This window comes from Streptomyces sp. R818 (assembly GCF_056172735.1).
In genome coordinates, this window is the sequence record NZ_JAOCNE010000003.1 from 777,921 (window position 1) to 834,868 (window position 56,948).

At 72.2% G+C, this 56,948-nt stretch carries 52 protein-coding genes and 1 pseudogene (1 of these 53 only partly in view); 17 read left to right on the forward strand and 36 right to left on the reverse strand.

All coding sequences use genetic code 11. The features are described from left to right. Positions 1–2: 2 nt before the first annotated feature. Positions 3–890: a hypothetical protein gene (locus N5I75_RS08665; protein WP_476675953.1), complete on the forward strand. Its 888-nt coding sequence runs from the start codon at positions 3–5 to the stop codon at positions 888–890. Between the two features lie 12 nt (positions 891–902). Here the strand turns inward: N5I75_RS08665 and N5I75_RS08670 are convergent, their stop codons facing one another. The 6 genes from N5I75_RS08670 to N5I75_RS08695 all read right to left on the reverse strand — a co-directional run bounded on the left by N5I75_RS08670 (position 903) and on the right by N5I75_RS08695 (position 5,969). Then, a complete protein-coding gene (locus N5I75_RS08670) occupies positions 903–1,838 on the reverse strand; it encodes an SDR family oxidoreductase (protein WP_476675955.1) in 936 nt (311 codons plus the stop codon). After that, positions 1,835–2,605, reverse strand: a complete 771-nt coding sequence (locus N5I75_RS08675) for an SDR family oxidoreductase (RefSeq protein ID WP_476675957.1) — start codon at positions 2,603–2,605, stop codon at positions 1,835–1,837. Before N5I75_RS08675 ends, N5I75_RS08670 begins: the two co-directional genes overlap by 4 nt. A gap of 77 nt (positions 2,606–2,682) precedes the next feature. Further along, positions 2,683–4,302 (reverse strand): DEAD/DEAH box helicase, encoded by a 1,620-nt coding sequence (locus N5I75_RS08680; RefSeq protein ID WP_476675959.1) that lies wholly within the window; start codon positions 4,300–4,302, stop codon positions 2,683–2,685. Between the two features lie 130 nt (positions 4,303–4,432). After that, positions 4,433–4,636 (reverse strand): cold-shock protein, encoded by a 204-nt coding sequence (locus N5I75_RS08685; RefSeq protein WP_005318814.1) that lies wholly within the window; start codon positions 4,634–4,636, stop codon positions 4,433–4,435. A gap of 143 nt (positions 4,637–4,779) precedes the next feature. Then, entirely contained in the window at positions 4,780–5,385 is a 606-nt protein-coding gene (locus N5I75_RS08690; RefSeq protein WP_476675962.1) for a TetR/AcrR family transcriptional regulator, read from the reverse strand. Positions 5,386–5,405: 20 nt separating this feature from the next. Beyond that, a complete protein-coding gene (locus tag N5I75_RS08695; RefSeq protein ID WP_476675964.1) occupies positions 5,406–5,969 on the reverse strand; it encodes a HutD/Ves family protein in 564 nt (187 codons plus the stop codon). Between the two features lie 127 nt (positions 5,970–6,096). On the opposite strand from N5I75_RS08695, the gene N5I75_RS08700 reads away from it, so the two are divergent. Beyond that, a complete protein-coding gene (locus N5I75_RS08700; protein ID WP_476676987.1) occupies positions 6,097–6,975 on the forward strand; it encodes a rhomboid family intramembrane serine protease in 879 nt (292 codons plus the stop codon). A 164-nt stretch (positions 6,976–7,139) separates the two neighbouring features. Here the strand turns inward: N5I75_RS08700 and N5I75_RS08705 are convergent, their stop codons facing one another. The 3 genes from N5I75_RS08705 to N5I75_RS08715 all read right to left on the reverse strand — a co-directional run bounded on the left by N5I75_RS08705 (position 7,140) and on the right by N5I75_RS08715 (position 14,274). Continuing rightward, positions 7,140–8,600, reverse strand: a complete 1,461-nt coding sequence (locus N5I75_RS08705; protein WP_476675966.1) for a glutamate synthase subunit beta — start codon at positions 8,598–8,600, stop codon at positions 7,140–7,142. Continuing rightward, entirely contained in the window at positions 8,593–13,203 is a 4,611-nt protein-coding gene (gene gltB, locus N5I75_RS08710) for a glutamate synthase large subunit (RefSeq protein ID WP_476675968.1), read from the reverse strand. The genes N5I75_RS08705 and gltB overlap by 8 nt, the downstream gene beginning before the upstream one ends. 339 nt (positions 13,204–13,542) lie before the next feature. Further along, positions 13,543–14,274, reverse strand: coding sequence for a VIT1/CCC1 transporter family protein (locus N5I75_RS08715; RefSeq protein ID WP_476675970.1), 732 nt, complete (start codon positions 14,272–14,274; stop codon positions 13,543–13,545). A 585-nt stretch (positions 14,275–14,859) separates the two neighbouring features. Here N5I75_RS08715 and N5I75_RS08720 point away from each other — a divergent pair. The 6 genes and pseudogenes from N5I75_RS08720 (at position 14,860) to N5I75_RS08745 (ending at position 22,559) form a co-directional block, all read left to right on the forward strand. Beyond that, positions 14,860–15,948 carry an ADP-ribosylglycohydrolase family protein gene (locus N5I75_RS08720; RefSeq protein ID WP_476675972.1) on the forward strand — a complete coding sequence of 363 codons (1,089 nt, stop codon included), beginning with the start codon at positions 14,860–14,862 and terminating at the stop codon, positions 15,946–15,948. Positions 15,949–16,696: 748 nt separating this feature from the next. Then, positions 16,697–17,892, forward strand: a pseudogene (locus N5I75_RS08725) (ADP-ribosylglycohydrolase family protein). Beyond that, positions 17,889–19,094, forward strand: coding sequence for an ADP-ribosylglycohydrolase family protein (locus tag N5I75_RS08730; protein ID WP_476675974.1), 1,206 nt, complete (start codon positions 17,889–17,891; stop codon positions 19,092–19,094). Before N5I75_RS08725 ends, N5I75_RS08730 begins: the two are co-directional and overlap by 4 nt. 8 nt (positions 19,095–19,102) lie before the next feature. Further along, positions 19,103–20,476 carry an ADP-ribosylglycohydrolase family protein gene (locus N5I75_RS08735; RefSeq protein ID WP_476675976.1) on the forward strand — a complete coding sequence of 458 codons (1,374 nt, stop codon included), beginning with the start codon at positions 19,103–19,105 and terminating at the stop codon, positions 20,474–20,476. Continuing rightward, positions 20,473–21,726, forward strand: a complete 1,254-nt coding sequence (locus N5I75_RS08740) for a CaiB/BaiF CoA transferase family protein (RefSeq protein ID WP_476675978.1) — start codon at positions 20,473–20,475, stop codon at positions 21,724–21,726. Before N5I75_RS08735 ends, N5I75_RS08740 begins: the two co-directional genes overlap by 4 nt. Beyond that, on the forward strand, positions 21,723–22,559 hold the full coding sequence (locus N5I75_RS08745) for an HpcH/HpaI aldolase/citrate lyase family protein (RefSeq protein WP_476675980.1): 837 nt from the start codon (positions 21,723–21,725) through the stop codon (positions 22,557–22,559). Before N5I75_RS08740 ends, N5I75_RS08745 begins: the two co-directional genes overlap by 4 nt. Positions 22,560–22,639: 80 nt before the next feature. Here the strand turns inward: N5I75_RS08745 and lgt are convergent, their stop codons facing one another. From lgt to hisI, 10 genes are all read right to left on the reverse strand, one after another. Beyond that, positions 22,640–23,584: a prolipoprotein diacylglyceryl transferase gene (gene lgt, locus N5I75_RS08750; protein ID WP_476675981.1), complete on the reverse strand. Its 945-nt coding sequence runs from the start codon at positions 23,582–23,584 to the stop codon at positions 22,640–22,642. An 86-nt stretch (positions 23,585–23,670) separates the two neighbouring features. Next, positions 23,671–24,444, reverse strand: a complete 774-nt coding sequence (locus N5I75_RS08755) for a DsbA family protein (RefSeq protein WP_476675982.1) — start codon at positions 24,442–24,444, stop codon at positions 23,671–23,673. An 83-nt stretch (positions 24,445–24,527) separates the two neighbouring features. Then, positions 24,528–25,343: a tryptophan synthase subunit alpha gene (trpA, locus tag N5I75_RS08760; RefSeq protein ID WP_476675984.1), complete on the reverse strand. Its 816-nt coding sequence runs from the start codon at positions 25,341–25,343 to the stop codon at positions 24,528–24,530. Continuing rightward, positions 25,340–26,626 (reverse strand): tryptophan synthase subunit beta, encoded by a 1,287-nt coding sequence (trpB, locus tag N5I75_RS08765; RefSeq protein ID WP_476675986.1) that lies wholly within the window; start codon positions 26,624–26,626, stop codon positions 25,340–25,342. Before trpB ends, trpA begins: the two co-directional genes overlap by 4 nt. Before the next feature lie 330 nt (positions 26,627–26,956). Further along, positions 26,957–27,766, reverse strand: a complete 810-nt coding sequence (gene trpC, locus N5I75_RS08770) for an indole-3-glycerol phosphate synthase TrpC (RefSeq protein ID WP_476675988.1) — start codon at positions 27,764–27,766, stop codon at positions 26,957–26,959. A 130-nt stretch (positions 27,767–27,896) separates the two neighbouring features. Then, entirely contained in the window at positions 27,897–28,325 is a 429-nt protein-coding gene (locus tag N5I75_RS08775) for a DUF2752 domain-containing protein (protein ID WP_476675990.1), read from the reverse strand. 121 nt (positions 28,326–28,446) lie between these two features. Further along, complete coding sequence (locus N5I75_RS08780) at positions 28,447–28,686, reverse strand: HGxxPAAW family protein (RefSeq protein WP_476675992.1); 240 nt, start codon at positions 28,684–28,686, stop codon at positions 28,447–28,449. Between the two features lie 101 nt (positions 28,687–28,787). Beyond that, the gene (locus tag N5I75_RS08785) at positions 28,788–29,438 is read right to left on the reverse strand and encodes a TIGR02234 family membrane protein (RefSeq protein ID WP_476675994.1); all 651 of its coding nucleotides are present in this window, start codon (positions 29,436–29,438) and stop codon (positions 28,788–28,790) included. 49 nt (positions 29,439–29,487) lie between these two features. Further along, positions 29,488–30,984 (reverse strand): anthranilate synthase component I, encoded by a 1,497-nt coding sequence (locus N5I75_RS08790; protein WP_476675996.1) that lies wholly within the window; start codon positions 30,982–30,984, stop codon positions 29,488–29,490. 16 nt (positions 30,985–31,000) lie between these two features. After that, on the reverse strand, positions 31,001–31,375 hold the full coding sequence (gene hisI / locus N5I75_RS08795; RefSeq protein WP_476675998.1) for a phosphoribosyl-AMP cyclohydrolase: 375 nt from the start codon (positions 31,373–31,375) through the stop codon (positions 31,001–31,003). An 82-nt stretch (positions 31,376–31,457) separates the two neighbouring features. On the opposite strand from hisI, the gene N5I75_RS08800 reads away from it, so the two are divergent. Beyond that, positions 31,458–32,093 carry a TIGR03085 family metal-binding protein gene (locus tag N5I75_RS08800; RefSeq protein WP_476675999.1) on the forward strand — a complete coding sequence of 212 codons (636 nt, stop codon included), beginning with the start codon at positions 31,458–31,460 and terminating at the stop codon, positions 32,091–32,093. On the opposite strand, the gene N5I75_RS08805 is transcribed toward N5I75_RS08800, so the two are convergent. The 12 genes from N5I75_RS08805 to hisD all read right to left on the reverse strand — a co-directional run bounded on the left by N5I75_RS08805 (position 32,065) and on the right by hisD (position 43,013). Next, complete coding sequence (locus N5I75_RS08805; RefSeq protein ID WP_476676001.1) at positions 32,065–33,318, reverse strand: PucR family transcriptional regulator; 1,254 nt, start codon at positions 33,316–33,318, stop codon at positions 32,065–32,067. The two genes, N5I75_RS08800 and N5I75_RS08805, sit on opposite strands and share 29 nt — an antisense overlap. A 583-nt stretch (positions 33,319–33,901) precedes the next feature. Next, complete coding sequence (locus N5I75_RS08810) at positions 33,902–34,375, reverse strand: helix-turn-helix transcriptional regulator (RefSeq protein ID WP_476676003.1); 474 nt, start codon at positions 34,373–34,375, stop codon at positions 33,902–33,904. Continuing rightward, positions 34,375–35,868 (reverse strand): hypothetical protein, encoded by a 1,494-nt coding sequence (locus tag N5I75_RS08815; RefSeq protein WP_476676005.1) that lies wholly within the window; start codon positions 35,866–35,868, stop codon positions 34,375–34,377. Before N5I75_RS08815 ends, N5I75_RS08810 begins: the two co-directional genes overlap by 1 nt. 126 nt (positions 35,869–35,994) lie before the next feature. After that, positions 35,995–36,879, reverse strand: a complete 885-nt coding sequence (gene bdeA, locus N5I75_RS08820; RefSeq protein ID WP_476676989.1) for a bis(hydroxyethyl) terephthalate hydrolase — start codon at positions 36,877–36,879, stop codon at positions 35,995–35,997. 362 nt (positions 36,880–37,241) lie between these two features. Further along, positions 37,242–37,997 carry an imidazole glycerol phosphate synthase subunit HisF gene (gene hisF, locus N5I75_RS08825; RefSeq protein ID WP_476676007.1) on the reverse strand — a complete coding sequence of 252 codons (756 nt, stop codon included), beginning with the start codon at positions 37,995–37,997 and terminating at the stop codon, positions 37,242–37,244. Further along, positions 37,994–38,434, reverse strand: a complete 441-nt coding sequence (locus tag N5I75_RS08830; protein ID WP_476676009.1) for a RidA family protein — start codon at positions 38,432–38,434, stop codon at positions 37,994–37,996. Before N5I75_RS08830 ends, hisF begins: the two co-directional genes overlap by 4 nt. Next, positions 38,431–39,162, reverse strand: a complete 732-nt coding sequence (priA, locus tag N5I75_RS08835; RefSeq protein ID WP_476676011.1) for a bifunctional 1-(5-phosphoribosyl)-5-((5-phosphoribosylamino)methylideneamino)imidazole-4-carboxamide isomerase/phosphoribosylanthranilate isomerase PriA — start codon at positions 39,160–39,162, stop codon at positions 38,431–38,433. The genes N5I75_RS08830 and priA overlap by 4 nt, the downstream gene beginning before the upstream one ends. After that, positions 39,162–39,809, reverse strand: coding sequence for an imidazole glycerol phosphate synthase subunit HisH (hisH, locus tag N5I75_RS08840; protein WP_476676012.1), 648 nt, complete (start codon positions 39,807–39,809; stop codon positions 39,162–39,164). Before hisH ends, priA begins: the two co-directional genes overlap by 1 nt. A gap of 5 nt (positions 39,810–39,814) precedes the next feature. Next, entirely contained in the window at positions 39,815–39,979 is a 165-nt protein-coding gene (locus N5I75_RS08845) for a hypothetical protein (RefSeq protein ID WP_361074999.1), read from the reverse strand. A gap of 3 nt (positions 39,980–39,982) precedes the next feature. Continuing rightward, the gene (gene hisB, locus N5I75_RS08850; protein WP_476676014.1) at positions 39,983–40,576 is read right to left on the reverse strand and encodes an imidazoleglycerol-phosphate dehydratase HisB; all 594 of its coding nucleotides are present in this window, start codon (positions 40,574–40,576) and stop codon (positions 39,983–39,985) included. Continuing rightward, complete coding sequence (locus N5I75_RS08855) at positions 40,573–41,691, reverse strand: histidinol-phosphate transaminase (protein ID WP_476676016.1); 1,119 nt, start codon at positions 41,689–41,691, stop codon at positions 40,573–40,575. The genes hisB and N5I75_RS08855 overlap by 4 nt, the downstream gene beginning before the upstream one ends. Beyond that, on the reverse strand, positions 41,688–43,013 hold the full coding sequence (gene hisD, locus N5I75_RS08860) for a histidinol dehydrogenase (RefSeq protein WP_476676018.1): 1,326 nt from the start codon (positions 43,011–43,013) through the stop codon (positions 41,688–41,690). The genes N5I75_RS08855 and hisD overlap by 4 nt, the downstream gene beginning before the upstream one ends. 247 nt (positions 43,014–43,260) lie before the next feature. Here hisD and N5I75_RS08865 point away from each other — a divergent pair, with 247 nt between their 5' ends. From N5I75_RS08865 to N5I75_RS08890, 6 genes are all read left to right on the forward strand, one after another. Further along, positions 43,261–44,772, forward strand: a complete 1,512-nt coding sequence (locus N5I75_RS08865; RefSeq protein ID WP_476676990.1) for an oxidoreductase — start codon at positions 43,261–43,263, stop codon at positions 44,770–44,772. Positions 44,773–44,986: 214 nt separating this feature from the next. Then, positions 44,987–45,961, forward strand: coding sequence for a hypothetical protein (locus N5I75_RS08870; RefSeq protein WP_476676992.1), 975 nt, complete (start codon positions 44,987–44,989; stop codon positions 45,959–45,961). Positions 45,962–45,966: 5 nt separating this feature from the next. Then, complete coding sequence (locus N5I75_RS08875; protein WP_476676020.1) at positions 45,967–46,761, forward strand: LON peptidase substrate-binding domain-containing protein; 795 nt, start codon at positions 45,967–45,969, stop codon at positions 46,759–46,761. A 49-nt stretch (positions 46,762–46,810) separates the two neighbouring features. Beyond that, the gene (gene ybaK / locus N5I75_RS08880) at positions 46,811–47,317 is read left to right on the forward strand and encodes a Cys-tRNA(Pro) deacylase (RefSeq protein WP_476676022.1); all 507 of its coding nucleotides are present in this window, start codon (positions 46,811–46,813) and stop codon (positions 47,315–47,317) included. Positions 47,318–47,358: 41 nt separating this feature from the next. Further along, complete coding sequence (locus N5I75_RS08885) at positions 47,359–47,433, forward strand: hypothetical protein (RefSeq protein WP_465270599.1); 75 nt, start codon at positions 47,359–47,361, stop codon at positions 47,431–47,433. A gap of 140 nt (positions 47,434–47,573) precedes the next feature. Further along, positions 47,574–48,548 (forward strand): dihydrodipicolinate synthase family protein, encoded by a 975-nt coding sequence (locus tag N5I75_RS08890; RefSeq protein WP_476676024.1) that lies wholly within the window; start codon positions 47,574–47,576, stop codon positions 48,546–48,548. Here the strand turns inward: N5I75_RS08890 and N5I75_RS08895 are convergent. The 4 genes from N5I75_RS08895 to N5I75_RS08910 all read right to left on the reverse strand — a co-directional run bounded on the left by N5I75_RS08895 (position 48,528) and on the right by N5I75_RS08910 (position 52,443). After that, positions 48,528–49,214: a DUF2567 domain-containing protein gene (locus tag N5I75_RS08895; protein ID WP_476676025.1), complete on the reverse strand. Its 687-nt coding sequence runs from the start codon at positions 49,212–49,214 to the stop codon at positions 48,528–48,530. The two genes, N5I75_RS08890 and N5I75_RS08895, sit on opposite strands and share 21 nt — an antisense overlap. Before the next feature lie 34 nt (positions 49,215–49,248). Beyond that, the gene (locus tag N5I75_RS08900; RefSeq protein WP_476676027.1) at positions 49,249–50,088 is read right to left on the reverse strand and encodes an ABC transporter permease; all 840 of its coding nucleotides are present in this window, start codon (positions 50,086–50,088) and stop codon (positions 49,249–49,251) included. Beyond that, on the reverse strand, positions 50,085–51,065 hold the full coding sequence (locus N5I75_RS08905) for an ABC transporter ATP-binding protein (RefSeq protein ID WP_476676994.1): 981 nt from the start codon (positions 51,063–51,065) through the stop codon (positions 50,085–50,087). The genes N5I75_RS08900 and N5I75_RS08905 overlap by 4 nt, the downstream gene beginning before the upstream one ends. A gap of 139 nt (positions 51,066–51,204) precedes the next feature. After that, on the reverse strand, positions 51,205–52,443 hold the full coding sequence (locus N5I75_RS08910) for an NYN domain-containing protein (RefSeq protein WP_476676029.1): 1,239 nt from the start codon (positions 52,441–52,443) through the stop codon (positions 51,205–51,207). A 284-nt stretch (positions 52,444–52,727) separates the two neighbouring features. Here N5I75_RS08910 and N5I75_RS08915 point away from each other — a divergent pair, with 284 nt between their 5' ends. Beyond that, positions 52,728–52,904, forward strand: coding sequence for a hypothetical protein (locus N5I75_RS08915; RefSeq protein ID WP_476676031.1), 177 nt, complete (start codon positions 52,728–52,730; stop codon positions 52,902–52,904). Between the two features lie 121 nt (positions 52,905–53,025). On the opposite strand, the gene dnaE is transcribed toward N5I75_RS08915, so the two are convergent. Then, a complete protein-coding gene (gene dnaE / locus N5I75_RS08920) occupies positions 53,026–56,565 on the reverse strand; it encodes a DNA polymerase III subunit alpha (protein ID WP_476676033.1) in 3,540 nt (1,179 codons plus the stop codon). 182 nt (positions 56,566–56,747) lie between these two features. Here dnaE and N5I75_RS08925 point away from each other — a divergent pair, with 182 nt between their 5' ends. Further along, positions 56,748–56,948: the beginning of a DUF2252 domain-containing protein gene (locus tag N5I75_RS08925; protein WP_476676034.1), read on the forward strand. The gene runs 1,131 nt beyond the window's last position; only the first 201 of its 1,332 coding nucleotides appear in the window; the start codon lies at positions 56,748–56,750; its stop codon lies off the right edge, out of view.

Here is a 56,948-nt window from a genome sequence, read left to right on the forward strand (position 1 = left end):
CTGTGGTGCACGGCTATCCGCATCTGGAGACCGTGCGGGGGGCGGTCACCGCGCTGTACAAGCGTCTCTCGTACGACACGGTGCACACGTTCGCGACGAGCGTCGCCCCGGCCGACGTGGCCTTCGGCGACGACGACGATCTGCACCTCGGGGCGCAGCGCGTGGCGCGCGAGCTGGTGCGCCACTACCACCTGCCGGACGCCCGCATGATCGTCGGGTTCCGGGAGATGGAGCACGCGGCGAGCGTCGAACTGGCGGCGGGCCCGGAGTACTTCATCGAGCTGAACGACCGTTTCCGTACGCACCGCAGGGACATCGGGGCGGCTCTGGCGCACGAGATCATGCACGTGTACCTGCACCGCCTGGACCTGTCGTTCCCGGGGACGCGGGACAACGAGATCCTCACCGACACCGCCGCCACCTACCTGGGCGCGGGCTGGCTGCTCCTGGACGCCTATCGGGAGGACGGCGCGTCGTCGCAGAAGCTCGGCTATCTGACCCCGGAGGAGTTCGGGTACGTCCTGGCGAAGCGCTCGCTGGCGTTCGGGGAGGCGCCGGAGACGTGGTTCACCAGTGCGCAGGCGTACACGGCGTACACGAAGGGGCTCGCGCAGGCGCGCCGCGACGAGCAGCAGCCGCCGCTGACGGCGGCGGGCTGGGCGGGCCGTCGCCGCTACGCGAAGGACCGCCGCTACGCCCAGGACCACGGCGCCCGGGGCCCCGCCCCGGCGGGCCCGTACACCTTCTCGGCGGACGGCCCGCAAGGCCGCGCCGGGCTGCGGGTGTCGTTCCCCTGCCCCACGTGCCACCAGCGGATCCGGGTGCCGGTACGGGGGCGGGTCCGGGCGCGGTGCGGGTTGTGCCGGACGGTGCTGGAGTGCGACACATGACAGCGGGGCCCCTCAGGACGCCCCGTACACCGCCCCCGGCGCCTCCGCCCGCGCCAGCAGTTCCCGTACGGCGGCGCCCGCGCCCGCCGGGGTCCACCGTTCCGCCTTGTCGACCGTCGGGCCCGGCCGCCAGCCCTCCATGACGGTGATGCGGCCGCCCTCGGCCTCGAAGACGCGGCCGGTGACGTCGTCGCCCGTCATCGCCGAGCCGAGCCACACCACGAGCGGGGAGACGTTCTCCGGCGCCATCGCGTCGAAGCCGCCGCGCTCGGGTGCGGCCATCGACGCGGCGAACGTCGCCTCGGTCATGCGGGTGCGTGCGGCGGGTGCGATGGCGTTGACCCGGACGCCGTACCGGCCGAGTTCGGCGGCGGCCACGAAGGTGAGGCCGAGGATCCCGGCCTTCGCCGCGCTGTAGTTCCCCTGCCCGACCGACCCCAACAGCCCCGCGCCGGAGGAGGTGTTGACGACCCGGGCCGCGACCGGCCGCCCCGCCTTGGACTGGCCGCGCCAGTACGACGCCGCGTGCTTCAGGGGCAGGAAGTGCCCCTTCAGGTGGACGCGCATGACGGCGTCCCAGTCGTCCTCGTCGAGGTTGACGAGCATCCGGTCGCGCAGGAACCCGGCGTTGTTCACGAGGGTGTCGAGCCGGCCGAAGGTGTCGACGGCGGTGGCGACGAGCGACGCGGCGCCCTCGGAGGTGGCGACGTCCCCGCCGTGCGCGACCGCCTCACCGCCCAACTCCTCTATCGCGCGCACGACTTGTTCCGCCGGGCTCTCGGCCCCCGGCGTGCCGTCGAGCCCCACCCCGAGGTCGTTGACGACGACCTTCGCGCCCTCGGCCGCGTACGCGAGGGCGTGGGCGCGCCCCAGTCCGCGACCGGCGCCGGTGACGGCCACGACCCGGCCCGCGCACAGCCCACCGCCGACGGTTTCCGCGTCCGTCATGTCACGCCCCCCAGTCGGTCGCTGTTGTTGACGGTCGCCGCGTCCAGGAACGCGGGGCGTTCGCCGCCGCCGTGCAGGAGCAGGCCGGCTCCGGTGATGTACGAGGCCGCGTCCGAGGCGAGGAAGACCGCGGCGGCGCCGATCTCGCGGGGCTCGGCGAGGCGGCCGAGCGGGACGGTGGCGCCCACGGCCGCGATCCCGGCCTCGTCCCCGTAGTGCAGGGCGGAGCGTTCGGTGCGCACCATGCCGAGCACGAGGGTGTTGACGCGGATGTCGGGGGCCCACTCCACGGCCATGGACCGCGCCAGGTTCTCCAGGCCCGCCTTCGCCGCTCCGTACGCGGCCGAGCCGGGTGAGGGGCGGGCTCCGCTGACGCTGCCGATCATGACGATGGAGCCGTGCGCGGCGGCCAGCTGTGCGCGGGCGGCGAGGGAGACGGTCAGCGGAACGGTCAGGTTCAGCTCGATCACGCGCGCGTGGCGCTCCGCGTCGCTGTCGCCGAGCAGCCGGTACGGGGTGCCGCCCGCGTTGTTGACCAGGACGTCGACGCGGTCGAGCCCGGCGAAGAGGTCCCGGACGGCTGCCGTGTCCCGCAGATCGGCCGCGACGAACGCGCAGCCGGGCAGCGGCTGGGCGGGCGGGCGGCGGGCACAGATCACGACGCGGGCCCCGGCGCGCACGAAAGCGTCGGCGATGCCCGCGCCCACTCCCCTGGTGCCGCCGGTGACGACGACGGTGCGTCCGCTCAGGTCTGCGCCGACCTCCATAACGCAGCCTCCCTCCCACCTAACAAACGTTAGGTGGGAGGGAGGCTGTCCGTCTAGGCCGCGGCCCTACGGGCTCGTCAGGCGGCTGCCTTGCGGGGGCCGCGCGGGCCCTGACCGCGCCGGTTGCCGCCCGACGCCGCACCGTTCGCCGCGCCCGAGCCCGTGCCCGAGCGGCGACGGCCACCCGACGCGCCCTGACCGGAACGCTGACCGCCCTGGCCGGAACGCGTACCGCCCTGGCCTGAGCGCTGGCCGCCCTGCGCCGAGCGCTGGCCCTCTCCGCGACCGGCGCCCGGGGCGCCACCGCGCGAGCGGCGCGGACGGCGCGGCTTGTTCGCCGACTCCGCCGTGGCCTGCTCGGGCACCGCGATGGTCACGGCCACCCCTGAGGGCTCGCGCGCGCCGGTGATCGTCACCAGCTCCTCGTCGGTGGAGCGGACCTGGGTCGTGCGGGGCTGCACCTTGGCGTCCCGCATGAGCCGCTGCACGTCCCGCTTCTGCTCGGGCAGGACGAGCGTGACGACGCTGCCGGACTCGCCCGCGCGGGCGGTGCGGCCGCCGCGGTGCAGGTAGTCCTTGTGCTCGGTGGGCGGGTCGACGTTGACGACGAGGTCGAGGTCGTCGACGTGGATGCCGCGCGCCGCGACGTTCGTGGCGACGAGGGCGGTGACCCGGCCGTCCTTGAACTGCTCCAGGGTGCGGTTGCGCTGCGGCTGGCTGCGGCCGCCGTGCAGCGGCGCGGCGAGCACGCCGCTGGCGAGGAGCCTCTTGGCGAGCCGATCGGCGGAGCGCTTGGTGTCGACGAAGAGGATGACGCGGCCTTCGCGGGCGGCGATGCGCGCGGTGACGGCCTTCTTGTCGGTCTCGTCGAGGACGTGCAGGACGTGGTGCTCCATCGTGGTGACGGCGCCCGCGGAGGGGTCGACGGAGTGCACGACGGGGTCGGTGAGGAACTGGCGCACAAGCCGGTCCACGTTCCGGTCGAGGGTCGCCGAGAAGAGCATGGTCTGCCCGCCGGGCGCGACCTGCTTGAGCAGGGCGGTGACCTGCGGCATGAAGCCCATGTCGGCCATCTGGTCGGCCTCGTCCAGGACGGTGATCCGGACCTGGTCGAGGGCGCAGTCGCCGCGCTCGATGAGGTCCTTCAGGCGGCCCGGGGTGGCGACGACGACCTCGGCGCCGCGGCGCAGCTGACCGGCCTGGCGGCCGATCGACATGCCGCCGACGACGGTGGCCATGCGCAGGTTCAGCGCGGTGGCGTACGGGGTGAGGGCGTCGGTGACCTGCTGGGCGAGTTCGCGCGTGGGGACGAGCACGAGCGCCAGCGGGGTCTTCGGCTCGGCCTTGTTCCCGGCGGTGCGGGCGAGCAGCGGGAGGCCGAAGGCGAGGGTCTTGCCGGACCCGGTGCGGCCGCGGCCGAGCAGGTCGCGTCCGGCGAGGGAGTTGGGCAGCGTCGCGGCCTGGATCGGGAAGGGCGCGGTGACGCCCTGTGCCGTCAGCGTCTTCAGGAGCGCGGCGGGCATGTCGAGGGCGGCGAAGTCGTCGACCGGGGGCAGCGCGGGGCTGCTGTTCTCCGGCATGGTGAACTCGCGGGGCGGCGTGGGCTGCTGCCGGCGCTGCTGCTCGGGGGCGCGCCGCCTGCCGGCTGATGCGGGGCGGGGACTGCGACGGCTGGACGGGCGGGCTGAGCTGGCCATGCGGCATGCCTTCCGGGGGGATCTCCGGGGGTCCGGGGGGTGGGGACAGCGCGAGCCGGGGCCCGCACCATGACAGCGCGAGCCGGGGCCCGCACCATGACGGTGCGGGCCCCGGCCCGGTGAAGCTGGATCAGGCGGGGAGGATGTTCTCCGCCTGGGGGCCCTTCTGGCCCTGCGTGACGTCGAAGGTCACCTTCTGGCCTTCCTGGAGCTCGCGGAAGCCCGAGGTGGCGATGTTCGAGTAGTGGGCGAAGACGTCAGCGCCGCCGCCGTCCTGCTCGATGAAGCCGAAGCCCTTTTCCGAGTTGAACCACTTAACGGTACCGGTGGCCATGAAATTCTCCTTGAAACAGGTAGCAGCCCCCCATTCCGAGAATGCCCCGGCAAAACAATAATGCGCCTGAGGAACATTCCCGTCAGGCGCACATAAAGTCTATGGGTACCAAAACTGCAACACGGTTACCGTAGCACGGTTTTTCAGTCGGCCGCGAGTCCGTCCAGGACCATGGTCAGGTACTGGCGGGCGATCTCGTCCGGACTGTGCTGTCCGCCCGGCCGGTACCAGGAGGCGGCGACCCAGACGGTGTCGCGGACGAAGCGGTAGGCGAGGCGCAGGTCGAGGTCGGCGCGGAACGCCCGGTCGGCGACGCCGCGCTCCAGGGTCGTCAGCCATGTCCGTTCGAAGCGGTCCTGCGACTCGGCGAGGAACGCGAACCGCTCCTGGCCCGCGAGCTGCCTGGCCTCGCGCTGGTAGATCGCGACGGCGGCGCGGTGCCGGTCGATCTCCCGGAAGGATTCGGTGACGAGCGCCTCCAGGGTCTCCCGGGGCCCGAGCCCGGCGTCGAGCACGGTGTCGTAGCCGGCCCACAGCTCGTCGAGGAAGGTCCGCAGGATCTCCTCCAGCATCGATTCCTTGGAGTCGAAGTGGTAGTAGAGGCTGCCGGCGAGCAGGCCCGCCTCCTCGGCGATCTTGCGGACGGTGGTGGCGTTGTAACCCTGGGCGGCGAAGACCCCGGCGGCGGTCTCCAGGAGTTCGCGGCGCCGCTCGTCGGGGGCGACCTGTGGCTTCTTCTTCGTAGGCACGCCCCTATTGTGGTCCGCCGTCACAGGCCGCCGACGACGGCCACCGGGCCCGGTGCGTGCAGCGCCCCCGCTCCTTCGACGAGTACGGCGTCGTGGCGGCCGAGTTCGTACCCCGCGACCTGGGCGCCTTCCCCGGTGAGAGCGACGACGAGGGTGGGGCCGGGCGCGAGGGGCAGGCGGCCGCGGACGACGGCGACGGTCGGGGGCGCTGGGAGGGCGGCCCGCCGCCACATGACGTTGAGGTTCACGACGGGCCCGCCGAGGAGGCGGCAGTCGGTGGCCACGTCACCGGCGAAGTCCCGGGGCTCGTGGCGGGTGTCGACGAGAACGGGGCGGCCGTCGACGGTCAGCTCCATCCCGTCGCCCTCGACCATGGTCAGTGTCCGGTCGACGCCGGGGAACGCGGAGAACGGCCCGTCCCCGGCGACGTCGGCGAGGCTGACCCGCCAGACGAAGCCGCTCATGTCCGCGCCCAGCGGCGAGCAGGCGATCTCGCGGGTGACGCCGCCGCCGTTCCTCCAGGCGACGGCGGTGCGCCCGGCGGCGGGCAGCACGCGGACGGGGACCTCGGCGGTGTCGATCATGAACGCCGAGGGTACGCCGGGGCACCCGTGCCGACCAGGCACGCACGGTTGGTTATGTTGTTCGCGCCTACGTTGATGACCTCAGGAGCCGGCCGTGGAGCCCACCCCTCAGTCCGCCGCGACACCGATGTGCTATCGCCACACCGACGTCGGGACGCACATCGCCTGCACGCGCTGCGACCGGCCGATATGCCCCGACTGCATGCGCGACGCCGCGGTCGGCTTCCAGTGCCCGGAGTGCGTGCGCGAGGGCTCGCGCTCGGTCCGCCAGGCCCGCACGGTGGCCGGGGGCCGGATCTCGGCCGTGCCGCTCGTGACGTACGTACTGATCGCGGTGAACGTCCTCGCGTACGTCGCCGAGATCGTCCGGCCGGGCATCGTCGCGCAGCTGGAGATGCTCGACCGCGGCCTGATCGGTCCTGACGGGGCGCTCTACCAGTACCAGGAGCTGTACTCGTCGGAGTACCACGCCGCCGGGGTGGGCTTCGGCGAGTGGTATCGGCTGCTGACCAGTGCGTTTCTGCATCTTCCGCCCACCGACAACCCGCTGGGGTTCCTGCACATCCTGCTCAACATGGCGTCGCTGTGGAGCATCGGCCGGATCGTCGAGGCCCAGCTGGGCCGCGCCCGCTATCTCGCCCTCTATCTCATCTCCGCGCTCGGCGGTTCGGTCCTGGTGCTGCTGCTCGCGCCCGAGACCCCGACGGTCGGCGCGTCCGGCGCGATCTTCGGCCTGGGTGCCGCGTACTACGTGACCGCGCGGCGGCTCGGGGCGGACATGCGGCAGGTCAACCAGTTCATGGGGTTCCTCCTGCTGTGGATGCTGATCTCCATGCGGCTCACGTCGTGGCAGGCGCACCTGGGCGGGCTGCTCACGGGCGCCCTGGTGACGCTGGGCCTGGTGTACGCGCCGCGCCGCCGCCAGACTCTGGTGCAGGGGCTGGCGTGCGGGGCGGTGGTGATCGTCCTCGTGGCGCTGACGGCGGTGAAGGTGGCGGCGCTCTAGCCGCACCGTGCGGGCCGCCTCCTCGGTACCAGCACCCCTCCGGAGGCGGACGCGCCGCGACGCCCGCCCTGTCGTCCGGTCGGGGACAGTTGGGCGGGCGTCGCGCTCAGTTCCGTACGCCGTTGTACGGGACGTTCAGGGGCGGAGAGCCTGTCTTCGAGGCCTCACACCATGAGGGAGCGGTCCGTCGGGCGGATCGGGGCGGGAAGCTCCGAGACGCCGGACAGGTAGCTGTCCACGCCGCGGGCGGCCGAGCGGCCCTCGGCGATGGCCCAGACGATGAGGGACTGGCCGCGGCCCGCGTCACCGGCGACGAAGACGCCGGGGACGTTGGTCTGGAAGTCGGCGTCGCGCTCGATGTTGCCCCGGGCGTCGAGGTCGAGGCCGAACTGGGAGACGAGGCCGTTCTCCTGGTCGGTGCCGGTGAAGCCCATGGCGAGGGTGACGAGCTGCGCGGGCAGCACGCGCTCGGTGCCGGGCTTCGGGGTGAGCTTGCCGTCGATGAACTCGACCTCGGTGAGGTGCAGCGCCTGGACGTTGCCGTCCTCGTCGCCCTCGAAGTGGGTGGTGGAGACGGAGTAGACCCGCTCGCCGCCCTCCTCGTGCGCGGAGGTGACCTTGTAGAGCATGGGGAAGGTCGGCCAGGGCTGGTTGGCGTTCCGCTCCTCGCCCGGGCGCGGCATGATCTCCAGCTGCGTGACGGACGCGGCGCCCTGGCGGTGGGCGGTGCCCACGCAGTCGGCGCCGGTGTCGCCGCCGCCGATGACGACGACGTGCTTGCCCTCGGCGGTGATGGGGGGCTGCACGAAGTCGCCCTCCTGCACCTTGTTGGAGAGCGGCAGGTACTCCATGGCGAAGTGCACGCCGTTCAGCTCGCGGCCCGGGACGGGCAGGTCGCGGGAGACCGTGGCACCGGCGGCGATGACGACGGCGTCGTAGCGCTTGCGGAGCTTGGCGGCGTCGATGTCGCGGCCGATCTCCACACCGGTGCGGAACTTGGTGCCCTCCGCGCGCATCTGCTCGATGCGGCGGTTGATGTGCCGCTTCTCCATCTTGAACTCGGGGATGCCGTAGCGGAGCAGGCCGCCGATGCGGTCGGCGCGCTCGTAGACGGCGACCGTGTGACCGGCCCGGGTGAGCTGCTGGGCGGCGGCCAGACCGGCCGGGCCCGAGCCGATGACGGCGACGGTCTTGCCCGACAGGCGCTCGGGGATCTGCGGGGCGACGTCGCCCCGGTCCCACGCCTGGTCGATGATCGAGACCTCGACGTTCTTGATGGTGACCGGCGGCTGGTTGATGCCGAGGACACACGCGGACTCACACGGAGCCGGGCAGAGGCGGCCGGTGAACTCCGGGAAGTTGTTCGTGGCGTGCAGGCGCTCCTGCGCGGCCGACCAGTCCTCGCGGTACGCGTAGTCGTTCCACTCGGGGATCAGGTTCCCCAGCGGGCAGCCGTTGTGGCAGAAGGGGATGCCGCAGTCCATGCAGCGCGACGCCTGCTTGCTGATGATCGGCAGCAGGGAGCCGGGAACGTAGACCTCGTTCCAGTCCTTGACACGCTCCTCCACCGGGCGGGTCTTGGCGACCTCGCGCCCGTGGTTGAGAAAGCCCTTGGGATCAGCCATTGGTCGCCGCCTCCATCATCTTCTCGGTGATCTCGGTCTCGGAGAGACCGGCTCGCTCGGCGGCGTCCTTGGCGGCGAGCACTGCCTTGTACGTGCTGGGGATGATCTTGCTGAAGCGCTCCACGGACACGGTCCACTCGGCGAGCAGCTTCTCGGCGACCGTCGAGCCGGTCTCCTCGGCGTGGCGGCGCACCACGTCGTGCAGCCACTGCTTGTCGGTGTCGTCCAGGGGCTCGACGGCGCCCTGGCTGGTGACGTTGACGTTGTCCGGGTTCAGGTCGATGACGTAGGCGATGCCGCCCGACATGCCGGCCGCGAAGTTGCGGCCCGTCTCGCCGAGGACGACCGCGTGGCCGCCGGTCATGTACTCGCAGCCGTGGTCGCCCACGCCCTCCGAGACGACCGTGGCACCGGAGTTGCGGACGCAGAAGCGCTCGCCGGTACGGCCGCGCAGGAACAGCTCGCCGCCCGTCGCGCCGTAGGCGATCGTGTTGCCGGCGATCGTCGAGTACTCGGCGAGGTGGTCGGCGCCGCGGTCCGGCCGGACGATGATGCGGCCGCCGGAAAGCCCCTTGCCGACGTAGTCGTTGGCGTCGCCTTCGAGCCGCAGGGTGACACCGCGCGGCACGAACGCGCCGAACGACTGACCGGCGGACCCGGTGAAGGTGATGTCGATGGTGTCGTCGGGCAGACCGGCGCCGCCGAACTTCTTCGTCACCTCGTGGCCGAGCATGGTGCCGACCGTGCGGTTGATGTTGCGGATGGCGACCTGGGCGCGGACCGGCTGGGCGTCGGTCTGGTCGTTCGCGGCGAGGGCGTCGGCGGCGAGCCTGATCAGCTCGTTGTCGAGCGCCTTCTCCAGGCCGTGGTCCTGCGTGGCGATCTGGTGGCGGACGGCGCCGTCCGGCAGCTCGGGCACGTAGAACAGCGGCTCGAGGTCGAGGCCCTGCGCCTTCCAGTGGTTGACGGCCCGCTCGGTGTCGAGCAGCTCGGCGTGGCCGACGGCCTCCTCGATGGAGCGGAAGCCGAGCCCGGCGAGCAGTTCGCGGACCTCTTCGGCGATGAACTCGAAGAAGTTGACGACGAACTCGGGCTTGCCGGAGAACCGCTCGCGCAGCGTCGGGTTCTGGGTGGCGATGCCGACCGGGCAGGTGTCCAGGTGGCAGACGCGCATCATGACGCAGCCGGAGACGACGAGCGGCGCGGTCGCGAACCCGAACTCCTCGGCACCGAGCAGCGCGGCGATCAGCACGTCGCGGCCGGTCTTCAGCTGGCCGTCGGTCTGGACGACGATGCGGTCGCGCAGGCCGTTGAGCAGCAGCGTCTGCTGGGTCTCGGCGAGGCCGAGCTCCCAGGGACCACCGGCGTGCTTGAGCGAGGTGAGCGGCGAGGCACCGGTGCCGCCGTCGTGACCGGAGATGAGGACGACGTCCGCGTGCGCCTTGGACACACCGGCGGCGACGGTACCGACACCGACCTCGGAGACCAGCTTCACGTGAATCCGCGCCTGCGGGTTCGCGTTCTTCAGGTCGTGGATCAGCTGGGCGAGGTCCTCGATGGAGTAGATGTCGTGATGCGGCGGCGGCGAGATGAGACCCACACCGGGCGTGGAGTGCCGCGTCTTGGCGACCCACGGGTAGACCTTGTGGCCGGGCAGCTGACCGCCCTCACCGGGCTTGGCGCCCTGGGCCATCTTGATCTGGATGTCGTCGGCGTTGACCAGGTACTCACTCGTGACGCCGAAGCGTCCGGAGGCGACCTGCTTGATGCTGGACCGGCGCGCCGGGTCGTACAGACGGTCGGCGTCCTCGCCGCCCTCACCGGTGTTGGACTTGCCGCCCAGCTGGTTCATCGCGATGGCGAGGGTTTCGTGGGCCTCGCGCGAGATGGAGCCGTAGGACATGGCGCCGGTGGAGAACCGCTTGACGATCTCGGAGACGGGCTCGACCTCGTCGATGGAGATCGGCTCGCGGCCCTCGGCCTTGAACCCGAACAGACCGCGCAGCGTCATGAGCCGCTCGGACTGCTCGTTCACGCGGTCCGTGTACTTCTTGAAGATGTCGTAGCGGCGCGAGCGCGTGGCGTGCTGGAGGCGGAAGACCGTCTCGGGGTCGAACAGGTGCGGCTCGCCCTCGCGGCGCCACTGGTACTCGCCGCCGATCTCCAGGAGGCGGTGCGCGGGCGCGATGCCGGAGGCCGGGTAGGCCTTGGCGTGACGCGCGGCGACTTCCTCGGCGATGACGTCGAGACCGGCGCCGCCGATCTTGGTGGCGGTGCCGTTGAAGTACTTCTCGACGAAGGCCTCGTCCAGGCCGACGGCCTCGAAGACCTGGGCGCCGCGGTAGGAGGCGACGGTCGAGATGCCCATCTTGGACATGACCTTGAGGACGCCCTTGCCGAGCGCGTAGATCAGGTTGCGGATGGCCTGCTCGGGGCTGCCGTCCTCGTCACCGGCGAGGAAGGTGCCCGCGCGGACGAGGTCCTCGACGGACTCCATGGCCAGGTACGGGTTGACGGCGGCGGCGCCGTAACCGATCAGCAGGGCGACGTGGTGGACCTCGCGGACGTCACCGGCCTCGACGAGGAGGCCCACCTGGGTGCGCTGCTTGGTGCGGATGAGGTGGTGGTGGACGGCCGCGGTGAGCAGCAGCGACGGGATCGGCGCGTGCTCGGCGTCGGAGTGCCGGTCGGAGAGGACGATCAGGCGGGCGCCGGCCTCGATGGCGGCGTCGGCCTCGGCGCAGATCTCGTCGATGCGGGCGGCGAGGGCGTCGCCGCCGCCGGAGACGCGGTAGAGGCCGGAGAGCGTCGCGGCCTTCATGCCGGGCATGTCGCCGTCGGCGTTGATGTGGATGAGCTTGGCCAGCTCGTCGTTGTCGATGACCGGGAACGGCAGGGTCACGGACCGGCAGGAGGCGGCCGTCGGCGCGAGCAGATTGGAGCCCGGGCCGAGCGAGGAGCGCAGCGAGGTGACCAGCTCTTCGCGGATGGCGTCCAGCGGCGGGTTCGTGACCTGCGCGAACAGCTGGGTGAAGTAGTCGAAGAGGAGGCGCGGGCGCGCGGAGAGCGCGGCGATGGGCGTGTCGGTGCCCATGGAGCCGATCGGCTCGGCGGCGGTCCTGGCCATCGGCGCGACGAGGATGCGCAGCTCTTCCTCGGTGTAGCCGAAGGTCTGCTGGCGGCGCGTGACGGAGGCGTGCGTGTGCACGATGTGCTCGCGCTCGGGCAGGTCGGAGAGCTCGATCTCACCGGCTTCGAGCCAGTCCCCGTACGGGTTCTCGGCGGCGAGACCGGCCTTGATCTCGTCGTCCTCGATGATGCGGTGCTCGACTGTGTCGACGAGGAACATGCGACCGGGCTGGAGCCGGCCCTTCTTGACGACCTTGGCCGGATCGATGTCGAGAACGCCGACCTCGGAGCCGAGAACGACAAGCCCCTCGTCGGTGACCCAGTAGCGGCCCGGACGCAGACCGTTGCGGTCGAGAACGGCGCCGACCTGGGTGCCGTCGGTGAAGGTGACACAGGCCGGGCCGTCCCAGGGCTCCATCATCGTGGAGTGGTACTGGTAGAAGGCGCGCCGGTCCGGATCCATGGAGGCGTGGTTCTCCCAGGCCTCCGGAATCATCATCAGCACACTGTGCGGCAGCGAACGCCCACCGAGGTGCAGAAGTTCCAGCACCTCGTCGAAGGAAGCCGAGTCGGAGGCGTCCGGCGTACAGATCGGGAAGATCCGCTCCAGCTTGTCGCTGCCGAACAGGTCCGAGGCGAGCTGCGACTCGCGGGCGCGCATCCAGTTGCGGTTGCCCTTGACGGTGTTGATCTCACCGTTGTGCGCGACGAAGCGGTACGGGTGCGCGAGCGGCCACGACGGGAACGTGTTGGTGGAGAAGCGCGAGTGGACGAGCGCGATGGCCGAGGCGAAGCGGCGGTCGGACAGGTCCGGGAAGAACGGCTCCAGCTGCCCGGTCGTGAGCATGCCCTTGTAGACAAGAGTCCGGGCGGAGAGCGACGGGAAGTACACGTCGGCCTCGCGCTCAGCACGCTTGCGCAGCACGAACGCCTTACGGTCAAGGGCGATACCCGTATTGACACCGTCGGCGACGAAGATCTGCCGGAAGACGGGCATGGTCGCGCGGGCGGTGGCACCAAGGAGCTGCGGCGCGACAGGCACCTCACGCCACCCGAGAACGGTCAGCCCTTCCTCACCGGCGATCGTCTCGATCTGCGAGACGAAGGACGCGGTGTCCTCCTCGGGCAGGAAGGCGATGCCGACGGCGTACGAACCGGCGTCGGGGAGGTCGAAGTCAACCACCTCGCGCAGGAAGGCGTCCGGAACCTGGGACAGGATGCCCGCGCCGTCACCCGAGTCGGGCTCGGAGCCGGTGGCACCGCGGTGCTCCAGGTTGCGCAGGACCGTGAGCGCCTGTTCGACCAGCGTGTGGCTCGCCTCGCCGGTGAGGGTGGCCACGAAGCCGACGCCGCAGGCGTCGTGCTCGTTGCGCGGGTCGTACATGCCCTGGGCGGCAGGGCGAGCATCCATGTGCGACCAGTTGCTGCTGTGGCCGTTGCTGGAATGCTGGGACGGCTGGCGCGGCGTACGCATCGGCTCTCCCGTCGTCGTCGTGGCATTTGCGTGCCGAGGGACGACGTTGGCCCTCTGCGAAAGTTCATGCTGCTGCAAAATTTCGTGCAGGTTACATGATGGAACGAATCTCGGGAACCGGATACTTCGTTCCAACATGCGGACACCGCGGTGGCGGTGGAGAGAGACCCTGGCGGGTGGACGGTTGCCCCGGGGGCCGGTACGTCGTAGGGCGACGTGGGCCTCATTGCCCACAGCGCTTACGGCTCATGCCCCGTGGTCAAACAGTCGAAACAGTCCAGTAACGACTAGTTATGCAAGGCCCTGTATAGCCATCTTCCGGCCGTGACCGGCGAACCGTCAACCTATTGCAGTACCGAAAAGACTGCCCAGGAGATACGTCACACCCGCCGCGGCACCGCCCAGGGCCAGCTGCCGCAGCCCGCTGAACCACCAGGACCGGGCCGTCACCTTGGCCACGACGGCACCGCAGGCGAAGAGCCCGAGGAGCGCGAGGACGACGGCCGGCCACAGATCGCTCGCCCCCAGGAGATAGGGGAGTACGGGCAGCAGGGCGCCGAGGGCGAACGACCCGAACGACGAAACGGCGGCGACCATCGGGGAGGGCAGCTCGCCCGGATCGATACCCAGCTCCTCGCGCGCGTGGATCTCCAGCGCCTGCTCGGGATCCTTGGACAGCTGCTTGGCGACTTCTGCGGCCAGCTTCGGCTCGACACCACGGGAGACATACAGCTCGGCCAGCTCCCGCTCCTCGTCGGCGGGGTGCTTGCGCAGTTCCCGGCGCTCGACGTCCAGCTCGGCCTCGACCAGCTCGCGCTGCGAGGCGACGGAGGTGTACTCACCGGCGGCCATGGAGAAGGCACCGGCGGCGAGCCCGGACAGACCGGTAATGATCACGGTCTGCTGCGAGACGGCACCACCGGCGACACCGGCCATCAGGGCGAAATTGGAGACGAGCCCGTCCATCGCGCCGAAGACCGCGGGACGCAGCCAGCCGCCGTTGACGTCGCGGTGGGTGTGGTTGTCCCGGTGCGCGTCGTGCAGTGCCGCTTCGGTCTCGATGATGGCCATGCTCGTGAACCCCACTCCCCTAGGTCGCTTACACGCTCGAAAGTACGCGCGAAACTCGGCCACCGCTAGCAAGGAAGGCCGTACTTACCTGCGGTTTTGCACCCTGTGCAACGCGCTTGCCGCGCTCTGACCTTGGCCTTCCCGGGGGGAGGCGTGACATCAATCACGCCAGGGTCCGCCCGTTTCCGTGGAGGTCCACAGGAAAACGTCGTTCGAATCGAACGGGAAATGCACTCTCGAATTTCTGAGCCTGAATCGGCAGAGGGGAGGGATGGACGCGAACAAAAAATTGGTCAAACAGCGGAACGACGTCTGTGCCGACGTAGAAGTTGATGAGGCAGGAGGCAGCTGCGACACCACCCACGAAACCCACGAACGGCCGCTCTCACGCGCCCCCGCGAGGGCGGTGAGGCACCCCCCAGGGGGCCCGGAGCACCGCCGGTGGCACCGGTCGGTGAGTTCGAAATGAATCGGTGACAACTCCGCGAGCGAATGAAGCTTCACTGAGCACGACCACACACGTTCACGCACGTTTAGGCACGTTTAGGCACGGCCCGCACGACGGCAGGAAAGAGCACGAGCACCATGAGCGTCAGCGCCGCCCCGGACCCGCCCGCGGACGACACTGCGGGCCGCAGACTCGAGCCGGTCCCGCCGCCGCAACCGTCCGGCGTGATCGCACCACGGGACCGGGCCAGGGGCGCGCTCCTCGGCCTCGCCATCGGGGACGCGCTGGGCGCGCCCGCCGAGAACATGAAGCCGTCCCAGATCCGCGAGCGCTGGGGTCGGATCGAGGACTTCGTCGCCGACAACCCGGCCGGGACGGACGACACCGAGTACGCGATCTTCTCGGGCCTGCTCCTCGCCGAGCACGGTTCGGCGCTGACCCTCGCGGATGTCGAGGCGGCCTGGCACACGTGGATCGCGGACCGGGACGAGGGTCCGTTCAGGGGCGCGGGGTTCAGTGAGCGCGGCACCCTGGAGAACCTGCGCCGGGGGCTCGCCGCCCCGATCTCGGCTCAGCACCGGCACGCGTGGAGCGACGGGCTCGCGATGCGGGCGGCGCCCTTCGGGGTGTACGCGGCGGGCCGTCCGGCCGAGGCGGCCCGGCTGGTGTCGATCGACGGCACGGTGTCGCACGACGGCGAGGGCATTCACGGCGGGCGGGCCGTGGCGGCGGGCGTGGCCGCGGCGATGGTCGGGCACAACCCGGACGCGGTCGTCCAGGCGGCGCTGTCCGTGGTGCCAGACGACTCCTGGACGGCGCGGTCCCTCCACCGGGCGGTGCAAGCGGCGCGACGGGCTCGGCGGGAGCCGGACGGTACGCAGCTGTCCATGGAACGGGCCGTACGCAAGGCGGTCGTCATCGGCGGGTACCCCTGGACGGATCTCGCCCCCGAGGCGGTCGGCCTTGCGTTCGGGGCGTTCGCGGTGGCCCGCGGGGACTTCCGGGAATCCGTTCTCACGGCGGTGAACATGGGGCGGGACGCGGATACGACTGCGGCGGTGGCGGGGGCGCTGGCGGGGGCGTTGCGCGGGGAGGGCTCGATCCCGGGCCCCTGGGTGGCGGCGATCGGGCCTGTTCGAGGCAGCTGCCTCCCCTCGATGGCAGGTCGCCACGTCCTGGACGTCGCGGAGGCGTTGGCTCCGCCGAGCGAGGGGGCGGTGGCATGAGCGCCCGCCTCCGGCCCGGCGAACCGTGGACACTCCGGGCCCACGCACGGGCCTGTCCCCACGCTCCCCCGGCGCTGGGCTGCCGCCTTGCCCACCCTGCCGCCCCAGGCGGCAGACTGCCCAAGGCAGCGCGGCTCCGCCCGGGGCGGGAAGCGCGGGAAGCGGCAGATCGCCCGAGCCGGTGCAGAACGGCCGGGGCGGGAAGCGCGGGGCCGGCGGGTCGCCCGAGGCGGCGTCAGGCGGCTGGGGTGGGAAGTGCGGGGGCGGCAGATCGCCCAGGGCGGCGCGGACGGCCGGGGCGGGGAGCGACAGATTGCCCGGGGCGGGGCGGTCGCGGGAGTGGCGGGATGGCAGGTCGCGCGGGACGACCGCGGGGTCGGCTGGTTGCCCGAGGCGGCGTCAAGCGGCCGGGGTGGGAAGTTCGGGGCGGCAGATGCCCCAAGGCGGCGCACGGAAGTGGGGGGAGCTGCGGGTTGTCCGAGACGCCGTCGGCGCCGGGGCTGGTCCGTCGGGCGCGGGACGGGGCACCGGTCCGCACCCGCCATGCGACCGGAGGGGACGTGTCGGGGTGCCCCCGCAGGACTCCGCTGGAATCGAGTCCAGGACGACTCGCCCATGGCGGACCGAGGGGGATGAGGCCTATCCGGCCGAGGAGGCACCCCGGCACGTCCCCGCCCCACCACACGACGGAACGCGCACTCCGGCACCCCAACCCCAACCCCGATCAACCCCCACCGAGAGAGGCCCCGTGAGCAGCACCGTAAAAGCCAGCGCCAGCGTCCCCGCCGGTATCGCCGCCCGCATCGAGGGCCTGCTCCTGGGGATCGCCGCCGGCGACGCGGCCGGCTGGCCGTCGGGCCGGCACCGCGCGGCCCGCCTCCCCGACTGGACCCGCCGCCTCACCCGCGAACTCGACACGTTCGCCGAGCAGAACGCCACCACCACCCTCCCCGTCCCGATCGCCCTGAACCAGCCCCCCGAACCCCTCCGCCTGGGCCCCTCCGACGACGCGGAGTGGGCCGCGTTCACCGCGACGTCCATCCTCGACGCGTACGCCGACGGCCTCGGCGACCTCCCCCGGACCACCGCGTCCGCTCCGCACTGGCCCTCGCCTGGAACACCCTGGCCGACGAGATCGCCGCGGCAGCGGCCCGCGCCGACGAGATCGAGTCGGCGGACATACCGCTCCGCGCCCGCATCTCCGTCCGCGCCGGCCTCGGCAACCTGGCCGCGGGTCTGCGCCCACCGGCGACGGGCCACGACAACCCCCACTACTTCGACGACGCGGCCTGCGTACGCGCGGCGGTCCTGGCCGTGGTCCACCCCTCGGACCCGCACCGCGCAGCGGACCTCGCGGAGTTCGACGCCCGCTACACCCAGGACGGCGACGGAGTGCACGGCGCGCGGGCGGTGGCGGCAGCCGTGGCGACGGCCCTCGGCGGCGCCCCGGTGGAGGCCTGCGTGGACGCGGCCCTGGCCCAGCTCCCGGAGGGCACGGAGATCCACCGCAACGCACACCGCGCCGTAGAGCTGGGCAGAGCGACCGCGGCCGCCCGCCCGGGCCTGCCGGGCAACGCGTTCGCGCTCGTCCCGGTCCTGGAGCACGAGATCGTCGACCACGTCTACAGCTACGGGATCGCGGCCGCGGAGACGGTCCCAGTGGCCCTGGCGGTGGCGACGGCGGCGGCGGGCGCGGTCACCGAGGCGGTGCCGACGACGGCGTGCCTGTCGCGGGTGGCGGACTCGGCACCCGCGCTGGCCGGCGCGCTGACGGGAGCGATCGGCGGCGCCGAGGCGCTCCCGAGGAGCTGGCGGGAGGCGTGCCGCACGCTGGCGGGCTGCGCGCTGCCCCGCTTGGCGGGCACGGACCTGACGGAGCTGGCGGCACGCCTGGCGGCGACCCGAACGACGACACCCCCCACCCGGGAAGGAACCCAGAAATGAGCACGCCCAGGCCCTCAACACCGACACCTACACCGACACCAACACAGACACCGACACAGACCCCGACCTTGGCGGACCGCACCACAGGCACCCTGGTGGGCGCGGCAGTGGGCGACGCGCTCGGCGGCCCGGTGGAGGGCTGGACCCCGGAGGCGATCGCGGAGCGGCACGGCGGCCGGGTGCGCGGCATCGTGGAGCCGTTCCACAGGGACGAGTGGAGGACGGCCCGCCCGATCGCCCCGTACCACAAGGGCGATGGCCACGTAACGGACGACACCCTCATGACCCACGCGCTGATCCGCGTGTACGAGAAGGTCCGCGACCACCTGGACGCCTACGCGGTGGCGGATCACTTGGTCCCGGACCTGATGACGACGCCGCGCTGGATCCCGGAGCTGGAGGCGGAGGCGCTCCCCCTCCAGCGGATCTTCCTGGCGGAGAAGTGGATCGTGGCGCGGATCCACTACGGCCACGTGGACCCGCGGGAGGCAGGCGCGGGCAACATCGTGAACTGCGGCGCGGCGATGTACATGGCCCCGGTGGGCGCGGTGAACGCGGGTAACCCGCTGAAGGCGTACGAGGAGGCGCTGGACGTGGCGGGCGCGCACCAGAGCTCGTACGGCAGGGAGGCGGCGGGCGTGTTCGCGGCGGCGGTGGCGGCGGCGTACAAGCCGGACGCGACGCCGCACACGGTGGTGGAGGACGCGCTGTCACTGGCAAAGGACGGCACAAGGTCGGCGATAGAAGCGGTCTGCGAAACAGCAACCCGCTTCACGGACTTCGAGGAAGCTCTGGCCCCCCTCCGCGAAGCGATCACCCCGTTCGACACGGTGGGCCCCGACTACCGCAAGCCGTCCCTGGGCGCCCGCCGCCCGTCCCGCCTGCACGCGATCGAGGAGCTCCCGATCGCGCTGGGGATGCTGCTCGTCGGAGGAGGAGACTTCCGGCACACGGTGCTCGGCTCGGTCAACTACGGCCGGGACTGCGACTCGATCGCGACGATGAGCGGCGCGATCGTGGGCGCGCTGTACGGGGAGGGGTCGGTGCCGAAGGAGTGGAGCGCGGAGGTGGCGCGGGCCAGCAGGCTGGACCTGCACGCTCCGGCGGCGGCGTTGACGCGGGTCACCCGCGAGATCCACGCGAGGGACCTGGACCGGCGCCGCGCCCACGAGTCGGCGTTCGCGGCGATCGCGGGGCTGTGAGGACGGCGATGTTACGTCTGACCTGGGTGCAGCCCGAGGATCTGCTGGGCCACGAACTCCGCCAGGCGGCGCAGGACGGCAGGGACGCGTCGGAGATCGAGCGGCGCTGGCTGAAGGCGGGCGGCCACTTGGCCCCGGCCCGGGCGGGCGCGTCACAGCTCCCCGGCGACCCGGTGCTGCGGAGCCTGGCCGGGACGTTGCTGGACGAGCTGACCGCGCTGCCGTCCCCTTTGGCGTCCGCCGAGCCCACCGACCTGCCGGCGATCAAAGCGGCCTGCCCGAACTGGCCGTTGACCACAACCCGCACCCCGTCCCACCCCCCTCCACCCACCACGTACGACGCGCTGCACGCGGCATGGCTGGGCCGGGCGACCGGCTGCCTCCTGGGCAAGCCGGTCGAGAAGCTGCCGCTGAACGGCATCAGGGCTCTGGCGCGGTCCACCGGCAACTGGCCCCTCACCACCTACTTCACGGGGATCGGCCTGCCCCCGGAGACAGCCGCGGCGTACCCCTGGAACCGCCGCTCCGCCCCCACCTCACTGGCGGAGAACATCGACGGAATGCCCGAGGACGACGACCTCAACTACCCGCTCCTCGCCCTGCGCCTCCTCCGACGCCACGGCCCGGACTTCGCCACCACCGACGTGGCGGGACTGTGGCTGGACGAACTCCCGGCGGGCCGCACGTTCACCGCGGAACGGGTGGCGTACCGCAACCTCCTGTCCGGCATCGAACCCCCGGCGACCGCCACGCACCGCAACCCGTTCCGGGAGTGGATCGGCGCCCAGATCAGGGCAGACGTCTTCGGCTGGACGAACCCGGGGAGCCCGGCCCGAGCGGCCGAGCAGGCCCACCGTGACGCGGTGCTGACGCACACGGCGAACGGGGTGTACGGGGAGATGTTCACGGCGGCGGCGATCGCGGCGGCGGCCTCCGGCGCGACGGACGTGCACGAGACGCTCCGCGTGGGCCTCACGGTCGTACCACCGGCGTCCCGCTACGCGCGGGCGATCCGCCTGGGCATCGAACTGGCCGGTGCGCACCCGGACTTCGACACCGTGGTCGACGAGCTCCACCACACCTACGCCCCCACCCACCACTGGGTCCACGTCCTCCCCAACGCGGCCCTGCTGGCCGCGGCCCTCACCCACGCCGACGGCGACTTCGCGGGCTCGATCTGCCGCGCGGTGTCGGGCGGCTGGGACACGGACTCCAACGGCGCGACGGCGGGCTCGATCGCGGGCTTGCTGGCAGGCGACCCAGTGGCGCTGGGCGAGCGATGGACGGCCCCGCTGAAGAACCGCCTGGCGACGACGGTCGCCACGTTCGACGGCATCGGCTTCGACGAACTGGCCAGGCAGACGCAGGAGGCCACGGCATGAAACTCCCGAGCCATGACCAGACAGATGACCAGACACATGACCAGACACATGACCAGACACAAAGTGATGGCCCCTTGTCGGGCCTACGCGTCCTGGACCTGGCCACCCTTTTCGCAGGCCCCCTCTGCGCCACGATGCTCGGCGACTTCGGCGCCGAGGTCATCAAGATCGAGCACCCGCGCAAGCCGGACCCGTCCCGCGGCCACGGCCCGTCGAAGGACGGCGTGGGCCTGTGGTGGAAACACCTGGGCCGCAACAAGAGGAACCTGACCCTCGACCTCTCCTCCCCCGACGGCCAGGCGATCCTCCTCAAGCTGGCGGCGCGGTCGGACGTCGTGGTCGAGAACTTCCGCCCCGGCACGTTGGAGCGATGGAACCTCGGCTGGCCCGAACTGAGCGCCGCCAACCCGGGCCTGGTCCTGGCCAGAGTCACGGGCTTCGGCCAGTTCGGCCCGTACGCCCACCGCCCGGGGTTCGGCACGCTCGCGGAGGCGATGAGCGGCTTCGCGGCGATCACGGGCCAGCCGGACGGGCCACCGACCCTCCCCCCGTTCGGCCTGGCCGATTCGATCGCCGCGCTGGCGGCGTCGTACGCGGTGATGGCGGCGCTGCGCGCCCGGGACGCGTCGGGCCGGGGCCAGGTCGTCGACATGGCGATCATCGAGCCGATGCTGGCGATCATCGGCCCGCAGGCCACCTGGTACGACCAGCTCGGCTACGTCCAGCCCCGTACCGGCAACCGCTCGACGAACAACGCGCCCCGCAACACGTACCGCACGAGCGACGGCAAGTGGGTCGCGGTGTCGACGTCGGCGCAGTCGATCGCGGAGCGGGTGATGCGCCTGGTGGGGCGGCCGGAGGTGATCGAGGAGGACTGGTTCGCGACGGGCTCGGGGCGGGCCGGCCACGCGGACGAGCTGGACGCGGCGGTCGGCGGCTGGATCGCGGTCCACACCCGGGACGAGGTGGTGGCGGCGTTCGAGCAGGCGCAGGCGGCGATCGCCCCGATCTACGACATCCGCGACGTCCTGCGGGACGAGCAGTACCAGGCGCTGCACACGATCACGGAACTTCCCGACCCGGACCTCGGCAAGGTCAAGATGCAGAACGTCCTCTTCCGCCTCTCCGAGACGCCGGGCGCGATCAAATGGGCGGGCCGCCCGCACGGCGCGGACACGGACGAGCTCCTCGCCGGCCTCGGCCTGTCGGAGGCGGAGATCGCGGCCCTGAGGGAGGCTGGGGCGGTATGAGCTGTCCGTACCTGACGTGGCTGTACGTCCCCGGCGACCGCCCCGACGTGGTCGCGAAGGCGTTGCGCTCCTCCGCCGACGTGCTCCTCGTCGACCTGGAGGACGCCGTCGCCCCCGCCCGCAAGGCGTACGCGCTCGACGCGACGGCGGAGCTGCTCACGGACCGCCCGCCGCTCCCGGTGCACGTCCGGGTGAACGCGCTGGACGGCCCCCTCGCGGAACAGGAGGTGCGCCGTCTCGCCCCCCTCCCCGGCCTGGGCGCCCTGCGCCTGCCGAAGGTGCACGACCGCGCGGACCTGACCAGGGTCACCACCTGGGCAGGGCCGGCCGCCCCACCTCTCTACGCCCTCCTCGAATCCGCGCTCGGCGTGGAGCGCGCCCACGACATCGCCTCCCACCCGTCCGTGCACGGCATCGCGCTGGGCGAGGCCGACCTCCGCGCCGACCTGGGCGTCACGGACGCGCGCGGCCTCGCCTGGGTGCGTGGCCGGGCCGTGGTCGCCGCGCGCGCGGCGCGGCTGCCCCCGCCGCCCCAGTCGGTGTACCCGGACGTCCGTGACACGGAGGGCCTGGCCCGGTCCTGCGCGGAGGGCCGTGCGCTGGGCTTCTTCGGCCGTACGGCGATCCACCCGCGCCAGCTCCCGGTGATCGAGGAGGCGTTCCGCCCGACGGCGGCGGAGGTGGCGGCGGCGCAGGAGATCGTCCGGGCGGCGACGACCGACGCGGGGGCGCTGGCGCTGCCGGACGGCCGGTTCGTGGACGCGGCGGTGGTGGCGGGCGCGGAACGGGTCCTGGCCCTCGCGGCCCGCGAGGGCCACCGCACCGGCGTCTGACGGGAACAACGAGTGAGGGCGCCGGACCAAGTGGCCCGGCGCCCTCACCCGCGTACTACGTCCACGGACAGCCGAAACCGTCAGGTCTTCTCGGCGTCAGCGGTGTCCTTCTCCTCGGCCGACGCCTTCTCCTCGGTGTCGGCTTCGGACTCGGACTCGGCGGCCTTGTCGCCCGGGTCCTCGCCCGAGGCGTCGGGCTTGTCGCCGGAGGCGGTCGGCTCGACGATCTCCTCGCGCCCCGGCCGCTTCTTCGCCGACAGCACGAAGTAGACGACGGCGAGCAGGAAGACGAGCAGCGCCGTCCAGTTGTTGAGGCGCAGCCCGAGGATGTGGTGGGCGTCGTCGACGCGCATGTACTCGATCCAGAAGCGCCCGACGCAGTACGACGCCACGTAGAGCGCGAACGCCCGCCCGTGCCCGAGCTTGAACTTGCGGTCGGCCCAGATGACGAGGAGGGCGACGCCGATGCACCACAGCGACTCGTACAGGAACGTCGGGTGGTAGGTGCCGGGCACCCGCCCGTCCGTGTTCGAGGTGATCTTCAGAGCCCACGGAAGATCGGTCTCGCGCCCGTACAGCTCCTGGTTGAACCAGTTGCCCCAGCGGCCGATGGCCTGGGCGAGGGCGATGCCGGGGGCGAGGGCGTCGGCCCAGGCGGGGAGCGGGATGCCACGGCGGCGGCAGCCGATCCAGGCGCCGACCGCGCCGAGCGCGATGGCGCCCCAGATGCCGAGACCGCCCTCCCAGATCTTGAAGGCGTCCACCCAGTCACGGCCGTCGCTGAAGTACAGCTCGTAGTCCGTGATCACGTGGTAGAGGCGCCCGCCGACCAGGCCGAACGGCACTGCCCAGACCGCGATGTCGGCGACCGTGCCGGGCTGCCCACCGCGGGCGACCCAGCGCTTGTTGCCGAGCCAGACGGCCACGAAGACGCCGATGATGATGCAGAACGCGTAGCCGCGCAGCGGGATGGGCCCGAGGTGGACCACGCCCTGCGACGGACTGGGGATGTAGGCAAGTTCCATGGCAGGGTCGACGCTACCGTGCCGGGCCGGGGACACGTCCGCCAGCCCGGCTACGGCTCCATAACAAGCGCCTGTGGAGCGAGCGGCTACTTGTCGGCGTCCTGCACCGTCTTCTTCAGCTTCGCCGGGGTCATGGTCTGGTCGTCCATGAGGTTCTTGCCGTTGAGCAGAACCGTCGGGGTGCCCTTGTGTCCCGCGTCCTGGAACGCCTCGTAGGACTTCTTGATCCAGCCGTCGTGCTTGCCGTCGTTCACACAGGACCTGAAGGAGTCCGTGACCAGGCCGTCGACCTTTCCGGCCAGGTCGATCAGCTTGCCGTTGTCGGAGAAGGTGTCGTCGGTCTCCTTGGGCTGGTTCTCGAAGAGCACGTCGTGGTACGCGGTGAACTTGCCCGCATCCTGCGCGCACGCCGCCGCGTTCCCCGCGCGCAGGGAGCCGCTGCCGCCCATGTTCGAGTCGATGAGCGTGACCGTGTGGTACTCGGCCTTCAGCTGTCCGGCGTCGGTCAGCTCATTGACGGTCGAACGGAAGCCGTCCTCGAAGGACTTGCAGGCGGGGCAGCGGAAGTCCTCCCACACCGTGAGCGTGGACTTGGCGCTGTCCTTGCCGACCGGGACCGCCAGGCTGTCCTTGCCCGCGGCGCCCTTGGGCGCGGCGACCGCACCGGAGGAGTCCCCGGAACTGTCGTCGCCTGAGTTGGCGGCGACGACGCCGATCACGGCGGCCAGGCCGAGCACGCAGACGACGGCCGCGGACACGATCAGTGTGCGGCGCCGCTTCTCGGCGGTTCTCTGCTTCTCGCGCTCCTCGGCCAGCCGGTCCCGGGCCGCGCGCTTTCCCTCACGGTTCTTCTCGCTCACACCTGCGCCAACGAACCGGGGAGGCACGAGCGTGCCTCCCCGACCCACTTCCACCCATAAGGGTGACTTCACCCATTACATGGTCAGGCTTTGCCCCGAACGCCCGCCGCGAGGTCGGCGGCGAGCGCCCGCACCGCCGCGAGACCGGACGCCTCGTCCTCGGCGTCGAGCAGCCGCTTCACGAACGCGGAGCCGACGATGACGCCGTCGGCGAAGGAGGCGACCTCCTTGGCCTGCTTGGCGTCGGAGACCCCGAGGCCGACGCAGACCGGCAGGTCCGTGGTGGCCTTGGTGCGGCGTACGAGGTCCTGGGCCTGGTTGCCGACGGACTCGCGGGTGCCGGTGACCCCCATGAGCGAGGCGGCGTAGACGAAGCCGGAACCGGCGGCCGTGATGGTGGCGAGCCGCTCGTCCTTGCTGCTGGGCGCCACGACGAAGACGGTGCCGAGACCGTGCTTCTCCGCGTGCTCGCGCCAGACCGCCGACTCCTGCACGGGCAGGTCGGGCAGGATGCAGCCGGCGCCGCCCGCCTCGGCGAGCTCGGCGGTGAACCGTTCGATGCCGTAGCGGTCGATGGGGTTCCAGTACGTCATGACGAGGACGGGCTTGCCGGTGGCCGCGTGGGTCTCGCGGACCGTGCGCATGACGTCCTTGATCTTGAGGCCGCCGCGCAGCGCGATGTCGTCGGCGGTCTGGATGACCGGGCCGTCGAGCACCGGGTCGGAGTGGGGCAGGCCCACCTCGACGATGTCGGCGCCGCCGTCGAAGGCGGCCTTGACCGCCTCGATGCCGCCGTCGACGGTCGGGAACCCGGCGGGCAGGTAGGCGATGAGGGCGGCGCGGCCCTCGGCCCTGGCGCCGGCCAGAGCGTCGTTCAACAGCTGGATGTTCCCGCTCACTTGGCGTCCCCCTCGATCTCGGCGGTGTCGGCGGCGTCGGCCGCGACCTCGGCATCGGCACCCTCGTCGTAGAGGCCGAAGTAACGGGCGGCGGTGTCCATGTCCTTGTCACCGCGCCCGGAGAGGTTGACGACGATGAGCCCGTCCGGGCCCAGCTCCTTGCCGACCTCCAGGGCCCCGGCGAGGGCGTGCGCGGACTCGATGGCCGGGATGATGCCCTCGGTGCGCGAGAGCAGGCGCAGGGCCTGCATCGCGGCGTCGTCGGTGACGGCGCGGTACTCGCCGCGTCCGCTGTCCTTGAGGTAGGCGTGCTCGGGGCCGATGCCCGGGTAGTCGAGGCCCGCCGAGATCGAGTAGGGCTCGGTGATCTGGCCCTCCTCGTCCTGGAGGACGTACGACCTCGAACCGTGCAGGATGCCGGGCTCGCCCGCGGTGAGGGTCGCCGCGTGCTCGCCGGTGTCGACGCCGTGGCCTGCGGGTTCGCAGCCGATGAGGCGGACGTCGGCGTCCGGGACGAAGGCGTGGAAGAGACCGATGGCGTTCGAGCCGCCGCCGACGCAGGCGATCGCGGCGTCGGGGAGGCGTCCGGCGCGCTCCAGGATCTGACGGCGGGCCTCGACGCCGATGACGCGGTGGAAGTCGCGCACCATGGCGGGGAACGGGTGCGGCCCCGCCACGGTCCCGAAGAGGTAGTGCGTGCGGTCGACGTTGGCGACCCAGTCGCGGAACGCCTCGTTGATGGCGTCCTTCAGGGTGCGGCTGCCGGACTGCACGGCGACGACCTCGGCGCCGAGCATGCGCATGCGGGCCACGTTCAGGGCCTGCCGCTGGGTGTCGATCTCGCCCATGTAGATGGTGCAGTCGAGGCCGAACAGGGCGCAGGCGGTGGCCGTGGCGACGCCGTGCTGGCCCGCGCCGGTCTCGGCGATGACGCGGGTCTTGCCCATGCGCTTGGTGAGCAGGGCCTGGCCGAGCACGTTGTTGATCTTGTGGGAGCCGGTGTGGTTCAGGTCCTCGCGCTTGAGGAAGACCCGGGCCCCACCGGCGTGCTCGGCGAACCGCGGCACCTCGGTGAGGCTGCTCGGGCGGCCGGTGTAGTGGACCATCAGGTCGTCGAGCTCGCGGGCGAACTCGGGGTCGTTCTTGGCCTTGTCGTACTCGACGGCGACCTCGTCCACGGCGGCGACGAGCGCCTCCGGGATGAACTTGCCGCCGAAGGCGCCGAAGTAGCCTTCGGCGCTGGGGACTTGACCGTCCGGGTCCGGGTGGAAGTACTCAGGCATGCGTATACCTCACGTGGCGTGACGGGTGATCATGGGACACGATCGACCCCGCCAGGGGCGCGGGGAACTGCGCGACCAGCCCCCACCGAGGTGAGGACGGCTACGCGCCGTAGATGGCAGACGAGACGTCCGGCCGACGCGACGTCGTGGCTGGTCGCGCAGTTCCCCGCGCCCCTGGCGGGGCGCTTGGCCATCGCATCCCGTTCACCTGGCCCGGCTCGTCCCCGATGACATACCGCACCCTGCGACCATGAACGCGCCGCGCGGGCGCCCGGCAGCCGCGCGGGCGGCAGCCGGGGGCGAGGCGGGCGGCGATGGGCATGGCGCGGGTCAGCTCCGTCCATGCCGCAGGGCCGGATGGGCCCCCGCGGCGACCAGGTCGGAGACGGCGGAGCGCGGGTCGCGGCCGGTCACCAGGGACTCGCCGACGAGGACGGCGTCCGCGCCGGCGTTGGCGTACGCGATGAGGTCGTGCGGGCCGCGCACACCGGACTCGGCGACCTTGACGATGTGGTCCGGGATGTCCGGGGCGACGCGCTCGAAGGTGCCACGGTCGACGGAGAGGTCCTTGAGGTTGCGGGTGTTGATGCCGATGACCTTGGCCCCGGCGTCGACGGCCCGCTCCACCTCGTCCTCGTCGTGCGCCTCGACGAGCGGGGTGAGGCCGATGGACTCGGCGCGCTCGATGAGGGACTCCAGGGCGGGCTGGTCCAGGGCGGCCACGATCAGGAGGGCGAGGTCGGCGCCGTACGCGCGGGCCTCCCACAGCTGGTACGAGGTGACGATGAAGTCCTTGCGCAGGACCGGGATGTCCACCTTGGCGCGGACGGCCTCCAGGTCGGCGAGGGAGCCGCCGAAGCGCCGCTGCTCGGTGAGGACGGAGATGACGGCGGCGCCGCCCGCCTCGTAGTCCGCGGCGAGCCCCGCCGGGTCGGCGATCGCGGCGAGCGCGCCCTTGGACGGGCTGGACCGCTTGACCTCGCAGATGACCTTGACGCCGTCGCCGCGCAGCGCCGCGACCCCGTCCTTGGCGGCGGGTGCCTTGGCCGCGCGCTCCTTGAGCTCGTCGAGGCCGACCCGCGCCTGCCGTTCCGCGAGGTCGGCACGGACACCGTCGATGATCTCGTCGAGCACACTCACGCGGGCGGACTTCCTTTCCTGCAATTCGGTTCTTTGAGCAACCGAGCGGTCACTGTGATGGTATCCGCAGGAGCGCCGAGGCTCCGCATCCGGTTGCCGACGCTCTCACTACCTGGACAAACGCAGATGATCAAGGCCGTAGGAAGCCACCGGGGGGCAGGTTCCGGACAACGGTGAAGACGACCACGACGGCGCCCAGCGTCCACAGGTGCACGCGGGTGAGGGCGAGGCCGAGGGGCCGTCCGCGCGCCGCCCGTGTCACCCATACGGCCCACACCATGACGAACAGGGCGTAGCCGGCGACGGCGAGGGCGTTGGCGCCGAGGGCGGAGCCCAGGTCGCCGTGGACGAGCGCGTGGGCGCTGCGCAGGCCGCCGCAGCCGGGGCAGAGGACGCCGGTGGCGGCGAGGAGCGGGCAGGCGGGGTAGTGGCCCGGCTCACCGGGATCGACGGCGCCGACGTAGGCGAAGGCCGCCGCGACTCCGGCGAGGATGCCCAGCGGGACCGCGGTGCGGCGCAGCGGGCCGGGGCGGGCGGTGCGCGTCGTCTGCACGGTCACCCGGGCATTGTCCTACGGGGCCGCGTGCTCCGCCCCCTGACGACACACGAAAGGGGCGGGCGGCGATCGAGTCGCCGCCCGCCCCTTCTCCGTAGCGGAAGTGCCAGGTGTGCCCGGTGTGTCAGCCGTGCGAGCCCGCGGCGTGGCCCGCCACGTCCAGCTCGGCGCGCTTGGGCTTGCCGAGGCCGGCCATGCTCATGATGCCGCCGACGATCGCGGCGACGAGCAGCAGTGCCATGCCGATCCAGAAGCCCACCACGTTCGCCATCACCATGAAGGTGCCGGCGACGATGAACCCGATGAAGGCGATGATGACACCGGTCCAGGCGGCCGGGGTGTGTCCGTGGCTCTTGTCCGCCATGGCTTGCTCCTCGTTGCTTATGGCCTCTGCGTACGCAGGGCGTACGGCTCTGCTCTCCGGTTCCATTCTCCCGTACGCGCGCGTGCGGGACTAACCCGGGGTCAGGCAGTGCCCGTCGGGTCCTCGCCGCGGTCCAGGGCCTTCCACAGGTCCTCGGGGCGGTCCGGGTCGAGCGCCCTCTGCTTGCGGGGGCGGGGGGTGCCGTCGCGCTCGTAGCGGCCGCCCATGGAGGGCCAGGCGGCGCCGTAGACGACGGCGAGGATCCCGGCGATCAGGAGGAGGGCGCCGCCGCCCGCCGCGACGTAGGGCCAGGCGGTGTGGGAGAGGGCGTCGATGCCGGTGGTGGCGCCGCCGGAGGCCTGGGCGGCCTTCTCGTCGAGGGCTGCGCTGTCGTCGGCGCCGAGGACGGCGGCGGCCACGGCGCCCGCGCCGCTCAGCGCGAGCAGCGCGGCGACCAGGACGCGGCCCGCCTTGCGCACCGCGAAGACGGCGACCAGGGCGGCGAGGCCCACTATGGCGAGGGCCGCGGGGACGCCCGTGACGTCGCTGCCCTTGGCGGTCAGCGGCAGCTTCCCGCCCGCGACGGCGGCGACGCCGGAGCACCACTCCTGCCGGGACGCGAGCAGCGCGACCGCGGCGCCCACGGCACCGAAGAGCAGGGCGATGCCGAGACTGCGGCGGCCGGATCGGCTCGGCCCTGCGGTCTCGGCGGCTTCGGTTCGGGGGTGCGGTACAGCAGTCACGTACTCCACTATCGCCTGTCCGCACACCTGTGTGGGTACCGGAAGCGGGAGGCGTGGGTCACTTCACACCGGTTTCGGCGGCGCCCATGCGGTTGGCGGTGTGGACGGCGCGGAGCACGGCGGCGGCCTTGTTGCGGCACTCGGTGTCCTCGGCGACGGGGTCGGAGTCGGCGACGACACCTGCCCCGGCCTGCACGTACGCGGTGCCGTCCCGCAGCAGGGCGGTGCGGATGGCGATGGCGGTGTCGGAGTCCCCGGCGAAGTCGAGATAGCCGACGCAGCCGCCGTACAGCCCGCGCCGGGACGGCTCAAGCTCGTCGATGATCTGCATCGCGCGGGGCTTGGGGGCGCCGGAGAGGGTCCCGGCGGGGAAGCAGGCGGTGAGCACGTCGAAGGCGGTGCGCCCGGCGCTGACCTGCCCCGTCACCGTCGAGACGATGTGCATGACGTGCGAGTACCGCTCGATGGACATGAAGTCGACGACCTCGACGGAGCCGGGTTCGCAGACCCGCCCGAGATCGTTGCGCCCGAGGTCGACGAGCATGAGGTGCTCGGCACGCTCCTTGGGGTCGGCGAGCAGCTCGTCGGCGAGCGCCTGGTCGGCCTGCGGCGTGGCGCCGCGCGGCCGGGTCCCGGCGATGGGATGGAGAAGAGCCCGCCCATCCTCGACTTTCACCAAAGCCTCGGGCGACGACCCGACGACATCGAACCCGTCGAAGCGGAACAGATACATGTACGGCGACGGATTGGTGGCGCGGAGCACGCGATAGACGTCGAGAGCGCTCGCGGTGCACGGCGTCTCGAACCGCTGCGAGGGCACGACCTGGAAGGCCTCCCCCGCCCGGATCCGCTCCTTGATGTCCTCGACGGCCTCCTGGTACTGCTCGCCACCCCAAAGGGCGGTGAATCCAGGCAGCTCGGAGGGCGGAAGCGCGACCGGGGCGGTGTGCACCGACTCGCCGAGATCGGCCTCCATGGCATCGAGACGGGCCACGGCATCGGCGTACGCCTCGTCGACACCCGTGTCGAGATCATTGTGGTTGATGGCGTTGGCGATGAGGAGAACGGACCCGTCCCAGTGATCGAGGACGGCGAGATCGCTGGTGAGCAGCATGGTCAGTTCGGGAAGCCGCAGATCGTCGCGCTCGCCGGGCCCGATCTTCTCCAGGCGGCGCACGATGTCGTAGCCGAGGTAGCCGACCATGCCGCCGGTGAACGGCGGGAGTCCGTCGTAGCGCGGGGTGTGCAGGGCCTCGATGGTGGCGCGCAGGGCGGCGAGCGGGTCGCCGCCCGTGGGGACGCCGACCGGCGGGGTGCCGAGCCAGTGGGCCTGCCCGTCGCGGGAGGTGAGCGTGGCGGCGGAGCGGACGCCGACGAAGGAGTAGCGGGACCAGGAGCGCCCGTTCTCCGCGGACTCCAGGAGGAACGTGCCGGGCCGCTCGGCGGCGAGCTTGCGGTAGAGACCGACGGGCGTGTCGCCGTCCGCGAGGAGCTTGCGGCTGACGGGGATCACTCGGCGGTCGGTCGCGAGCTTGCGAAAGGTCTCGAGATCCATGGAAGGAGCTTAGGTCTTACGCGCCGGATCCCGTGACGGGCAGCTGGTCGTCGTCGAAGCAGGTACGGGCACCGGTGTGGCAGGCGGCGCCGACCTGATCGACCTGGACGAGCACCGTATCGGCGTCACAGTCCAGGGCGACGGACTTCACGTGCTGGAAGTGCCCGGAGGTGTCGCCCTTGACCCAGTACTCGCGGCGGCTGCGCGACCAGTACGTACAGCGCCCGGTGGTCAGAGTACGGTGCAGCGCCTCGTCGTCCATCCAGCCGAGCATCAGGACCTCGCCGGTGTCGTACTGCTGGGCGATGGCGGGGACCAGGCCGTCGGCGCTGCGCTTGAGGCGGGCGGCGATGGCGGGATCGAGATCGCTGGACCGGGACGTGTCGCTCATAGGGCCATTGTGCCGCGACGTGACGGGACTCCCCCAGGGCGTCCACTGTCCGGACGGTGCGGGCGGTCGTAGGGTTGCGGACATGTCGACCCATGCCAAGCGTGAACGTCTTCTCCTCGCCGACCTGTTGGAGGCGGCGGGCCCGGAGGCCCCCACCCTGTGCGAGGGCTGGACCGCCCGCGACCTCGCGGCGCACGTCGTGGTGCGCGAGCGCCGCCCCGACGCGGCCGGCGGCACCCTGGTCAAGCAGCTCGCCTCCCGCCTGGAGCGGGTGCAGAACGAGTTCGCCGAGAAGCCGTACGAGGAGTTGATCCAGCTCATCAGGACGGGCCCGCCGCGTTTCTCGCCCTTCGCCCTCAAGCAGCTGGACGAGGCGGCGAACGTGGTGGAGTTCTACGTCCATGCCGAGGACGTGCGGCGCGCGCAGCACGACTGGTCGCCGCGCGAGCTCGACCCGGTCTTCTCCGAGGTGCTCTGGTCCCGCCTGGAGCGGATGGCCCGGATGATGGGCCGCAAGGCGCCCGTCGGCCTGGTCCTGCGCCGCCCGGACGGCCAGACGGCGGTGGCGCACCGGGGCGCGCCCGTGGTGACGGTCACGGGCGAGCCGTCGGAGCTGCTGATGTACGCGTTCGGCCGCCAGGACGCGGCGAACGTGGAACTGGACGGCGACAAGACCGCGATCACCCAGCTCAGCGAGACGAAGGCGCTGGGGCTGTAGCGGCTGGGTTTGTGGCCGCCGGCCGCAGACGGTGGGCGTGCAGGGCCAGGGCCAGCTCCACCTGGTCGGCCGGGCGCGTCAGGCTGCGCCCTGTGAGCTGTTCGCAGCGGCGCAGCCGGTTCAGGACCGTGTTGCGGTGACAGTAGAGGCGGGCGGCCGCGCGCTGGGCCGAGCCGTCGCAGTCCAGCCATGCGGTGAGGGTGTCGAGCAGCAGGGCGCCGTCCGCGGGCGGCAGGGCGCGCAGCGGGCCGAGCACCCGGTCGACGAGGAGCGTGCCGAGCGCCGGGGCCCCGGCGACGAGCGCGGCGGGCAGTTCGTCGTCGAGGAGTACGGTGCCGCCGCCCGCGGGGCAGATCCGCAGGGCGGTCTCGGCGAGGCGCCGGGCGACGCCGACGGAGGCGAGCCCGTCGACGGCGGAGCTGATGCCGATGCGTACGCCCGCGCCGGGGGCGGTCGACTCGCGCCAGCGCGCGGCCAGCTCCCGTACGTCGTGGGGGCCGAGGGCGACGATGCCGCGCTCGGTGTCGGGGCCCGGGTGCCAGACGGTACGGGTGCCGTCGGCGAGGGGCGCGGTGGGGCGGCCGCCAGCGACGAGGACGACGGCGTACCGGCCGCGCTCGGGCAGGCCGAGGACGGTGGCGGCCTCGGGGAGGTCGGCGATGCGGGTGGCGCCGTCGAGCAGGGCTGCGGCCATGAGGCGGCGCCGGTTCTCGCGGCGCCAGGTCAGTTCGTGCTCGGCCCGCTGGTAGGCGTCGGTGACGCAGGCGCAGTGCTCGTCGACGAAGCCGCGGACGTCCGCGGCGAGGTGGACGAGGAGGTGTGCGTCGCGCGGGTGGTGCCGGGTGACTTCGTCGACCAGTGCCTGCCAGACCAGGGCGCCGCCGAGCCGGAAGGCGTGCACGAGGGCGTCGAGGGGGAGGCCGCGGGCGGCGCGTTCGGCGCCGATCCGGGCGGTGCAGGCGCGGGCCGCTTCGCGGGAGCGGACGGGGTCGAGCAGGGAGGCGACGCTGAGGCGCAGGGAGCGCTGGACCTCGCGGCGTACGTCGCCGGGGTCGGTGTCGATCGCTGCGCGGTAGGCGGGCTCCCTGGCGTACAGCTCGGCCGTGAGGCGGTCGGTGAGGGCGGGGATCTGGCCCGTGAGGGGGAGCGCGGCGCGGCGCAGTACGGAGACCGGGTCCGTGCCGGTCCCTTGGCGGGGGCGGGGGCGTACGAGGTGCGCGGGCATCACGGTCCTCCTCGGATCAGCTCACCAGGACGTGCCGGAGCAGTCCTGGCCCCGAAGAATGACATACCGTCTGGTCGGTCTCCAGCCCCCCGGGCATAACGACATGGTGACCGGCCCTCAGGCACGGGCCTGTCCCCGCGCGCGACGCACCCGCCCGAACTCACACAGGGGCCTGCTCCCCCACTCCCCGGCGCTGGGCTGCCGCCTTGCCCACCCTGCCGCCCTGGGGGACCCCCCGGACGGAGTTTGGGGGAGGCCGATCGCCCAAGGCGGCGTGGCTCCGCCGGGGTGGGAGGGGCGGGGGCGGCGGACTGCCCCGGGCGGGGTGGCTCCGCCGGGGTGGGAAGGGCGGGGGCGGTCGATTGTCCAGGGCGGGGGGCTTTGGCTCGGGTCCGGTGACGGGGCGGGGCGCCGGGGTGCAGTCGCGAGTCGGCCGGAGGGGTCGCGTCGGGGTGCCCCCGCAGGACTCCGCCCGAATGCAGTCCAGGGTGACTCGCCTATGGCGGACAGGTGGGGATGAGGCCTATCCGGCCGAGGAGGCGCCCCGGCGCGGCCCCGCCCCACCCACCCAGCGAGGCGCGCACTACAGCGCCCCCGTCGCCTCCGCCCGATCCACCAGGCGCGCCAACTCCACCCGGGAGCGGACGCCCAGCTGGGCGAAGACGTTGCGGAGGTGATGGTCAACAGTCCGGGGGCTGACCGACAGGCGGGAGGCCACCTCGCGGTTGGTGGCGCCGTCCGCCACGCAGTGGGCGATGCGGAGTTGTTGCGGCGTCAGCTCCGACAACCGCCCCGGAGCTTCCGAATGAGCCGGAGCGTCCCCCGTCGCCCGCAGCTCCGCCGCCGTACGAGCCGCCCACACAGACGCCCCGCACCGCTCGAAGGCCACCAACGCATCACGCAGCAGCACACGCGCCCGGGCAGGCCGCCGCGCCCGGCGAAGCCATTCACCGTGCAGCTCAGCCGTCCGCGCCCGCTCGAAGTCCCCACCCGCCCGCTCGTGCCGAGCCAGCGCCTCGGTGAACCGGGCGTCCGCGCGCTCGGGATCGCCGGACATCAGCAGGGCCTGGCAGCGCGCCAGTTGCGCCCCGGCCTGGGGGTCGTACCCACGGTCGGACCACACCGTGAACTCCGCGACAGCCGCCCGCGCCGCCCCCAGCTCACCCGCCGACACCGCCGCCTCCACGAAACAGGGCACGGCCAGCATCCGCACGGCGAAGTGCCCTTGCCGCGGCCCAGGACGGACGAGCGGCCCGAGCCGCGCAGCCGCCTCCGCTGCCCGCCCCGCGCGAGATCGGCCCGCGCAAGGGCCCACTGCGCAAGCGTGGCGGCCTGGACGAGCCCGTGCCGGGCGGCGATGTCCTGCGCCGCGGAAGCGTGCCGGGCGACGGTGTCGGCGTCGCTGTCGAGGGAGGCGACGAGGGCGAGGATGGCGTGCTGATGGGCGAGGACGTTGCGCTGCCCGGCGGCGCGAGCGACCCGCAGACCTTCCTCGGCATGCGTACGGGCCCGGGCGTGCCGCCCGGCGCGCAGCTCACCGTAGGCGAGGAGCTCAAGGGCGCGCGGCAGCTCGGGCCGCGCGTCGAGGGCGCGGGCGGCGGCGAGGGCCCGGCTCCCGAGGCGGCAGGCGGCTTCGGCGTCCCCGGCGACGAGCGCGGCGGCCCCGGCCCGCAGCAGGGCGTCCGGAGCGCCCGCACCGGCCGCCTCGGCGATGACCCGGCGCAGGGTGACGCGCCCGGCCGCGTACCGGTCGTCGAGCGCGGCGGCCATCCCGAGCCCGAAGGCACGGGCGGTGGCGGCCCCGGCCCGTTGCTGCTGCCCGGCGACGGCTTCCTGGTAGGCGCGGGCGTCCCCGAGCGCCCAGGCGGCCTCCGCGGCGGCGAGCCGGGCGTCGAGGGCGCGTTCGCCGGGGCAGAGCCGGGCGGCGAGGAGGAGCGAGGCGCGGGCATCGGCCATGGGCCCGTCGCGCAGGTCGAGCAGCCCCCGTACGAGGGCGGCGCCGCCCCGCACGGCGTCGCTGGGGGTCAGATCATCGACACGGGACAGCAGTTCGCGCGCGCGATGGGGCCGACCGGCCAGCCGGGCCTGATCGGCGGCGGCGACGAGCCGCCCCGCGCGCACCTCCGGATCGGCGGCGAGCCCCGCGGCGTGGGCGAGGGCGGTGGCCCGCTCCCCGTGCGAGGGCCCGGGCAGCCGCGCGGCGGCGGCGAGTTCGGTGCCGAGCGCGCTGTCCGGGTAGGGCGCGGCGAGCGCCCGGTGCAGGAGACCTGCCGGCCGAAGCCGCTCCCCCAGGGCGGCTTCGGCCAGCAGGCGATGGGCGGCCCTGCGCTGCGCGGGCCGTGCCGCCTCGTACACGGCGCGCCGGCCGGGGAGCCGCAGCCGTCCGTCGGGGCTGCGGAGCAGACCGGCGCGTTCGGCGGCGTCGAGGGCGGAGGCGCCGAGACCGGCGCGTGCGGCGGCCCGCAGGACGAGCCCGCCGTCCACCCACGGCCCGTCCGGGTCGCTCGCGTAGGCGGCGGCCGTCAGCAACAGGACATGTCTCGCGGTCACTTACGTCACCGTAGGGACGAGATGCCGCGTCCGCAGCGCCGGCTGGGAGCGGGCCCAGCCGACGCCACAGGAGACTGTGCTCACGCACAGAACCTCAACCCGTAACCGTCACCGTCACCGTCACCGTCACGAGGTGTGCGGGCAGTTGCCCCGGTACTCGGCGATGGTCAGGCTCGCCGAGGGCAGCGGGCAGAGGAACTGCTCGTAGCGGGTGTCGTTGTCGATGAACCGCTTCAGCCACGAGATGCTGTACTTCGCGATCGTGGTGTTGGAGCTGTTCGGGGTGAAGTGGGTGGCGCCGCGCAGTTCGAGGTAGGCCTTGTCGAGGGAGCTCGGCAGGGTCGTGTAGAACGGCTCGGAGTGCGTGGCGACCGGCGCGATGGTGTCCCCGTCGGCGCCCACGACGAGCGTCGGCGTCTTCAGCTCGGGCCAGGTCTTGTCGGTGTTCCAGCCGGTGAGCGGGATGGCGGCCTGGAGCGACGGCCGGCTCTTGGCGGCTTCGAGCGTGCCGCCGCCGCCCATGGAGTGGCCCATGACACCGAGTCGGCTGGAGTCGATACGGCCGCGCACCGAACTCTGCTGGGTCAAGTAGTCGAGCGCGGCGAGGAGTTGACGGCCCCGGCTGTCGGGCTGGTCGAGTGTCGTGTTCGTGTCGATGGTGAAGACGACGAAGCCCTGGGAGGCGAGGCGCGGGCCCAGCCAGGAGATCGACGACTGGTAGGCGGTGAAGCCCGGGGAGATCGCGATCGCCCCGAACGAGCCGTCGGCCGTCGACGACGGGTAGTAGATCGTCCCGCCGCCGAACCCGCTGACGCTCAGCGACGACACGCTGGTCTGCGACACGGCGTACGGGCCGCGCAGCGCCTCGATGCTGGACGTGGTGGGGGCGGGGCCGCGCTCGTAGGGGTTGTCGGCGGCGGGGGCGGCCTGGGCGGTCACGGCCTGCGATGTGGCCAGGCCGCCGAGGGCCAGCAGGGTGGCGAGGCCTGTGCGGATCAGACGGGTTCGCATCTTCAGCACGGATGCGGTCCTCTCGGGGGAGGGTGGCGTGCCCCGTCCCGGGGGGAGCCACCGTGGTCTCTGACAGCGCCCACGGTGGGGGGTGACCGGGTGGTTGTGCATCGGCGAAATCACCGGTTGAAGGCGGATCCATCTGCCGGGTGGAGGCTTCGTCCGCGACTGCGGCAGCGTCGTGGCTGGTCGCGCAGTTCCCCGCGCCCCTGAAGCATGCGGCTTCGCCGCAGCCCCAGGGGCCGCGCGCGTGACGCGCGCCCCTGAAATGCGCACGAAGTGCGCATTTCAGGGGCGCGGGGAACTGCGCGACCAGCCACGACGAGAGTCGCACCCGGGAACGAGCCCCAAGAGAAGCGGCGCTATCGAACCGGGTGACCCGCAGAGCGCAACGCCGATTTGACGTCCCCGATCCGCAGATCCCCGAAGTGGAACACCGACGCCGCGAGCACCGCATCGGCCCCCGCCCCGACAGCGGGAGCAAAGTGCTCGACCCGCCCGGCGCCGCCCGACGCGATCACCGGCACGGACACATGCTTGCGGACCGCCTCGATCATCTCGATGTCGTAGCCGTCCTTCGTGCCATCGGCGTCCATCGAGTTGAGCAGGATCTCACCGGCGCCCAGCTCAGCCGCCTGATGGGCCCACTCGACCGCGTCGATCCCGGCGGACCGGCGTCCACCGTGCGTCGTGACCTCGAACGCCCCGGACCCGGTGCGCCGCGCGTCCACGGAGAGGACGAGCACCTGCCGCCCGAACCGCTCGGCGATCTCGCGGATCAGCTCGGGGCGGGCGATCGCGGCGGTGTTGACACCGACCTTGTCCGCCCCGGCCCGCAGCAGCTTGTCCACGTCCTCGGACGTGCGGACGCCGCCGCCGACGGTGAGCGGGATGAAGACCTGCTCGGCGGTGCGGCGCACCACGTCGTAGGTGGTCTCGCGGTTGCCGGAGGAGGCGGTGATGTCGAGGAAGGTCAGTTCGTCGGCGCCTTCGGCGTCGTAGACCTTGGCCATCTCGACGGGGTCGCCCGCGTCGCGCAGGTTCTGGAAGTTGACGCCTTTGACGACGCGCCCGTTGTCGACGTCGAGGCAGGGAATGACACGTACGGCGAGGCTCACTGGTCCCCTCCCGCGTCACCCGCGGAGCGATACGCCTCGACCTCGACCGCGACGACGAGGCTCGGATCGACGAACCCGGAGACGATGAGCATGGACGCGGCCGGCCGGACCTCGTCGAACAGCTCCTTGTGGGCGCGGCCCACATCGTCCACGTCGCGCGCGTGGGTGAGGTACATCCGGGTGCGCACGACGTGCTCGGCGCCGAGGCCGACCGTCTTCAGGGCGTCGAGGGCGACACCGAAGGCGTTGAGCGCCTGCTCGTAGGGGGTGCCGGCGTCGATGACACCGTTGACCACGGACGTGCAGCCGGAGACGAGAACCAGGCCGTTCGGCAGTTCGACGGCGCGGGAGTACCCGATGGCGTCCTCCCAGGGACCACCGGACCCGATCCGCCGCACGGCGGAGGCGGAGGCGGAGGCGGAAGTGGGCTCGCTCATGACGACGCCACGGCGGCGAGCGCCTCTTCCAGGGTGAAGGCCTTGGCGTACAGCGCCTTGCCGACGATGGAGCCCTCGACGCCGAGCGGGACGAGCTCGGAGATGGCGCGCAGGTCATCCAGGGACGAGACACCGCCCGAGGCCACCACCGGACGATCCGTCACAGCGCACACGTTCTTCAGCAGCTCCAGGTTGGGCCCCTGGAGGGTCCCGTCCTTCGCGATGTCGGTGACGACGTACCGGGCGCAGCCCTCGGAGTCCAGGCGCTCCAGGGTCTCGTACAGGTCGCCGCCGTCGCGGGTCCAGCCGCGCCCGCGCAGCGTCGTGCCGCGCACGTCGAGCCCGACGGCGATCTTGTCGCCGTGCTCGGCGATGACCTTGGCGACCCACTCGGGGGTCTCCAGGGCGGCGGTGCCGAGGTTGACGCGGGTGCAGCCGGTGGCGAGGGCGGCGGCGAGGGTGTCGTCGTCGCGGATGCCGCCGGACAGCTCCACCTTGATGTCCATGGCCTCGGTGACCTCGCGGACCAGCGCGCGGTTGTCGCCGGTGCCGAACGCGGCGTCGAGGTCGACGAGGTGCAGCCACTCGGCGCCGGCGGACTGCCAGGCGAGGGCGGCCTCCAGCGGGGAGCCGTAGGAGGTCTCGCTGCCGGACTCGCCGTGGACGAGGCGGACGGCCTGCCCGTCGCGGACGTCGACGGCGGGGAGGAGTTCGAGCTTGGGAGCCATCAGAGGGTTCCGATCCAGTTCTTCAGCAGCTGGGCTCCGGCGTCGCCGGACTTCTCGGGGTGGAACTGGGTGGCCCACAGGGGGCCGTTCTCCACGGCGGCGACGAACGGCGTGCCGTGCGTGGACCAGGTGACGTGCGGGGCGCGCAGGTGCGGGTTGTGCACTTCGAGCTGCCAGTCCTGGACGGCGTAGGAGTGCACGAAGTAGTACCGCTCGTCGGCGTCGAGGCCGGCGAAGAGGCGGCTGTCCTCGGGCGCGCGGACGGTGTTCCAGCCCATGTGGGGCACGACGTCGGCCTTGAGGGGTTCGACGGCGCCGGGCCATTCGTCGAGGCCCTCGGTCTCGACGCCGTGCTCGATGCCGCGGGCGAAGAGGATCTGCATGCCGACGCAGATGCCCATGACGGGGCGGCCCCCGGAGAGGCGGCGGCCGATGATCCAGTCGCCGCGGGCCTCCTTGAGCCCCTTCATGCAGGCGGCGAAGGCGCCGACGCCGGGGACGAGGAGCCCGTCGGCGTTCATGGCCGCTTCGAAGTCGCGGGTGATCTCGACGTCGGCGCCCGCGCGAGCGAGGGCGCGCTCGGCGGAGCGGATGTTCCCGAACCCGTAGTCGAAGACGACGACTTTCTTGGAACCGGAGTCAGTCATGGTGGTCAATTCCAGTAGTCGAGCCGCAGCACGCCCGCGATCAGGCACATGGCGGCGCCGATGGACAGCAGGGTGATGAGGCTCTTGCCCATGCCCTGCTTGACGAACGAGTAGACGCCGCCGAGCAGGAACAGGCCCACGAGGATGAGGACGGTCGCGAGGCCGTTCATGGCTTACAGGGCGCCCTTCGTGGAGGGGAGGATGCCGGCGGCGCGCGGGTCGCGTTCGCTGGCGTAGCGCAGGGCGCGCGCGAGGGCCTTGAACTGGCACTCCACGATGTGGTGCGCGTTGCGCCCGTACGGCACGTGGACGTGCAGGGCGACCTGTGCCTGGGCGACGAAGGACTCCAGGATGTGCCGGGTCATCGTGGTGTCGTACTCGCCGATCATCGGCGCCATCTTCTCGGGCTCGGTGTGCACGAGGTAGGGGCGTCCTGACAGGTCCACCGTCACCTGGGCGAGGGACTCGTCCAGCGGGACGGTGCAGTTGCCGAAGCGGTAGATGCCGACCTTGTCGCCGAGCGCCTGCTTGAAGGCGGCGCCGAGGGCGAGGGCGGTGTCCTCGATGGTGTGGTGGGAGTCGATGTGCAGGTCGCCCTCGGTCTTGACCGTGAGGTCGAAGAGGCCGTGGCGGCCGAGCTGGTCGAGCATGTGGTCGTAGAAGCCGACGCCGGTGGCGACATCGACCTTGCCGGTGCCGTCGAGGTCGATCTCGACGAGGACCGAGGTCTCCTTGGTCTTGCGCTCTACACGTCCTACGCGGCTCATCGGCCCCGCTCCATTCTGTTTTCCAGAGCCTTCTTGGCTTCGCGGGCCGCGTCGAGGAACGCGTCGTTCTCCTCCGGCGTGCCGACGGAGACCCGCAGCCGCCCCGGTACGCCGTTGTCACGGATGAGGACGCCGCGGTCGAGGATGAACTGCCAGACGGCGTGCGGGTCCTCGAAGACGCCGAACTGGACGAAGTTGGCGTCGGCGACGGTGACGTCGAAGCCGAGGCCGGTCAGCTCGGCGACGATGCGGTCGCGTTCGCCCTTGAGCTGCTCGACGTAGCCGAGCAGGGTGTCGGTGTACTCCAGGGCGGCGAGCGCCGTGGCCTGGTTGACGGCCGACAGGTGGTAGGGCAGGCGCACCAGCTGGACGGCGTCGACGACGGCCGGGTCGGCGGCGAGGTAGCCGAGGCGGAGCCCGGCGGCGCCGAACGCCTTGGACATGGTGCGCGAGATGACGAGGTTCGGGCGGCCCTCGATCAGCGGCAGGAGCGATTCTCCGTGGCTGAACTCGGTGTACGCCTCGTCGACGATCACGATCGCGTCCCGGCCGGCCGCCTCGTACAGCGCGAGGACGTCCTCGGCCGCGACCGCGTTGCCCGTGGGGTTGTTGGGGCTGGTGATGAAGACGACGTGCGGCTTGTGCGCCCGGATCGCCTCGATCGCGGCGGGCACGTCGAGCGCGTAGTCGGCCTTGCGCGGGGCGCTGAGCCAGCCCGTGTTGGTGCCGCGGGCGAGCAGCGGGTGCATGGAGTACGAGGGCTCGAAGCCGAGGGCGGTGCGGCCGGGGCCGCCGAACGCCTGGAGGAGCTGCTGGAGCACCTCGTTGGACCCGTTGGCCGCCCACACCTGTTCGGCGGTGACCTTGAATCCCGTGGTCCGGGTGAGGTACGTGGCCAGCTCGGTGCGCAGCTCGACCGCGTCCCGGTCGGGATAGCGGTTGAGGTTCCGGGCGGCGTCGGCGACGCGCTCGGCGATCCGCGCGACGAGCGGCTCGGGCAGCGGGTAGGGGTTCTCGTTGGTGTTCAGCCGGACGGGCACGTCGAGCTGGGGTGCGCCGTACGGGGACTTGCCGCGCAGCTCGTCCCGTACGGGGAGGTCGTCGATGCCGGTCACTTGGTGGTCGGGACCTTCCAGTCGAAGCGGGCCTTGAGGGCCGCGCCGTGCGCGGGCAGGTCCTCGGCCTCGGAGAGGGTCACCACGTGCCGGGTGATCTCGGCGAGGGCGTCGCGGCTGTAGTCCACGACGTGGATGCCGCGCAGGAAGGACTGCACGGACAGGCCCGAGGAGTGGCAGGCGCAGCCGCCGGTGGGCAGGACGTGGTTGGACCCGGCCGCGTAGTCGCCGAGGGAGACCGGGGACCAGGGGCCGACGAAGACCGCGCCCGCGTTGCGCACCTTCTCGGCCACGGCGGCGGCGTCGGCGGTCTGGATCTCCAGGTGCTCGGCGCCGTAGGCGTTGACGACCGCGAGGCCGTCGTCGAGGGAGTCGACGAGGACGATCGCGGACTGCTCGCCCCTGAGCGCGGGCTCGATGCGCTCCTCGCGGTGCTTGGCGACCGCGACCTGCGCCTGAAGCTCCTTGACGACGCCCTCGGCCAGCTCCTCGCTGTCGGTGACGAGGACGGAGGCGGCGAGCGGGTCGTGCTCGGCCTGGCTGATCAGGTCGGCGGCGACGTGCACCGGGTCGGCCGTGGAGTCGGCGAGAACGGCGATCTCGGTCGGCCCGGCCTCGGAGTCGATGCCGATGACGCCGGTGAAGTAGCGCTTGGCGGCGGCGACCCAGATGTTGCCGGGGCCCATCACCATCGGCGCGGGCGGGCAGGACTCGGTGCCGTACGCGAACATGGCGACGGCGGTGGCGCCGCCCGCCGCGTACACCTCGTCGACGCCGAGCAGCGCGCAGGCGGCCAGGATCGTCGGGTGCGGCAGGCCGCCGAACTCCTTCTGGGCGGGCGAGGCGAGGGCGATCGAGGGGACCTCGGCCTCCTGCGCCGGGACCACGTCCATGATCACGGAGGACGGGTAGACGGCCCGGCCGCCCGGCGCGTACAGGCCGACGCGGTCCACCGGGACCCACTTCTCGGTGACGGTGCCACCGGGCACGACCTGCGTCGTCTCGGTCGTACGGCGCTGGGCGCGGTGCACGATCCGGGCGCGCCGGATCGACTCCTCCAGGGCGGCCCGGACGTCCGGGTCCAGGGTCTTCAGGGCGTCGGCGATGGCCTCGGCCGGAACGCGCACGTCCCGCAGCGTGACGCCGTCGAACTTCTCCGCGAAGTCGATCAGCGCCGCGTCGCCACGATGATGTACGTCCTCGCAGATCGGACGCACCTTCTCCAGGGCGGCCGTGACGTCGAAGTCGGCACGGGGCAGCAGCGAGCGCAGGGCCTGACCCTCGGGGAGGGCGGCGCCGCGCAGATCGATTCGAGAGATCACACTGCAATTCTCTCAGACGCCGGATCTCCGCCGGTGGCCCGTATCAATGAGTGATACACGTCCGTTTTCGGCCGTTGTCGGTCGTATCCCCGGCAGACCCGCACCGGCGGCTTTCAGAGGGCCGCCCACCGGGCATCACCGGCTCGACGAAACTGGCGAGCAGGGAGAGGCGTACGGCTTGAACGACCCAACGACCGGCAGCAACGACGGAGAGGTACCGGAAGGACTGAGCGCCGCCGAGGTCGGCATGTGGCTGGCATTCCGCAACGGCACGGTCTACGACCTGCGCAGCGGCAACGCGGCCGTGGACGACCCGCACGGCGGACACGCCTGGGGGCCCGAGCGCAGCGTGCGGGCGCGCATCGTGGCCTGGCTGCTGCTCGACGGACCGCCCGCACTCTCCGGGCGTGTCTCCTCCCTCAAACTCCAGGGCATCCAGATCACGGACGTGCTCGACCTGGCGGGCGGCACGATCGGCCCCTACGTGGAACTGCAGCTGTGCCGCTTCGAGAAGGAGGTGCTGCTGCCCGAGGCGCGCTTCACCACGGTCCGCATGGTCGACTGCTCGGTGCCGCGCCTGGAGGCGGCCCGGGTCCACACCGAGGGCGACCTGCACCTGCCGCGCTGCCGCTTCCACCACGGCATCCGGCTCACCGACGCCCAGATCGGCACGGACCTGCTGCTCAACCAGGCCGTCGTCTTCCGCGACCGGCGCGGGAAGTCCCTCATGGCGGACGGGATGTCGGTCGGCCAGGACCTCCAGGCGGAGATGGTGCAGACGCACGGCGAGGTCAGTCTGCGCGGCGCCACCATCGGCGTGTCGCTCTCCCTGCGCGGCAGCCGCCTCAGCAACACGCAGGGGCGGCGGGCCCTGAACGCGCCGCAGCTCAGCGTCGAGCGCACGCTGTACCTGACCCCGGCCGGGCTCAACCCCTGGCAGACCCGGGGCACCACGCCCGCGCTCGGCACCCGCGTGCAGAGCTTCCAGTGCGTCGGCGGGGTCCGGCTCGACGACGGGCGGTTCGGCGACGCCGTCGACCTCGACTCGGCGCGCTTCGTCCTGGAGAACGACCAGGAGCTGTCGCTGCGCCGCGTCCAGACCCCCGAGCTGCGCTTCCTCGGGGAGCGGCCCGAGCGCGGCACGGTGGTGCTGTCCGGCGCGAAGGTCGTCAACCTCGTCGACCAGGCGGTGAGCTGGCCGGGCCCGGGACATCTGCGGATGAGCGGCTTCGCCTACGAGAGCCTGATCCCGCTCGGCCCGTTCCCGCTCACCCGGCGCCTCGAATGGCTCTCGGCGGCGACCCCCGAGTACAACCCGGAACCGTACGAGCGGCTCGCCGCGGTGCTCCGCAACAGCGGTGAGGACGCCGACGCGCGCGAGGTGCTCCTCGCCAAGCAGCGGCGCCGCCGCGAGACCCTGCCGGCCGCCGCGAAGGTGTGGGGCTACCTCCAGGACTGGACGGTGGCCTACGGGTACCGGCCCGGCCGGGCCGCCGTGTGGATGGCGGTGCTGTGGGCGGTCGGCGCGTTCGCCTTCCGGCACGCCGCCCATCCGCCGATGAAGCCGGGCGAGGGCCCGCAATGGGACTCGACCCTGTTCGCCCTCGACCTCCTCCTCCCGGTGATCGACCTCGGCCAGGCCAGCAGCTGGCAGCTGCGCGGCGGCTGGCAGTGGGCGGCGGCCGTCATGGTGATGCTCGGCTGGACCCTGGCGACGACGGTGGCGACGGGGGCGACGCGGCTGCTGCGCCGCAACTAGGCCGGGCCGGGTTCCGGGCCGCGCGATCAGGCCCACGCCCCGTGATCAGGCCCGCGCCCCGCGCACAAGGTGAGAATGGCGACACGTGCTGCGGGGCAACCATTCCGTCACCCGGGCCGTCATCCCAGCGTCACCGGCCGGCCCCGCCCAGGCCCCCACCCGTACGCAGAGGAGCACCGTGCCGTTCCTGCGTGCCTTCGTCCGCACCGCCCGCATGATCCGGCACACCGGCGCCCTCGCCGCGGGCCTGCCGACGGACGACGAGGTGCTGCTCGACGCCGCGGACGAGCGGCTCGCCCCCGCCCTGGTCGCGGCGGGCCACGGCGCGTACGGGCCCGCCGCCGAGGTCCTTGCCCACACGCGCGGGGCGGCCGAATGGGAGAACCGCGACCGCTACGTGCTGCACCTCGCCGCGTTCGCCGCCTCCCGCACCGAGTGGTTCGACGCCTGGCAGGCCGCGGCCCCGCACGACCCCGACCTCCTGCTCGTCAAGGCCGAACTCGCGGTGAACCGGGCTTTCGGCTCCCCCGCCCGCGCCGAGCTGCTCCGCGACGTCACCCCGCTGATCACCGCCGCCGCCGAGGCAGAGCCCGGCGACCCGGTCCCCTGGCGCGTCGCCCTGGACCAGGCGCGCGGCACGAACACCCCGCACACCGATTTCGAGGCGCTGTGGGAGCAGGCGGTGCGCCGCTCCCCGCACCACTACGGCTGCCATGTCGCGGCGCTGCGCTATCTGTCGGCCGCCAGGTACGGCTCGCACGCCGAGTGCTTCGACTTCGCCGAGCGCGCGGCGCAGGACGCCCTGCCCGACTCCCTGCTGCAGGCCCTGCCGGCCCGCGCCGCCTTCGCCTACCTGACGGGGCCCGGCCCGCAGGGCATCCCGCGCGCCCGTCTGGACGCCGCCGCGGACCTCGCCGTCGCCCTCTCCCGGCGCTACCCGGCGGCGGACCCGTGGCCCGCCGAGGTCCGCAATGTGCTGGCCTGCGTCCTGGCCGAGCTGGAGCGCTGGCCGGACGCCCTCGAACAGCTCCGCAGGCTCGGGCCGTACGCCACGTCGTTCCCCTGGGACCGGCTCTCGGAGGATCCGCTGGGCCGCTTCCTGGAGCTGCGGGACACCGTCCGTCTGGAGGTCGCGGCACAACTGCCGCTGCGCGGCGGACCGGGCAGCTCCGGCGCCCATTACGCTTGACCGTCGTGACCACCGTCCGGCTTCCGCTCTTCCCGCTCAACTCGGTGCTGTTCCCGGGGCTCGTCCTCCCGTTGAACGTGTTCGAGGAGCGCTATCGCGCCCTGATGCGCGACCTGTTGAAGGCGTCCCCCGAAGACCCGCCCGTCCTCCCCGACGACGACGCCGATCCGTCGGTGTCGGACGAGCCGCGCCAGTTCGTCGTCGTCGCGATCCGCGACGGCCACGAGGTCGCGCCGAGCGCGTCCGGGATGCCCGACGACGTGACCACCAAGGAGGCGAGCGCGGGCCCGGCCGCCGGGTTCGGCGACGACCCGCTGAAGTCGTTCCACGGGACGGGCTGCGTCGCGGACGCGGCGACGATCCGCGAACGCGCCGACGGCAGCTTCGAGGTCCTGGCCACCGGCACCCGCCGGGTCAAGCTGCACTCCGTGGACGCCTCGGGCCCCTATCTGACCGCCGAGGTCGAGGAGCTGCCCGAGGAGGACGGCGACGAGGCGGGCGCCCTGGCCGAAGGCGTGCTGCGCGCCTTCCGTACGTACCAGAAGCGGCTTGCCGGGGCCCGTGAGCGGACCCTTGCGACCGGCGCAGAGCTGCCCGACGAGCCGTCGGTGGTGTCGTACCTGGTGGCGGCCGCCGCGGTGCTCGACGTGCCGACCAGGCAGCGGCTGCTCCAGGCCCCGGACGCGGCGTCCCGGCTGCGCGACGAGCTGAAGCTGTTGCGCGCCGAGACGGCGATCATCCGCCACCTGCCGTCGCTGCCCGCGACGGAGCTGACGCGGCAGGCCACCAGCCGCAACTAGTCGCACCCAGCCGCACCTAGCCGCACCGAGCTGTAAGGGAACGGGCACGTTGGCGAAGAAGGCCAAGAAGCAGCAGCACCAGTCCGGCGGCACGCCCGCCACGGTGGCACTGACCGCCGCCGGGACCGCGTTCACGGTCCACGCGTACGAGCACGACCCCGCCCACCCCTCGTACGGCGAGGAGGCGGCCGAGGCGATGGGCGTCTCCCCCGACCGCGTCTTCAAGACGCTGGTCGCGGACGTCGACGGGCAGCTGACCGTCGCGGTCGTGCCGGTGGCGGGCCAGCTCGACCTCAAGGCGCTCGCCGCCGCGGTCGGCGGGAAGCGCGCCGCGATGGCCGACCCGGCGCTCGCCGAGCGCACCACCGGCTATGTGCGCGGCGGCATCTCCCCGCTCGGCCAGCGCAAGAAGCTGCGTACGGTCGTCGACTCCTCGGCCGAGCTGCACACGACCATCTGTGTCTCGGCGGGCCGCCGCGGCCTGGAGGTCGAGCTGGCGCCGAAGGACCTGGCGGCGCTGACCGACGCGGTGCTCGCGCCCGTCGGGCGTGCGTGACCCCTCGACGGACCGGGCCGCTTCGGCTAAGCACCAAGGGCATGTCGAAGAAGACGCGCAAGCGGAAGTGGCGGATCAAGAAGGGCAAGGCCAACCACGGGCGGCGCCCCGCGTAGGGAGGCCTCCCCTCCCGGACCGGACCCTTGACACCGATGTCGTCGGTAGCGCACTGTCACGAGAAAGGTGGGACGTCCCACGTCCTACCACGTGCATTGTTCTGCCGTGCTGTGCCGAGCCGCTCCGGGAGACCACCGCCATGCCTCTCCGCGCCCCGTTCCCCGCCCCGCTCCGTGGCGTCGTCCCGCCCCTGATCACGCCGCTCACGCCGGAGGGCGAGGTGGACGCGGTGTCGGTGCGGCGCATGGCGGAGCATCTGATCGGAGCCGGGGTGCACGGCCTGTTCCTGCTCGGGTCGAGCGGCGAGGCGGCGTTCCTCACCGACGCGCAGCGCCGCACCGCGCTCGAAGCCGCCGTGGAGGCGGCGGCCGGGCGGGTCCCCGTCCTCGCGGGTGTCATCGACACGACGACCCCGCGCGTCCTGGAGCGGGCGAAGGACGCGGTGAAGGCGGGCGCGGACGCGCTCGTGGCGACGGCCCCGTTCTACGCGCGCACGCACCCCGCCGAGACCGCCGACCACTTCCGGCGGCTGCGGGCGGACGCCGGCCTGCCGGTGTTCGCGTACGACATCCCGGCGGCCGTCCACACCAAGCTGGGCCGCGACACCGTCCTCGCCCTCGCCGCCGACGGCACGCTCGCCGGGCTCAAGGACTCCAGCGGCGACGAGGGCTCCCTGCGCCGCCTGCTCGCCCCGCTGCGCGCCGCAGCCCCCGCCTTCTCGGTGCTCACCGGCTCCGAACTCACCGTGGACGGCGCCCTGCTCGCGGGCGTCGACGGTGTCGTCCCGGGCCTGGGCAATGTGGACGCGCACGGCTACGTACGGCTCTACGAGGCCGCCCGCGCCGGCGACTGGGACGCCGCCCGGCGCGCGCAGGACCGGCTCGCCGCGCTCTTCGCGATCGTCGACGCCGGGGACCCGGCGCGGATGGGCGGCTCGTCCTCCGCGCTCGGCGCGTTCAAGGCGGCCGTCCACCTCCAGGGGATCATCGACTGCCCGGCGACCGCCGCACCGCAGACCGCGCTGGACGCGGCCGAGACCGCGCGCGTACGCCGCGGCCTGGTGACGGCGGGGCTGCTCCCCGCGCGGGACGGCTCAAGCGTTGCTGTCGGGTGATCCCTGCGCGGGGCGCGGCGTGTGCTCGTAGTAGCCCGCGTACGGGTCGGGGTCGCGCGGGCCGAGCAGGCCCGTGAGCGCGAGGTGGACGACGAGCGCGGCCAGCGGCCAGGCGAGCAGCGCCCCCTTGGCGTTCAGCTCCAGCGGCGCGTCGAAGACGACGCCCTTGCCGACCTCCTTGGCGTGCGCGGCGACGTCCTGCGCGGGGCCGAGCCAGATGCCGAAGCGCCAGGCGAGCAGGCCGCCGAGGAGGGAGCCGAGCGCGAGCCCCACGACCAGCGGGACGCCGCCGCGCCTGCGCCACAGGAAGGCGGCGGCGCCGGTGACCGCGCCGAAGGCGAGGCCGAGCAGCGTGAACGTGCCGTCGATGCCGATGGCCTGTTCGCCCTCGGTGTCCTTGAGGTAGACCGCCGTGCTGTCCGAGACGAGCGGCACGCGCGGCGCCAGCCACAGCCACAGCGCCCCGAGCAGCAGGCCGAGGAGCGCGACACCCACCGCCACCACGGCGGCCTCGCGCACCTCGGTCCGCAGCCCGGGCCCGTCGTCCGTGGCGGTGGACGGCGCGGGGGGCAGGGCTTGCGTCATGGGGTCGGGGGCCTGCCACGGGTCACTGTGCCCGTTGTTGTGCGGGGGCTGATGGGGCGGCGGCGTCAGCGGTGCGGTCACCCTGCCATCGTGCCAGGCGCACCCGCCGGGCGCGTCACCGGACGGCGGCCCGCCGGTACGCCCATGCCGCGACGGCCAGCGAGGCGACGCCGACGGCGGCGCAGACGCCCAGGTCGAGCAGGACGGTCGGCCAGTCGGGGTGGTCCCCGAAGGTCCGCGCGAACGCCTCGACGCCATAGGTGGAGGGCAGCAGATCACGCGCGTACTGCACGATCTGCGGCATCCGGTCGGCGGGGAGGACGCCGAGGAGCAGCGCGGCCGACATGCCCAACTGGCCGAGCAGGGTCGCCAGTTCGGGCCTGGGCGCGAGCAGTCCGAGCGCGGCGCCGAGCCCGGCGAGGGCGGCCCCGGCGAGCGGGATCACGGCGGCGAGCACCCACAGGTGCGTCAGCGGCAGGTCGAACATGACGCAGCCCGCGACAGCGGTGACGACGGTGCCCGGCACAGTGAAGGAGGCATAGGCCCCCGCGGCGCCGAGCACGACGGACGCGGGCGGCACCGGCAGCGTCGCGTAGTGGTCGAGCCCTCCGGCGGCGCGGAGCTGCCCGAAGTACTGGGCGAGCAGGTTCAGCGCGACGAAGGCGACGACGAGCACGGCGGAGCCCGCGACGACGGCCCGCGCCTCGCTGCCGCCCTCGTCGACCACGCCGCGCATGAGGATCATGATGCCGATGGACTGGAACGTCGCGACGAACAGCAGCGGGATGCGCGCCACGCGCGCGCGGGAGAGCTGCGCGCGGTAGACGGCGGCGAGCGAGGGCAGGAAGCGGGCGCGGGGCGCGAGCCCGTCGTCGAGCGCCACGGTGGACGTCCGGGGCCCTCCGACGGTCGGCCGCACGGTGTCGGCGGACGGCTCTGCGGATACGACGGTCATGCCTTCACCAGGCCCTTCACGCTGCTGCGGCTGCCGCCGAGCGCCAAGTACACGTCCTCCAGGCTCGGCGTTGCGAGCGTGAAGTCGTCGAGGAAGTCGAAGGCGGGGCCGCCGGTGACCGCGGCGACGGCGGTGCGGGCCGCTTCCGGCGCGAGCCGCAGCGACCAGCGCCGCCCGGCCTCCACGGCGTGCTCGCGCAGCCGGGCGACCTCGGCGAGGTGCAGCGGGGCCTTCTCCCGCCACACCAGCTCGACCCGCACCTCCCCCGCGACGCGGTCCTTGAGCCCGGCCGGGGAGTCGCAGGCGATGACGCGTCCGGCGTCGAGGACGGCGACGCGGTCGAGGACGGTCTCGGCCTCGATGACGTTGTGCGTGACCAGGAGGACGGTCGTGCCGCGCTCGGCGCGCCGCCGGTCCACCGCGGCCCACACCGCGCGCCGCGCCACGGGGTCCATCCCGGTCGTCGGCTCGTCGAGCACGAGCAGCGGCCGCTCGCCGACCAGGGCGGCGGCGAAGCACGCGAGCCGCCGCTGCCCGCCCGAGAGCTTCTTCAGGGGCCGCGAGGCGAGCGGGGCGAGCCCCAGCTCCTCCAGGACGGCGTCGCGCTCGGCGCGGGCCTCCTTGAGCGGCAGCCCGCGCAGGCGCCCGGTGGTCTCGGCGGCGAGCGACACGGTCAGCTCGTCCAGCGCGGTCGACTCCTGGCCGAGGTAGGCGAGGATGCGCGCGGCCCGCTCGGGGTGGCGCACGATGTCGTGCCCGAGGATCTCCACGCTGCCCGCGTCGGGCCGCATGAGGCCGGTGAGCTGGCGTACGAGGGTGGACTTGCCGGCGCCATTGGGGCCGAGGAGACCGAAGATCTCGCCGCGCCTGATGTCGAGCCGGACGTCGTCCGTGGCCCGCACCGGCGGGCTCGCGGGCACCCCGCGCCGCCCTCGCGCGGCGGGATAGGTCTTGCGCAGACCTCGTACCGCGCACACGACAGCGTCCCGTTCATGGCTCGGGGCAGCATCCTCGGTGCGCGTACTCACGAAGAACGAGAGTACGGGGTCCGGCGGCCCCCATTGCGCGCGGGGCCGGACAAATGAGGCGGGCGGCGGGTCGCGCGCACGCGCGGTGTCACTCCCCCGCCGTGGCGTGTTCGGCGGTCCGCACGTCGATCTCGCGCCAGAAACCGGCCCGGATCGCGTACCGGTCGTGCTCGTCGATCTGGTCGTCCTTGTGGGCGAGGAGGCCGAACCGGGCGGCGTACCGGAGCAGCTCCCCGTCGATGCGGTGCGGTACGCGGGGGTACATGGTCGCCAGTTTCTGGAGCTGCACGGGGTCCGCGAGGCGCGCCATCCACCGTCGGGCGAACACCTGTCCGACCTCGTAGGGGTCGCCGCTGACCGTCGTGATGTCCTCCTCGCGGTCCGCCCACCGCTGCTCGGCCGTGGTGAGCTGGGCCAGCGTCGGCAGGGACGCCGCCTCCGGGGGTTCGCCGCCGGTCCCGGGGCGCTCGACCCAGCCCTTGTCGCTCGACCAGCGCAGGGTCGCGCTCGTGGGCTGGTGGGCGGGCGGCGGGGGCGTCGTGCCGGGGCCGCGCAGGGCGGCCAGGTCCTTGGGGGTGGGGACGCCCTTGGCGGCGTTGGTGCGGTCCTCCGCGTCGCCCCCGGGCCGGGCGGCGGGCGGATGCTGGGCGGGCGCCGCGTCCACCTGGTCGTCCACAGGGCGGCCCGCGGCGGCCGGCGCCGACTCGGGCAGCGGCGCGGACAGGATCGCGGCGATCTCGGGGCGCGGCACGGGCTGCGGGGCGCAGATCCCGCCCAGCTCCTTGGCGCGGACGGCCTTGGTGATCCAGATCCGGTCGAGCACGCGCCGCTCGTCGGCCTCGGCGACCAGGTCCTCCGACTGGTTGTAGTCGCCGTCTGCGGCCTGCACGGCCCAGAGATGGACGGCGACACCGTGCTCCTTGGCGGCCATCATGCCGGGCAGCAGATCGCCGTCGCCGGTGACGAGGACCACGTCGGAACAGGCGCGGTTGCGGGCCAGCTCGGTCAGCTCGGCGTGCATGGCGGCGTCGACGCCCTTCTGCGCCCAGCGCCCGTCGCTGCGGGTCAGGGCGCCGAGGCGGACGGTGACCCGGGGCATGACGCGCAGCCTGCGGTGCTCGGGCTGCGGCACCCGGTCGGGGGCGCCGTCGAACCAGTAGATCCGCAGGAGCTGGCGCTCGGTCTCGGACTCGGCGCGATCGCGCAGGCCCTGGATGAGGGCGGCGTGGTCGACGTGGATCCGGGAACGGGAGGGCTCGCCCGCGAGGAGGCTCGCGGCGGCCCCCAGGAGATATCCGGCATCCACCAGGACGATGCAGCGGTCCACGCGATCCACCCTCTTTCGCCGACTTACGACAGTCCGGACGCGCTCACGGGGCGGCGCCCGCGGGTTCGCTTCGGGTTTCCTTCGAGTCTGCCCGACCCGGCGGGGGTTAACGGCCCGAACTCGATCTTCGGCGTGGCGGATGAGGTGAAGGTGGTATGCGCGCGCCCTCGATCCGCGCGTCACGGACGGTGATTGCCCGATATGCGATCTTTGACACCCCATGTGAGTCTGAACGCGTCTGGCCCCGAGATCTCCCAATCTCCCCCCATAGGAGGCAGATCAATATGGCCAAGAACAAGAATCGCAAGCAGAACAGCGACCTGAACCGCGCGTCCGTCACGGAAGAGACGCAGGAGCAGTCCAGGTCGGCGGCGACGGACACGCAGTCCTCGGAGTCCCCGCTCATGGGCAACCCGTCGGACGTGGCCCGCAAGCACCAGAAGCGCTTCGGCCACAACTGACGCCCGGCGCCGCATCATTGCAACGCCTGAGGGGCGCACCCAGGATCCGGGGTGCGCCCCTCTAGAAGTACGTGAAGTGCGTGAAGTGCGTGAAGTGCGTGAAGTACGTACGGCTACCGGCTCAGCCCGCGAGGCACGACGGGCCGAGCAGTACCTTCAGGTCGCCGAAGAGCGCCGGGTCCGGCTTCACGCGGTGCCGGTCGAGACGGAGCACCGTCGTCTTGCGCGGCCCCTGGAGCTTGATGCGGACCTCGCTGTCGCCCCGGTGGTGGGTGAGGATCTCGCCGAGGCGGCTGATCATCGGCGGGGTCACCTTGAGCGCCGGGATGGTGAGGATCACGGGCGCGTTGGTGCCCGCGTTCGACAGGTCGGGGACCTGCATCTCCATGGCGACCAGGCGCGGCACGTCCTCCCGCTTGTCCAGGCGGCCCTTGACGAACACGACCGCGTCCTCGACCAGTTGGGTCGAGACGAGCTGGTACGTCGCCGGGAAGAACATGCACTCGATGGAACCGGCGAGGTCCTCGACGGTGGCGATCGCCCAGGCGTTGCCCTGCTTGGTCATCTTGCGCTGGAGGCCCGAGATGATGCCGCCGACCGTGACGACGGCGCCGTCGGAGAAGTCACCGCCGGTCAGCTGGCCGATGCCCGCGTCCGCCTTGTCGGACAGGACGTGCTCCAGGCCGAACAGCGGGTGGTCGGAGACGTAGAGGCCGAGCATCTCCCGCTCCTGGGCGAGCAGATACGTCTTCTCCCATTCGTCGGTGGAGAACTCGACGTCGAGCCCGAAGCCCGGCTCGTTGCTGTCCTCGTCGCCCATGCCGCCGAAGAGGTCGAACTGCCCCTCGGCCTCCTTGCGCTTCACCGCGACGACATTGTCGATCATCGGCTCGTACTGCGCGGTGAGGCCCTTGCGGGTGTGCCCCATCGTGTCGAACGCGCCCGCCTTGATGAGCGATTCGGTGGTGCGCTTGTTGCAGGCGGCGGCCTCGACCTTGTCGAGGTAGTCGGGGAACGACTCGAACTTCCCCTTCGCCTTGCGTGAGCGGATGATCGAGTCCACCACGTTGGTCCCGACGTTGCGCACGGCCTCCAGGCCGAAGAGGATCACGTCGTCGCCCTGGGCCGCGAAGTTGTGCACCGACTCGTTGACGTTCGGCGGGAGCACGCGGATGCCCATGCGGCGGCACTCGTTGAGGTAGACCGCCGACTTGTCCTTGTCGTCCTTGACGGAGGTCAGCAGGGCGGCCATGTACTCGGCCGGGTAGTTGGCCTTGAGGTAGGCGGTCCAGTAGGTGACCAGGCCGTACGCGGAGGAGTGCGCCTTGTTGAACGCGTAGCCGGCGAACGGCACCAGGACGTCCCACAGCGCCTGGATCGCTGCGTCCGAGTAGCCGTTCTTCTTCGCGCCCTCCTGGAACAGGACGAAGTTCTTCGCCAGCTCCTCGGGCTTCTTCTTGCCCATGACGCGGCGCAGGATGTCGGCCTCGCCGAGCGAGTACCCGGCGATGATCTGCGCGGCCTTCTGCACCTGCTCCTGGTACACGATGAGGCCGTAGGTCAGGCCGAGCGTCTCCTTCAGGGGCTCCTCGAGCTCCGGGTGGATCGGCGTGATCTCCTGGCGGCCGTTCTTGCGCTCCGCGTAGTTCGTGTGCGAGTTCATGCCCATCGGGCCCGGCCGGTACAGGGCCGACACGGCGGAGATGTCCTCGAAGTTGTCGGGCTGCATCTGGCGGAGCAGCGAGCGCATCGGGCCGCCGTCGAACTGGAAGACGCCGAGGGTGTCACCGCGGCAGAGCAGTTCGAAGGTCTTCGGGTCGTCGAGCGGGAGCGAGAGCATCTCCAGGTCGATGCCCTTGTTGGCCTTCACCATCTTGACGGCGTCGTCCATGATCGTGAGGTTGCGCAGGCCCAGGAAGTCCATCTTGAGCAGGCCGAGCGACTCGCACTGCGGGTAGTCCCACTGCGTGATCGTGACGCCGTCGGTGTGGCGCACCCAGATCGGGGCGTGGTCGACGATCGGCTCGCTGGACATGATGACGCCGGCCGCGTGCACGCCCATCTGCCGGACCAGGCCCTCGACGCCCTTGGCGGTGTCGATGACCTTCTTCACGTCCGGCTCGTTCTCGTACATCCCGCGGATCTCGCCCGCCTCGCTGTAGCGCGGGTGCTTGGGGTCGGTGATGCCGGAGAGGTCGATGCCCTTGCCGAGGACGTCGGCGGGCATCGCCTTGGTGAGCCGGTCGCCCATCGCGTACGGGTAGCCGAGCACGCGCGCGGAGTCCTTGATCGCGTTCTTGGCCTTGATCTTGCCGTAGGTGCCGATCATGGCGACCTTGTCGGCGCCGTACTTCTCGGTCACGTACCTGATCACCTCGACGCGCCTGCGCTCGTCGAAGTCGATGTCGACGTCGGGCATGGAGACGCGCTCGGGGTTGAGGAACCGCTCGAAGATCAGTCCGTGGGTGATCGGGTCGAGGTCGGTGATGCCCATGGCGTAGGCGACGATCGAACCGGCCGCGGAGCCTCGGCCGGGGCCCACCGCGATGCCGTTGTTCTTGGCCCACATGATGAAGTCGGCGACGACCAGGAAGTACCCCGGGAACCCCATCTGGATGATGATGTCCATCTCGTACTCGGCCTGCTTCTGCCGGTCGTCCGGGACGCCCGCCGGGTAGCGGCGCTCCATGCCGCGGCGGACCTCCTCCTGGAACCAGGTGACCTCGGTGAAGCCGTCGGGGATGTCGAACTTCGGCATGAGGTCGCGCTTCTCGAACATGCCGGTGGTGTCGATCTGCTCGGCGACCAGGAGCGTGTTGCGGCACCCCTCCTGCCAGGCGTCCGAGGAGTCGACCGCGTACATCTCGTCGGTCGACTTCAGGTAGTAGCCGGTGCCGTCGAAGCGGAAGCGGTCGGGGTCGGAGAGGTTCTTGCCGGTCTGGATGCAGAGCAGGGCGTCGTGCGCGGTCGCCTCGTGCGCGTACGTGTAGTGCGAGTCGTTCGTCACCAGGGGCGGGATGCCGAGCTTCTTGCCGATCTCCAGGAGACCGTCGCGGACCCGGCGCTCGATCTCGATGCCGTGGTCCATCAGCTCCAGGAAGTACCGGTCCTTGCCGAAGATGTCCTGGTACTCGGAGGCGGCCTTCAGCGCCTCGTCGAACTGGCCGAGGCGCAGGCGGGTCTGCAGCTCACCGGAGGGGCAGCCGGTGGAGGCGATGAGCCCCTCGCTCCACTGGGAGATCGTCTCCTTGTCCATCCGGGGCCACTTCTGCAGCCAGCCCTCGGCGTACGCGTCCGAGGACAGCCGGAACAGGTTGTGCAGGCCCGTCTTGTTCGCCGCCCAGATCGTCTTGTGCGTGTAACCACCCGAACCGGACACGTCGTCGCGCTTCTGGTGCGGCTGGCCCCACTGGATCTTGCGCTTGTTGCGCCGCGACTCCGGGGCGACGTACGCCTCGATGCCGATGATCGGCGTGACGCCCGCCTTCTGCGCCGAGTGGAAGAAGTCGTACGCCCCGTGCAGGTTGCCGTGGTCGGACATCGCGATGTGCGTCATGCCCATTTCATTGCACGCGTTGAACATGTCCTTCAGCCGCGCGGCACCGTCCAGCAGCGAGTACTGGGTGTGGACGTGCAGGTGCGTGAAGGGCGGCTTTGACACGGTCTGGGCTCCAAAGGCGAACGGGCGGCGACGGGACGGGGACGACTTGGAAGTCTACGACCGCGATCTGACAGCCGACGGGCACTCCGGAGTACGGTCGGGCGTTGGACGGGACAGAACACCCGTCCTGCGTGTCATGTCATACGAGCCCACGCACCACCTGTACCAGGAGGCACCCGGCGATGTCGGTCCCGCAGCCCACCGCTGAGCAGCGCGGCGAGGAGATCCTTGCCGTCTTCGACACCGCGTTCGGCGAGCTCCTCGCCGCGGACCCCGCCGCGTTCCGGGTGAAGTTCCGCAAGATGGCCGCCTCCGCGTTCGCCTTCTACCGGGGCACGGCCTGCCTGTTCTACCGGGACATAGAGCGTGAGCAGCACGGCGGG

Bases quoted from the DNA above. Each gene is read 5' to 3' on its own strand.
- N5I75_RS08695 (WP_476675964.1), bottom strand. From the start codon at position 5,969: ATGATCGACACCGCCGAGGTCCCCGTCCGCGTGCTGCCCGCCGCCGGG.
- N5I75_RS08780 (WP_476675992.1), bottom strand. From the start codon at position 28,686: ATGGCGGACAAGAGCCACGGACACACCCCGGCCGCCTGGACCGGTGTC.
- N5I75_RS08675 (WP_476675957.1), bottom strand. From the start codon at position 2,605: ATGGAGGTCGGCGCAGACCTGAGCGGACGCACCGTCGTCGTCACCGGC.
- N5I75_RS08805 (WP_476676001.1), bottom strand. From the start codon at position 33,318: ATGCCCGCGCACCTCGTACGCCCCCGCCCCCGCCAAGGGACCGGCACG.
- trpB (WP_476675986.1), bottom strand. From the start codon at position 26,626: ATGCCTGAGTACTTCCACCCGGACCCGGACGGTCAAGTCCCCAGCGCC.
- gltB (WP_476675968.1), bottom strand. From the start codon at position 13,203: ATGCGTACGCCGCGCCAGCCGTCCCAGCATTCCAGCAACGGCCACAGC.
- hisH (WP_476676012.1), bottom strand. From the start codon at position 39,809: ATGACTGACTCCGGTTCCAAGAAAGTCGTCGTCTTCGACTACGGGTTC.
- N5I75_RS08800 (WP_476675999.1), top strand. From the start codon at position 31,458: ATGTCGACCCATGCCAAGCGTGAACGTCTTCTCCTCGCCGACCTGTTG.
- lgt (WP_476675981.1), bottom strand. From the start codon at position 23,584: ATGGAACTTGCCTACATCCCCAGTCCGTCGCAGGGCGTGGTCCACCTC.
- N5I75_RS08730 (WP_476675974.1), top strand. From the start codon at position 17,889: ATGAGCACGCCCAGGCCCTCAACACCGACACCTACACCGACACCAACA.
- N5I75_RS08865 (WP_476676990.1), top strand. From the start codon at position 43,261: ATGTGGCTGGCATTCCGCAACGGCACGGTCTACGACCTGCGCAGCGGC.
- N5I75_RS08735 (WP_476675976.1), top strand. From the start codon at position 19,103: ATGTTACGTCTGACCTGGGTGCAGCCCGAGGATCTGCTGGGCCACGAA.
- N5I75_RS08700 (WP_476676987.1), top strand. From the start codon at position 6,097: ATGTGCTATCGCCACACCGACGTCGGGACGCACATCGCCTGCACGCGC.
- N5I75_RS08745 (WP_476675980.1), top strand. From the start codon at position 21,723: ATGAGCTGTCCGTACCTGACGTGGCTGTACGTCCCCGGCGACCGCCCC.
- N5I75_RS08680 (WP_476675959.1), bottom strand. From the start codon at position 4,302: ATGGCCAGCTCAGCCCGCCCGTCCAGCCGTCGCAGTCCCCGCCCCGCA.
- N5I75_RS08705 (WP_476675966.1), bottom strand. From the start codon at position 8,600: ATGGCTGATCCCAAGGGCTTTCTCAACCACGGGCGCGAGGTCGCCAAG.
- N5I75_RS08890 (WP_476676024.1), top strand. From the start codon at position 47,574: ATGCCTCTCCGCGCCCCGTTCCCCGCCCCGCTCCGTGGCGTCGTCCCG.
- N5I75_RS08720 (WP_476675972.1), top strand. From the start codon at position 14,860: ATGAGCGTCAGCGCCGCCCCGGACCCGCCCGCGGACGACACTGCGGGC.
- N5I75_RS08685 (WP_005318814.1), bottom strand. From the start codon at position 4,636: ATGGCCACCGGTACCGTTAAGTGGTTCAACTCGGAAAAGGGCTTCGGC.
- N5I75_RS08790 (WP_476675996.1), bottom strand. From the start codon at position 30,984: ATGGATCTCGAGACCTTTCGCAAGCTCGCGACCGACCGCCGAGTGATC.
- N5I75_RS08740 (WP_476675978.1), top strand. From the start codon at position 20,473: ATGAAACTCCCGAGCCATGACCAGACAGATGACCAGACACATGACCAG.
- N5I75_RS08810 (WP_476676003.1), bottom strand. From the start codon at position 34,375: ATGTCCGGCGATCCCGAGCGCGCGGACGCCCGGTTCACCGAGGCGCTG.
- N5I75_RS08830 (WP_476676009.1), bottom strand. From the start codon at position 38,434: ATGAGCGAGCCCACTTCCGCCTCCGCCTCCGCCTCCGCCGTGCGGCGG.
- bdeA (WP_476676989.1), bottom strand. From the start codon at position 36,879: ATGCGAACCCGTCTGATCCGCACAGGCCTCGCCACCCTGCTGGCCCTC.
- N5I75_RS08870 (WP_476676992.1), top strand. From the start codon at position 44,987: ATGATCCGGCACACCGGCGCCCTCGCCGCGGGCCTGCCGACGGACGAC.
- N5I75_RS08915 (WP_476676031.1), top strand. From the start codon at position 52,728: ATGGCCAAGAACAAGAATCGCAAGCAGAACAGCGACCTGAACCGCGCG.
- N5I75_RS08845 (WP_361074999.1), bottom strand. From the start codon at position 39,979: ATGAACGGCCTCGCGACCGTCCTCATCCTCGTGGGCCTGTTCCTGCTC.
- N5I75_RS08715 (WP_476675970.1), bottom strand. From the start codon at position 14,274: ATGGCCATCATCGAGACCGAAGCGGCACTGCACGACGCGCACCGGGAC.
- N5I75_RS08670 (WP_476675955.1), bottom strand. From the start codon at position 1,838: ATGACGGACGCGGAAACCGTCGGCGGTGGGCTGTGCGCGGGCCGGGTC.
- priA (WP_476676011.1), bottom strand. From the start codon at position 39,162: ATGGCTCCCAAGCTCGAACTCCTCCCCGCCGTCGACGTCCGCGACGGG.
- N5I75_RS08900 (WP_476676027.1), bottom strand. From the start codon at position 50,088: ATGACCGTCGTATCCGCAGAGCCGTCCGCCGACACCGTGCGGCCGACC.
- hisI (WP_476675998.1), bottom strand. From the start codon at position 31,375: ATGAGCGACACGTCCCGGTCCAGCGATCTCGATCCCGCCATCGCCGCC.
- hisB (WP_476676014.1), bottom strand. From the start codon at position 40,576: ATGAGCCGCGTAGGACGTGTAGAGCGCAAGACCAAGGAGACCTCGGTC.